Source organism: Rhodomicrobium lacus, assembly GCF_003992725.1.
In the GTDB taxonomy this organism is placed as follows: Bacteria; Pseudomonadota; Alphaproteobacteria; order Rhizobiales; family Rhodomicrobiaceae; genus Rhodomicrobium; species Rhodomicrobium lacus.
In genome coordinates this window covers 171,855-226,449 of sequence record NZ_RZNF01000002.1, presented here as the reverse complement: position 1 = coordinate 226,449, position 54,595 = coordinate 171,855, and the positions used below count along the sequence as shown (strand labels likewise).

The following is a 54,595-nucleotide window of genomic DNA, read 5'->3' as shown; positions in this document are numbered from 1 at the left end:
GGCACGCTGCCTTCGCTGGGGCTTCTAGTGGTCTTATTGATCCCGGCATTTGCTCGCGGGCGTGCTGCAGGATGCAAATGCCGGAATCGGACCGCTAGAATGCGGATTTGAACACGCCGCCATCCGCGCGCAGAGCCGTGCCATTGATCGCGCTCGAAAGCGGACTTGCGAGAAATACGACCGTCTGCGCGATTTCCATCGGATCTTCAAAGCGCTGCAAGAGAGACGTCGGCCGCGCGGTCTTGAAGAAATCGGCCTCGACGGCCTTCTCGTCCTTGCCTTCGGACTTCGCCAGATCCCTCACGAAGTCGATCACGCCTTCCGACGACGTCGGGCCGGGCAGCACCGCGTTCACCGTGACTTGCGTGCCTTTCGTCAGTTCCGCCAAACCGCGGGAGATCGCCAGCTGCGCGGTTTTCGTCGCGCCGTAATGGATCATCTCGACCGGAATATTGATCGCGGACTCGGACGAGATGAAGATGATCCGGCCCCAGTTCAGGAGCAGCATCGGCGGGAGGAACGCGCGGGAGAAGCGCACGCCGGACATGACGTTGACCTCGAAGAAGCGAAGCCACTCCGCGTCCGGAATGTCCTGAAACGGCTTCGGCTGAAAAATTCCGGCGTTGTTCACGAGGATTTGCACGTCTCCGATGGCCTTCACCTCTTCGACGATCCGGTCGACGTCCGCCTTGTTAGCGAGGTCGCCGTAAACCGCATGTGCGGTGGGCAAATCCTGCTTCGCCCGCTCCACTGTCTCGCGCGAGCGACCGTGGATGATGACGTGCGCGCCCTCCTGCAGGAGAAGCTCCGCGGTCGCCCTGCCGATGCCCTTGGTGGAGCCTGTCACAAACGCAAGCTTGCCTTCGAGATTGTAGTCCACGGAAGTCCTCCTAAATCCAGAGTGGCGAAGCGTTTCCCACATTCATATCGGCGCGCCCGGCCTCTTGATCCAGCCTCTGAAGGAGAACCCCCCTTATGTTTATCGCCATGAACAGGTTTCGCGTGAAGAGAGGAAGCGAGCAGGATTTCGAAGGGGTCTGGCTCAAGCGTGATGTCCATATCAACCGCGAGCCGGGCTTCGTCGCATTCCACCTGCTCAAGGGGCCGGAGGCGGATGACCACACACTTTATGTGTCGCACACCATCTGGGCGAGCAGGCAGGCTTTCGAGGACTGGACGCGCTCGGAAAGCTTCCGCGCGGCCCATCAGGGCGCCGGAGAGCGCAAAGTGTTCTATCTCGAAGGACCGCATTTCGAGGGCTTCGAGTCGATCCAGGAGGTGAAACCCGCCTGACGACAGGATTTCGGCCGAGGGATCGATATGCCGATCTCCCGGCCGTCGCGCGACTTAGTCGAATTCCGCGCGAACAGTTCCTCTCGGATCCGTGACCATCCCGAACCGCGCGCGGGAAGCGCCTAACCGCGCAGGACCGGCGAGTTTGAAATCGGCCTCGCTTTTGTGGCGCGTACGCTGCCGATTTCAAATTCATAAGCCGCTCCAGAACTTTGATGTCCGGAGCGCCTTATGGGCATTAAATGCGACTGAAGCCGCCCGACGAGCGCGGCGAGCGAGCCGCCGCAGTGAAACGCGTAACAGACAGAAAGCGCGCGGGGGCCTCTTCATGGGCCGCATTTGAAGCCCGGCGCTCCAAGAGACGCAGAACTCGCACACCGTGTTCCCGGACGCCGCGTAGCCGCTTTATTTCTTTGCGGCGGACTTCGCGGGCTTCGCCTCGGCGCCCGGCTTCGCCTCGGCCTTGGCGGCCTTCGGAGCTGCGGCGGGTTTCACGAGGCCTTCCAGCTTTCCGAAATGCTCGGCGAGCAGGTAATACACGGTGACGCGTTCTTTCGAGCGGTCGCCCTTCAACTTGTCGATCACCGTCTTGATTGCGGCGTCAAGCGCTTCGTCGCTCTCGGTCAGCGCGAGCTTCTTCTTGAGCCAGCTTTCGCGCACGCGCTTCAATTCTTCCGGATCGGTGCCCGCGACGAGAGATGAATCGCGGTTGCGCAGCGCGATGCCAAGATGGCGCACAATCCCCGCGACGGCGTCCTCATTCGGATTACTCACGTATTTTTTCACGTGGGCGAGATATTTTTCTGCGTCGGCCATGTTGCGAATCCTTTTTGGCTTTCACGACGTGCAGAAGATGGCCCGCGGTCTTGAGCGCTACAAGAGACTTCGCTGAATCGGATGCGGTTATTCAACCGCTTTGCAACCAAAAGCGGACAGGCAGGATTCGTTCCGTCTCCCGAATTGTTCAAATTCGGCCCATAAGCGCCGATGCGCCGACGCAAGAAGTGGAACGCTCATGGCGTGGGCGCGTTCACAGACTGAAGACGGGCACGGATTTGCCCGACAGTAGATCGCTCAACGCTCGAATTGATGATTGGAGCGGGAGCAAGTTGATCGAAATCGACAGGGACAATTCGAAAGGACATATATCATGGCCAAGGACAGCATTCACGAGATCAACTCCACCACAGACTATGCTGCCGACAAGAGCAAGAATGAAATCGACGATCTTCGGGCGCAGGTGAAGGAGCTTACTGAAAAATACGGCTCGTATGCTCAGGACAAGCTTAGCGACGTGAAGGAAACGGTGCAGCAGAACATCGGCGACGTCGAGAAGCAGATTCGCGACAAGCCGGTTCAGGCAACGCTCATCGCGGCAGGTGTCGGCTTCCTCGTCGGCGCGCTTCTCACGCGCTGAAGGAGTAACGCCCATGTTTGGAGCAGCTCTGAGGCTTATGGCCGTCGGCGAAGCAGGCCGGCGCTTGGGCGATTACGCGAAAATAATGGCCACGCGGTATCTCGTGCTTTCAGTGGCGGCGACGGCGTTTCTTGGAGCGATCGTCTTCGCGCTGTTGGCGGGCTTCTGGGAGTTAACCTCGCGCAACAACGATCCGGTGACCTCAGCCGCGATCATGGCTGGAGTCCTGACCGCAGCTGGATTGCTGATAGCATTCGTGGCTTATGGAACTACCAGGGACAAGACACCAAGCGTCAGTGAAGCGTTCGAACGTCCCGTTCAGGCTTTTCAGGCGCAGGTGCCGGCGACCGTCAACGATATCGGACGGCAGATAGAATACGCGGTGCGGACTTACGGGCCGGTCAAAGTCGCAACGGCGGCAGCGGCAGGCGGCCTCGTCGCCGGTTTGCTCGCCAGAAAGTTCCGTCAGATTTAAAGAACTGCCCGCCGCGTTGGCCTCGATGCGGCGGTTCCTTCTTCCCGAAAGGCAAAGCCCATGTGGCCCGATTGATCGCGAACCGCGAGGGAACTCGCGGTTTTCCTTTTGGGCGAGGCATTTCCACTGCCTTATTCGCCGATCGCGCCGCTTTCACGCAATGCCGAGATCGCATCTGCGTCGAGGCCGATGTCGAGAAGCGTCCGCTTCGTGTCTGCGCCGAGAAGCGGCGGCGCGCGGTTGTAGAAGACGGGCGTTTCCGAAAAATGCAGCGGATTGCCGACGAGGTTGACTGTCCCCGCCGGATGCTCCATGCGCACCGCCATGCGGCGATGTCGGATCTGCTCATGGCCGAAAACCTGCGCGACATCGTTGATCGGTCCGCACGGCACGCCCGCCGCCTCAAGCGCCGCAATCCAGTCCGCGCTGGCGCGTGCGGCAAGGATGGGCTTCAGGAGCGCGACAAGCTCTCCCCGGTTGCGCACGCGCGCGGAGTTGGTGGCGAATTTCGCATCGTTCGCCAGAGGCTCGCATCCCGCCGCCGCGCAAAAGCGCGCGAACTGGGCGTCATTGCCGACCGCGACGATCACATGGCCGTCCTGCGTCTCGAAGACCTGATACGGCACGATATTCGGATGCGCGTTGCCGAGCCGCTTCGGCACCACGCCACCGACGAGCCAATTCGTCGCCTGATTGGCAAGCACCGCCGCCTGCACGTCAAGAAGCGCGAGGTCGATATGTTGGCCCTCTCCGGTGCGGTCTCGATGCGCGAGCGCCGCGAGAATGCCCACGCTTGCATACATGCCGGTGAAGATATCGGCGAAGGCTACGCCGACCTTCATCGGTTCCCCGTCCGGCTCGCCGGTCAGGCTCATGAGCCCGCCCATGCCCTGGATCATGAAATCGTAACCCGCGCGGGACGCGTAGGGGCCTGTCTGGCCAAAGCCCGTGATCGAGCAATAGACGATGTCCGGTTTCACCCCGCGGATCGCCGCGTAATCGAGGCCGTATTTCGCGAGGCCGCCGACCTTGAAGTTTTCGAGAAACACGTCGCAGGTCGCTGCGAGGCGGCGAACGAGCGCGTTCCCTTCCGCCTTCGCGATGTCTATGGCAACGGACCGCTTTCCTCGATTGGCCGACAGGTAGTAGGCGCTTTCCGCCGTCTCCGCGCCGCTCCCGTCCTTCAGGAAGGGCGGCCCCCAGCGGCGCGTATCGTCGCCCTCGCCGGGCTTCTCGATCTTGAAAACGGTTGCGCCGAGATCGGCGAGAAGCTGGCTCGCCCACGGCCCCGCCAGCACGCGGCTCAGGTCGAGAACACGAACATGCGCGAGCGGCCCCGGCTTCGGCGGTGCTCCCGCTTCCTCGGCCGCGCTCACGCCGTCTTCGCCGCGTCCGCACGTTGCTTCATCGCGTCCGCACGTTGCTTCATCGCCGCGTCCGCTCATGCCGTAAACGCCTGAATGCCGGTCTGTGCGCGGCCGAGGATCAGGGCATGCACATCCTGCGTGCCCTCGTAGGTGTTGACCGTTTCGAGATTCGCCATGTGCCGCATCACGTGGAAGCTGTCCGCGATGCCGTTGCCGCCGTGCATGTCGCGCGCCGCCCGTGCGATGTCGAGCGCCTTGATGCAGTTGTTGCGCTTGATGAGCGAGATCGCCTCGGGCGCGGCGGTGCCGTCGTCGAGCATGCGGCCGACACGAAGCGCGGCTTGCGTGGCGAGCGCGATTTCCGTCTGCATGCCCGCCAATTTGAACTGGATGAGCTGGTTTGCGGCGAGCGGGCGGCCGAACTGTTTGCGGGCGAGCGTATAGTCGCGCGCGGCGTGCCAGCAGAACTCGGCCGCGCCCACGACGCCCCATGCGATGCCGTAGCGCGCCTTGTTGAGGCAGCCGAAAGGACCGCCAAGCCCCGCCGCGCCCGGCAGGAGATTTTCCTCCGGCACGAAAGCCTCGTCGAGCACGATTTCGCCTGTGATGGACGCGCGCAAGCTGAGCTTGCCCTCGATCTTCGGCGTGGAGAAGCCGTTGCCGCCGCGCTCCACGATGAAGCCCTTGATCTTGCCGTCATGCGCGTCGGACTTCGCCCAGACCACCGCGATATCCGCGATGGGACTGTTGGTGATCCACATCTTCTGGCCGGAAACGAGATAGCCGCCGTCGACCTTTACGGCGCGGGTGCGCATGCTGGCGGGGTCGGAGCCCGAGTCGGGTTCCGTGAGGCCGAAACAGCCGACGATTTCGCCCCGCGCGAGCCCGGGCAGCCAGCGCTTCTTCTGCGCGTCCGTGCCGTAGGCGTGGATCGGATGCATCACGAGCGAGGATTGCACGCTCATCGCCGAGCGATAGCCGGAATCGACGCGCTCCACCTCGCGCGCGATCAGGCCATAGGCGACATGGCCCACGCCCGCGCCCCCGAATTCCTCGGGGATTGTCGGCCCCAGAAAGCCGAGTTCGCCCATCTCCAGCAGAATGTCCCGGTCGAACCGTTCCTCGCGATAGGCCGAGAGCACGCGCGGCTGCAATCTCTCCTGGCAATAGGCCCTGGCGCTGTCGCGGATCAGACGCTCCTCCTCCGAGAGCTGATCCTCAAGCAGGAACGGGTCTTCCCAGCTGAATGATTGCATGGCGCGTCTCCTTGCCTGGTCTTGCGATGGATATTGGCAGTGGTCATCGCAACGAAACATGTATCGTGACGCCGCGCATCCGGGATCGCGCGGGCATCGGGGAAAGGCGCTGGTTCAGGGCGTGCGCGGCGTTACCCTTTTCTTGCCCAGCGCCTCGAATGCGAACCGCGCCGCCTCGATGACGGCGGCGCGATCCACGCCCGTCTCGAAACCGAGGCCGTCGAGCAGATAAACCACGTCCTCCGTCGCCACGTTCCCGGAGGCGCCCGGAGCGTAAGGGCAACCGCCGAGACCGCCCGCCGCGCTGTCCACCACGCGCACACCCTCTTCGAGACAGGCGCGGATGTTCGCGACGGCTCGCCCCTCGGTGTCGTGGAAATGGACGGCAAGGCTGTTCATCGGCACTCGCTCCGCCACCGCCCGCAGCATCGCGCACGCGGTGTCCGGCGTGCCGACGCCGATGGTGTCGCCGAGCGAAATCTCGTAGCAGCCGAGCGCCGCGAGCCGTCGAGCCACGTCCGCCGCGCGCGCAAGCGGCACCGCGCCCTCGTAGGGGCAGCCGAGGACGCAAGACACATAGCCCCGCACCGCCACGCCCTCCGCCCGGGCGCGCGCTACCACGGGGGCGAACCGCTCGAAGGATTCCTCAATCGAGCCGTTGATATTCTTCAGCGAGAAGGTTTCCGACGCCGCCGCGAAGACCGCGATCTCGCGCGCACCCGCCGCGAGCGCCGCCTCAAGCCCGGTCATGTTCGGCACGAGCACCGGCAGCGACACACCGCGCCTTCCCTCGAACGCCTTCAATATGGCCGCCGTTTCGGCCATCTGCGGAACCTTGCGCGGCGAGACGAAGCTTCCCGCCTCGATCGTCTTCAATCCAGCCGCGATCAGCTTTTCGATGAAGGCAACGCGTGTGGCAACGGGCAGCGTCACGGCCTCATTCTGGAGGCCATCGCGCGGCCCCACCTCGACGATGCGGATGCGCTCAGCCATTGCGCGGCTCCCCGGCCTCGAACTCCATCAGCGCCGCGCCCTCGGAGACGAAATCGCCGACGGCGACGCTGTAGCGAGCGACGCGCCCGCGCGACGGCGCCCGCACCGTGTGCTCCATCTTCATCGCTTCGAGGATGAGGATCGGATCGCCCGCTTCGAGGCTCGCTCCCGGCTCCGCGAGGAGCGACAACACCGTGCCCGGCATGGGCGCGAGCGTGCCCGTGGTGGGATGATGAGTGGCCGCTTCCGCCGCGAAAGGATCGACGAACGCAAGGCGGATCGGCTGCGGGCCGTCGAAAACCGTGACCGTGCCGTCGTGCAGGACAGCGCCGACGGTGTGCCGCGCGCCGCCGAGTGTGAGCGCGAAACGATGCGGATCGCGCTCTTCGCGCTCGAACGCGAAAAGTGCCCCATCGCCACCGAAGACGAGAACCATGCCCGTGCGCTCCTGTTCAAGGCGGACGGCGAAGGCTTCGCCATTCTTGCCGCGAAACTCAAGAACGCGGGTCCGTGAGCCGAACAGCATCCACGGCGCACCCGCAGACCATGGCGACCAAGGGTCCGCCGGATCGCGACGCGTCTCGTCCGCCTCATGCGCGAGGATAGCCGCCACCGCCGCCGCGAGATGCAGCGCGCGCGGTGCGGGGCTTGCTTCGAGGCCCGCGCGTTCGCGCTCGATATAGCCGGTGTCCAGGAGGTTCGCCGCCACCGCATCCTCGCCGAGAAGCCGCGCGAGAAAAGCCACGTTCGTGGCGACGCCCGCGACCTCGAAGCTCGACAGCGCGCCGCGCAGACGGGCGAGTGAGGCGGCGCGTGTCGGCGCGTGCGCGATCACCTTCGCGAGCAGCGGATCGTAGTGCGGCGTAACCTCGTCGCCCGCGCCGAAGCCGGTGTCGATGCGAATGCCGAAGCCCGCTTCCGGTGCGCGCCAATGCGTGATGGCGCCGGTGGACGGCAGAAAGCCCGCGTCGGCGTCTTCCGCGTAAATGCGCGCCTCCACCGCGTGCCCGGCGCGCTTGATCTCGTCCTGTCGCAGCGGCAGCGTCTCACCCATCGCGACACGAATTTGCCATTCCACGAGGTCGAGGCCGGTAATCGCCTCCGTGACCGCGTGCTCGACCTGAAGGCGCGTATTCATTTCGATGAACCAGGCGTTGGCAGCGTCGGCGACGAACTCCACCGTGCCCGCGCCGACATAGCCGATTGCCGCCGCAGCCTTTCGCGCCGCGTCGTACAGCGCTTCGCGGCGGGTCTCGTCGAGCGATGGCGACGGCGCTTCCTCGACGACCTTCTGGTGGCGGCGCTGGAGCGTGCATTCGCGCTCGAACAGCGACACGACATTGCCATGCGCGTCCGCAAAGATCTGCACCTCGATATGGCGCGGTCGCTCGACGAAGCGCTCCATCATCAGTGTCTCGTCGCCGAACGCCGCCGCCGCCTCTCGTCTGGCCGCCGGAAGCGCCGCTTCGAGTTCATCCGCCGCGCGAACGATGCGCATGCCCCTGCCGCCGCCGCCCGCGACCGCCTTCAGCAGCACGGGAAAGCCGAGCCGCTTCGCCTCGCGTGCGAAGGTCGCCGCATCTTGCTCCGCGCCGCCGTAGCCGGGCACGACCGGAACGCCCGCAGCCTCCATCAGCGCTTTCGCGGTGGCCTTCGATCCCATCGCCTGGATCGCGGCGGCGGGCGGACCGACGAAGACGAGCCCCGCGGCCGCGCAGGCTTCCGCGAAGGCAGCCCTCTCGGACAAGAAGCCGTAGCCCGGATGCACCGCCTCCGCGCCGCTGGCTCTGGCGGCATCGATGACGCGGGCAATGTCGAGATAGCTGTCGCGCGCGGGCGCGGGGCCGATAAGCCGCGCCTCGTCGGCGGTCGTCACATGGCGCGCGCGGGCGTCAGCCTCCGAATAGACGGCGATGGTGCGAAGCCCCATGCGGCGCGCCGTGCGCGCGATGCGGCAGGCGATTTCGCCGCGATTGGCAATGAGAAGCGACGTGAAAGGCCGGGCGCTCGACATGTTCGCCTCACATCCTGAAAACGCCGAAGCGGCCGCGCTCGGGCGGCGCGTTCAGCCCCGCCGAAAGCGCGAGCGCGAGCACCATGCGCGTGTCGGCGGGGTCGATGACGCCGTCATCCCACAGCCGCGCCGTCGCATAATACGGGTCCGCCTGCTCCTCGAACTGCGCGCGGATCGGCGCTTTCAGCGCCTCTTCCTCCGTGTCGGTAGGCGAAGCCCCCTTCGCTTCCAGCGACTGCCTGCGCACGATGGCGAGGACGGTCGCCGCCTGCTCGCCGCCCATGACCGATATCTTCGCGTTGGGCCACATCCACAGGAAGCGCGGACCGAAGGCGCGCCCGCACATGCCGTAATTGCCCGCGCCATAAGAGCCGCCGACGATGACGGTATATTTTGGCACGCTCGCCGTCGAAACAGCCGTGACGAGCTTGGCGCCATCCTTGGCTATGCCGCCGGCTTCGTATTTCCGGCCGACCATGAAGCCCGTGATGTTCTGGAGAAAGACGAGCGGAATGCCGCGCTGGTCCATCACTTCGATGAAATGCGCGCCTTTCAGCGCGCTCTCGGAAAAGAGGATGCCGTTGTTGGCGAGGATGCCCACGGGGTAGCCGTGGATGCGTGCGGTACCGCAGACGAGCGTCGGACCGTAGCGCGCCTTGAATTCGTCGAAGTCGGAGCCGTCGACGAGGCGGGCGACGATTTCGCGGACATCGTAGGGCTTTCGCGCGTCGGCTTCGACGATGCCGTATAGCTCGTCGGCGGGATAGGCCGGAGCGCGGGGCGCGGCGATGTCGAGGACCGCGGGCTTTGTGCGGTTGAGGCGCGCCACGATCGCGCGCGCGATGCCGATCGCATGCGCGTCGCTCTCCGCATAATGATCGACGACGCCGGACTGGCGGGCGTGCACATCCGCGCCGCCAAGTTCCTCCGCCGTGACGATTTCGCCCGTCGCTGCCCGCACGAGCGGCGGCCCGCCGAGAAAGATCGTTCCGTGGCCCTTCACGATGACGCTCTCGTCGCACATCGCCGGCACATAGGCCCCGCCCGCCGTGCACGGTCCCATGACGAGCGCGATCTGCGGAATGCCTTCAGCCGACATCCGCGCCTGATTGTAGAAGATGCGGCCGAAATGGCGCTCGTCGGGGAAGATCTCGTCCTGCATCGGCAGGAACGCACCACCCGAATCCACGAGATAGAGGCAGGGAAGTCGGTTCTGGCGGGCGATATCCTGTGCGCGAAGGTGCTTTTTCACCGTCATCGGGTAATAGGTGCCGCCTTTGACCGTCGCATCGTTGGCGACGATCATGCATTCGCGGCCCGAAATCCGCCCGATACCCGCAACGATCCCCGCCGCGTGTGCGTCGCCGCCATAAAGGCCGTGAGCCGCGAGCGCGCCGATTTCGAGGAAGGGCGAGGCGGGATCGAGGAGGAGCGCGATACGGTCCCGCGCGAGAAGCTTTCCGCGCGCTGCGTGCCGAGCACAAGCCTCGGCCCCGCCGCCCTTTTGGGCGGTCGCTGCCTTTTCACGAAGCCTCCCGACAAGGGCCGCCATCGCCACGGCATTCGCCTTGAAGGCTGCGGAGCCCCTGTCAATGGCGCTTTTCAGGACTGCCATGCCCGCTCCTCGTTTCTGCCGCGCAGGCGGAACCCCATGTCAAACCAGAACGAACGGATAAAGTGGTCGGGGCGACCCGAAAGGTCGCCCTAACGCAAGACATGCACCTCCACGGATAGCTCGATGTCGCGCCAGGTCCGGTCGGCGGTCAGCACCGGCACACGCAGTTTTTCGGCGAGCGCGAGGCAGGCGCGGTCGCCGAGCGAGAGGCCGAAGGGCTTCGTTGCGACGCGCAGCGCGCCCGCGCGAAAGGCCAGGTCTTCGTCGAACGGCATAATGTCGAGGCCATAGCGGGAAAGCGCCGCCCGCACGAGCGGCAGCGCGGCGCCGCGCTCCTGAAGTTTCGCCACCACCTCGGAGAGGTTGACCGTGGAGATCGCGGCGTTTCCGAAAAAAGTCTCCGCCCGTTCCGCCCCCGGTTCGCCGCCGAGATGGGCGAGGATGGCCGAAGCGTCGAGCACGATCGCGGCGCACATCAGCGGCGCCTCGCTGGAACGCCCGCAAATCTTCGAGAGGCCCCGCCCGTGGAAGATCGAAGCGGTTCCCTTTTTTCGCCCCGCGAAGCGGTCGCATCAGCCACGCGCTTCCGCCTCCGCCTCACGGCGCCGATCTTTTATGAGGTCGTCTGCAAGACCGCTTCCGAGCAGCCCCTTCATCATCGCCTGGGCCTGTCTCGCGCCGACGCGCGGGCTGAGCAGATGAAGTTCGCCATCCTCAAGCCAGGCGAGAAGCGCATCGCCCTCCTCCACCTGCATGGCCTCGCGAAGCGCCGCCGGGATCACCACGCGGCCGCCGGGGCCGAGCGTCAGACGCAGGCGGTTCGCGACGCCGAAGCCGGGTTTTTCAGCGGTGTCGACAACGAACGGAGCCTGCGGCGCTTCCTCGAAGCCCCTCCCGCGCAATGGCGCATCGTCCGGCCGTTCGTCCTTTTTTCTGCGCGCCATGTCCGTCCTCCATTTTGCCTCATCATACAATGATTTCGCAAAATGCCAATTCCTATTTATTGGCATATCATCAAATATGACACGAAATCATATTTTGCCAAATAGTTCGCGTCCGATAAGCATACGGCGGATTTCGCTCGTGCCCGCGCCGATTTCGTACAGTTTCGCATCGCGAAGGAGCCGCCCCGTCGCCGTGTCGTTCATGTAGCCGGTGCCGCCGAGGAGCTGGATGGCGTCCAGCGCCACGCGCGTCGCCGCCTCCGCCGCATAGAGAATCGCGCCTGCGGCGTCCTCGCGCGTCGTCTGGCCCCGGTCGCAGGCGCGAGCGACCGCATAGACGTAGGCGCGCGCGGAATTCAGAGCGACCGCCATGTCGGCGACCTTGCCCTGCACGAGCTGGAACGTGCCGATGGGCTTGCCGAACTGCTTTCGCTCGTGGATGTAGGGAAGCACGATGTCGAGCGCCGCCTGCATGATGCCGAGCGGCCCGGCGGCAAGCACCGCGCGTTCGTAGTCGAGGCCTGACATGAGGACGGCGACCCCGCGTCCTTCGCCGCCCATGACGTTCTCCCCCGGCACCTCGCAATCCTCGAACACGAGTTCGGCGGTATCCGACCCGCGCATGCCGAGCTTGTCGAGCTTGGGCGAGACCGAAAAACCCGCGATCCCCTTCTCGATCAGGAACGCGGTGATGCCGCGCGGCCCGGCGGCGGGGTCCGTCTTCGCGTAGACCACGAGCACGTCGGCGTGCGGGGCGTTGGTGATCCACATCTTCGCGCCGTTCAGCACGTAGCGGTCGCCGCGCTTGTCGGCACGCGTGCGCATCGACACGACATCCGAACCGGCTTCGGCTTCCGACATGGCGAGCGCGCCGACATGCTCGCCGGAGATCAGCTTCGGCAAATAGCGGCGTTTCTGCTCGTCCGTGCCGTTTCGTCGGATCTGGTTCACGCAGAGATTCGAATGCGCGCCATAAGACAGCCCGACGCTTGCGCTCGCGCGGCTCACCTCCTCGACGGCGATGCAATGATGCAGATAGCCGAGGCCCGCACCGCCCCATTCCTCTTCGACCGTGATGCCGTGCAAACCGAGCGCGCCCATGGGCTGCCAAAGGTCGCGCGGGAAGGCGTTCGAGCGGTCGATTTCAGCCGCGCGCGGCGCGATCCTGTCGTCGGCGAAGGCGCTCACGCTGTCGCGCAGCATGTCGGCTTCCTCGCCGAGCCCGAAGTCGAGACCGCGATAGGATGGCATTGAAGCGCTTCTCCCTCGTTATTTTTTTCTCATGAGGCGCTTGAGGCAAGGCTTGCTGTCAACATGGCGGAACGGCTATTCCGCCGCCTCGCGCCTGTGGCCGCCGGTTGCGAGCGCGGCCTCAAGCTCGGCATAGCGGGCTTGCGCTTTCGCCATGTTGGCTTCCTTCACATGGCCGAAGCCGCGAACGATGTCCGGCACGGCGGCATAGGCGGTGGCGAGTGCGAGATTGGCCTTGGTCAGCGTCGGCAGAAGACGCTCGATGCGCGCCTCGTAGTCGGCGAGAAGCGCGCGCTCTGCCTTTCGCTCGGAAGCTCGTGCAAACACGTCGAGCCATGTGCCGCGCAGGCGCTTTCCCTTCGCGAGAAGCCGCAGTACGGGCAGCATCCAGGGGCCGAAGGTCATCTTTTTGAGCTTCCCGGTGTCGGGATCGCGGCGTCCGAGGATCGGGGGCGCGAGATGAAACTTGAGCTTCACGTCGCCGTCGAACTCGGCCTTGATCTGCGCGGCGAACGCGCCATCGGTGTAAAGCCGCGCCACCTCATACTCGTCCTTGATGGCCATGAGCCGGAAGAGGTTCTGCGCGACCGCGCGGGTCAGCACCTCGCTTTGCGGCGCGACGGCAATTTCGCGCGCGCGGACCCGGTCGACGAAGGCGAGATAGCGCGCGGCGTATGCCACATCCTGATAGGCCGCCAGTTCGGTCGCGCGAAGTCCGACGATATCGTCGAGCGTCTGCGCGAGCTTCGGCGCGGGATCGAGCAGCGCAGCGACGCGTTCGGGCCAGAGAGCCGCCTCGCGCCCGATTGCGAAGGCGCGCTTGTTTGCGTCGACGCTCGCTCCGTTCAATTCGATGGCGCGCAGGATCGCGCCGCGTTCCAGCGGGACAAACCCGTTCTGCCAGGCGAAACCCGTCAGCACCATGTTGGCGAAGATCGCGTCGCCGACGAGCGCGACCGCAATGGCCTGCGCCGGGCATTCGTCGAGCGCGCGGGCGCGCTTTGCGAGCCTCGCGGTCATGGCCGGAGCATCGAAAGCGACGGCGTTGTCGCGGACGAATTCGGCCGTGGGCGTGACGCGCGGATCGGCGACGACGGCGGTGCGCGTCTCGCTCATCATCGGCAGGCTGTTCTTGCCATGGGCTACGACGATATCGGCCGCCAGCACGAGATCGGCCTGCCCCGCCCCGATGCGCGGGCTGAAAAGGTCCGTCTGCGGCTCGCCGATGCGCAAGTGGGAATAGACGCCGCCGCCCTTCTGCGCGAGGCCGATCTGGTCGACGATGCGCACCTGACGGCCGTGAAGATGAGCCGCCATGCCGAGGATCGCGGCAAGCGAGGTGATACCGAGCCCGCCGATACCCGTCATCAAGATGTTGTAGCCGTCTTCCGGGATCGCGGGCAGCGCGGGCTCAGGCATTTCGGGTGAAAGATGCTTCACCTGTCTTCGCCTGCGCGTGCCTCCGTAGACCGACACGAAACTCGGGCAAAAGCCGTCGACGCAGGTCGCGTCCTGATTGCAGGTTGATTGATTGATGCGTCGCTTCCGGCCGAACTCGGTCTCGACCGGCTCGACCGAAAGACAATTGGAGGCGCGGGAGCAATCGCCGCAACCCTCGCAGACGCCTGTATTGATAAAAAGCCGCCTATCCGATTGTTCCATAAGGCCGCGCTTGCGGCGGCGGCGCTTCTCGGTGGCGCAAACCTGATCGTAAATAAGAACGCTTACGCCCGGAACGGAACGAAGTTCGCGCTGCACAGCGTCGAGGCGGGAACGATGGTCGAAACTCGTGCCCGCCGGGATCGCGGGGTCTTTCGCGTGGCGGTCGGGATCGTCGCTCACGATGGCGATGCGGGACACCCCCTCCGCTCGCATCTGAGCCGCAATCCGAGGCACGGTCAGTTGACCGTCGACCGGCTGGCCGCCCGTCATGGCGACGGCATCATTGTACAGGATCTTGTAGGTGACGTTCGCGCGCGCCGCGATGGCCTGCCGGATCGCGAGACTGCCCGAATGGAAATAGGTGCCGTCGCCGAGATTGGCGAAGACGTGCGTCTCCTCCGTGAACGGCGCCTGCCCCACCCACAACACGCCCTCGCCCCCCATCTGGGTGAAAACGTCGGTGTTGCGGTTCATCATGGTCGCAAGATAGTGGCACCCGATACCCGCCGTGCCGCGGCTTCCGTCCGGCACCTTCGTCGAAGTCGAGTGCGGACAGCCCGAACAGAAATACGGAGTGCGCAAATGGATCGGTGCGGCGGCAGCCTGTTGCGCGGCCTCCGCGAGGCGCGCCTCGACGGCTTTCATGCGCGGCGTCTTCATCGCTTCCGGCAGAACGCGCAGGATCGCGCGCGTCACATGCGCGGTGTCGATATCGAGCACGTCGCTGACAAGCGGGCGGCCTTCGAGGTCGCGCTTGCCGACGATGCGCGGGCGGCGCCCGTCCGGCAGACCGTATAGCGCCGCGCGAAACTGGTGCTCGATCATGTCGCGGTGCTCTTCCACCACGAGCACGGTTTCGAGCCCGTTCGCGAAGGCGCGCGCGGCGTGCTCCTCCAGCGGCCAGACGAGGCCGATCTTGTAAACGCGAAAACCGAGCGCGGACGCCTCCCTATCGGTGAGACCGAGGTCGCGCAGCGCCTGCCGTACATGCAGATAAGCCTTGCCGGAAGCCGCGATACCGAAACGCGCGGCGGCGCCGTCGATGACGAGGCGGTCGAAACCGTTCTCGCGCGCGAACGCCATCGCGGCGGGAAGGCGGAAATGGCGATGGATTTCCTCCTGCTCGGGCGGCGTGCGACCGAGCCTTGCGTTGCGGCCGCCGATCGGCTCGGCGACGCCGTAGGGCGTGAACGAGCGATAGCGCAATGGATCGATACGCACGGTTGCGCTCGCGTCCATGGTGTCGGAAACGGCCTTCAGGCCGACCCACAGCCCGGCGAAGCGCGAAAGGTCGAAGCCCTTCAGGCCGAATTCGATGATCTCGGCGATGTCCGACGGGCCAAGAACGGGAATTTCGGCATCCGCGAAGGCGAAATCGCTCTGGTTCGGCAGCGTGGAGGATTTGCAGGAATGGTCGTCGCCCGCGATTGCCAGCACGCCGCCATTTTTCGCGGTCCCGAAAAAATTCGCGTGCTTTAAGGCATCGCCGGAGCGGTCCACGCCCGGCCCCTTGCCGTACCAGATGCCGAAAACGCCGTCATGGCGCGCGCCCGCAAACAGCGCCGCTTGCTGGCTGCCCCATACGGCGGTTGCAGCCAGTTCCTCATTCACGCCCGGCTGGAAGACGATCTGGCTTTCGGCGAGGCGCTTCTTTTCCTGCCACAGTTGCTTGTCGTAGGTGCCGAGAGGAGAACCGCGATATCCCGAGATGAAACCGGCGGTGTCGAGCCCCATGGCCGCATCGATCTGGCGGCGCAGAAGCGGAAGCCTGACAAGAGCCTGCACGCCCGTAAGAAAAACCTGGCCTTGATCGACGCGATACTTGTCATCGAGACTGATGGAGGGCGCAGACGCGAGCGTGTCCATTGGCTTCTCCCATGGTCGGATTATGAGTATCCCATGGGAAAACTGAAAAGACTTTGCAAAGTTCGGTGAGGCGCTGGAGGCGGCGAGTTAAGGCTTTCACAAGCCGCGATTGAGAGCATAATTTATGCGCAATCGCGCCAATATGCCGCAGAGGAGACGCATCGATGCCCGGTTCCACCCCTTATCCGCTCGATCCCGTCGACCGCACCATTCTCATGCTCCTGCAGGCCGACGCCTCACTTTCCACAGCAGAAATCGCCACGCGAGCTGGCGCGTCGCAATCGTCGGTGTGGCGGCGCATCGAGAAGCTGGAGGCGGCGGGCATCATCCAGCGGCGCGTCGCCATCCTCGACCGCAAGAAACTCGGCCTCAACATGATGGTGTTCGCGCATGTGAAGCTTCAGGCGCACGGCCAGCGGACACTGCCCGCCTTCGAGGACGCGATCCGCCGCTTCCCCGAGGTCGTCGAGTGCCACACGCTTCTCGGCGAAACGGATTATCTGCTGCGCGTCATCACGCGCGATACGGAATCCTACGAGACTTTCTTCCGCAAGCATCTGAGCCAGGTCGCGTCCGTGCAGTTCACAAACTCGTCCATGGCCATATCGGAAGTGAAAAGCACGACCGAACTGCCGCTGTCTCTGCTTTGGTGACAGCGGCGTTTTTCGTCCGGAGGCGCGCGCTTACGGGAAGAGCTTGAGGTCGAAGGTGTGCGCGGACTGGCGCGTGGCGTCCTTCGTCTTGTATTTCACGCGGAAGGTGAGCGGGCCGTCGAAAGGCTTCTCCACCTTGCCGACCGTGGCCACGACCACGCCGCCGTCCACCTTGTCCTTGCACTTACCGCCGGGCGGCAGGATCTTGTCCGGGCGAACCGAGAGCGTCAATTCGGGCGCGCCCTGAAGCACCTCGATCTCGGGCGTCGCCGTGAGCAGCGACTTGCAGTCCTTCACGCCGTACAGCGGCATGATGTCGGAAGTTTCGTTGCTCTTGAGCGCGAGCGTCTTTTCGGCGGCGGAAGCGGCCAACGGGCTCGCGGCGAGGAACGCCACCGCGGCGGCGGCGATGGAAATTCTGAGCATGGTATTCCCTCTATGCTGTGATGGAGCGAAACTTAAGGAACGGCCCCGCGCGGTTCAACGCGCTGCGGCTTTCCGGGCGCCTTAATTCTTGTTTAGTCAGGCGTGTCCGCATGGCGTCGAAAACATGCCAGAATTACGGCAACGGATAGGTAAAAGCCGAGCACACACGTCAGAGGCGATTGTGGATGTGTGTTGCGGCGCGGGCAGCCTGCCCCATGCCGACCACGATCTGATTGAGCCCCTCCGTCACGTCTCCCGCCGCGTAAAGCCCCGGTACGGTGGTTTCCGCATGCGCGGCAACCTTGAGCGCGCCCGCCTCATTGACCGCGGCGCCGAGCGCCTTCGCCAGGCCCGAGCGGTAATCGCAGCCGATGGCGGAATAAACGATGTCGAACCGATGAACCGCGCCATCATACCCGAGCGCCTCGATGCCGTCGCCGACGCGAACGAGCGTGCGGATCGGTATCGGCACGAAATCGACGTCGTGCTCGGCGAGCGTGCTTTGTTCGGCGCGTTCCGGCACCAGCGGCTCGTCGAGCGAAAGCAGAGTGACCTCCGCGCTCCAGGTGCTCGCGATGAACTTCGCTTCCCCGAGCCCGCAGGCTCCGCGCCCGATCACCCCCACCCGCTTGCCCTTCGCCTCATAGCCGTCGCAGATCGGGCAATAGCGCACGAGACCGGAGAGAACCGCCGCATCGGCGTCGGCAAGCCTCGGCGGAATGTCCACCACGCCGCTCGCCAGCAGCACGAATCGCGCGCGAAGCGTCTCCTCGCCATCCCGGTGGCGAAAGCCGACCGCGAAACCGTCGCCCTTCATGGCGAGCGTCGTCGCCTCGCCGGACAGGATGCGCGCGCCGTATGTCTCGGCATGGTCTCGCGCGCGGCGCAACATCTCCACGCCGCCGACGCCTTGCGCGAAAAACGGCACGTTGTGGCTTTCCGGGATGAGGGCTGCGCGCGGTTCGCCCTTGTCGATAACGACGAAACGCCGCTCGAAGCGTGCGAGATAGAGCGCCGCCGTCAGCCCCGCCGGGCCGCCGCCAATCACGATGCAATCGAGTTCGTCGGCATTCTCCATAAACGGAGAAGCGCCGAAGCCCGCGCGTGTTCCCGCCGTATGTCAGTCAAGCGTCTGCTGGAGCCGCCCCGCCAGATCCTGCACGAACTGCCACGCCACGCGGCCCGAGCGCGAGCCTCGCGTCATCGCCCATTCGAGCGCCTGCGCCTTCAGATCCTCCGGTGCGATGGTCAGGCCGTGATGCGCGACATAGCCCTCGACCATCGCGAGATAATCGGCCTGCGAGCAGTTGTGGAAGCCGAGCCAAAGGCCGAATCGATCCGAGAGCGAAACCTTCTCTTCCACGGCCTCGCCCTGATGAATCGCGGTCGAGCGCTCGTTCTCCACCATCTCGCGCGCCATCAGGTGGCGGCGGTTCGACGTGGCATAGAACAGCACGTTCTGCGGGCGCCCCTCGACGCCGCCTTCGAGCACCGCCTTGAGCGACTTGTAAGCCGTATCGTCCGCGTCGAAGGACAGGTCGTCGCAGAACACGATGAAGCGATGCGGGCTTTCGCGCATGTGCGACAGGCAGCGCGGAAGGCTCTCGATGTCCTCGCGGTGGATTTCGACAAGCTTCAGCGCCGACGCGCCGTTGGCGGCAAGCTTCGCGGCCACCTCAGCATGCACCGCTTTCACGAGCGAGCTTTTGCCCATGCCGCGCGCCCCCCAGAGCAGCGCGTTGTTGGCGGGAAGCCCGCGCGCGAAGTTTTCCGTATTGTCGAGCAGCTTGTCGCGCACGCGGTCGACGCCCTTGAGAAGCGCGATCGGCGTGCGGTTCACGCGGCGAACCGCGAGGAAGCGGCTCCCCTCGGCCTGCCACACGAAGGCATCCGCGGCAGCAAAGGTTTCCTTGCCGCCTTCCGGCGGTGCAAGGCGCTCCATCGCCTCCGCGATGCGGATGAGAAGCGGTTCCAGGGGGTGCGGTGTCTGGGGCATGGTGTGAGGTCGCGGTTGTGGATGAAAAAAGCGCAAGGTCCGCGCGCCGATGTGGAAGAACGTGAAACTATGCGCTATTTAGCCACGGACGCAACGGCGCAGAAGTTGCCATATCAGGGCAAGCCATTATAAGAAAGCCACGACCTTCCGCGCGAAAAGGCTCGCGCCCATTCTTTCCGCACATCACGGAGTCCTCTCGATGATCTCTCCCGCATACGCCCAAGCGCCTGGCGCCGGAGCCGGCGACATTTTCGGCATGCTGTTCCCGCTCATCCTCGTCTTCGTCATCTTCTATCTGCTGGTGTTCCGTCCGCAGCAGAAGCGGATGAAAGAGCATCAGGCGATGCTGGATGCGGTGAAGCGCGGCGATACGGTCGTGACGGCGGGCGGCATCATCGGCAAGGTCGTGCGGATCGGCACCGATGGCGAACTGAAGGTCGAAATCGCCGACGGCGTGCAGGTGCGGGTGCTGAAGGCGACGATCACCGACGTTCGCGGCAAGGGCGAGCCGGTGAAGGGCGACACGTCGAAGGACAAGGAAGACGCGCCAGCCGAATCCGGGGCGAACGGCGACAAGACAGCCGCCTAAGCAGCCGGCCGAACACGCAGCGCATCAAGGGGAACAGGGTCGATGAGCGCATTCACGTTGCATTTTTCGCGCTGGGGCGCGGTGGCGACGATTCTCATATCCGTCGCGTCGGTCATCTTCGCGCTGCCGAACGTGATTCCGATCTCGACCTATGAAAGCCTGCCCTCCTGGGCACAGCTTCCCCGCATGCCGCTCGGCCTCGACCTTCGCGGCGGCACGCATCTTCTCTACCAGATCGACACCACGCAGTTGAAGAAGGACTGGCTGCAGTCCATCCAGACGGAATCGCGACGCGCGCTCAGCGAAGCGCGCATCGCGCATTCGGGCGTCGTCATCGCGGGCAATCAGGTGCGTGTGAACCTGCGCGACCCGGCAAATACCGACGCCGCGCTGACGAAACTCAAGACGCTGGCGCAGCCGCTTTCCTCTTCGCTCCTGACGGGGTCGGGCGGCGATTCCGGCACGGACCTCTCGGTTCAGTCGACGCAGCCGGGCGTCATCACGCTTGAGCCGACGCAGGCGGGCGTGCAGCGCCGCATCGAAAACGCAATTTCCCGCTCCATCGAAGTCATCCGCCGCCGCGTCGACCCGCAAGGTACGACCGAAGCGACCATTCAGGCGCAGGGCGGCGCAAGCGGCAAGGACCGTATCCTCATCCAGGTGCCGGGCCTCGCACCCGACGAGGTGAAGACCCGCGTCGGCACCACGGCGAAACTCACCTTCCAGCTTGTCGACACGTCGATCTCGCCGGAAGAGGCCAAGGACCATGGCGTGCCGCCGGATTCCCAGCTTCTGCCGGATCAGGAACGGCCCGGCCAGTTCGTGCTCGTCCACAAGGAAGTGATCGTTTCGGGCGACGACCTCGTGAACGCCTATGCGGGCTACGACAACCGCGCGGGCGGCGTCGGCGAGCGCGCGGTCGATTTCGAGTTCAACAGCCGTGGCGCTTCGGCTTTCGCGCGGGTGACGCGCGACAATATCGGTCGTCCCTTCGCCATCATCCTCGACGGCAAGGTGATCTCGGCACCGGTCATCCGCTCCGAGATTCCGGGCGGACGCGGCCAGATTACGGGCAATTTCGGCGTCGAGGAAACGAACCGTCTCGCGCTGCTGCTGCGCTCGGGAGCGCTTCCGGCCGCGCTTTCCATCATCGAGGAACGCTCTGTGGGCCCGAGCCTCGGCGCGGATTCCATCGACGCGGGGTCCATCGCCGCCGCCGTCGGCTTCGCGGCTGTCTCGCTGTTCATGATCTCGGCCTACGGACTGTTCGGCCTGTTCTCCGTGATCGCGCTTGCGGTCAATATCGCCATCATCATGGCCTGCCTTTCGCTCTTCCATGCAACGCTGACCATGCCGGGCATCGCAGGCATCGTGCTCACAATGGGGGTCGCGGTGGACGCGAACGTGCTCATATACGAGCGCATACGCGAGGAACTGCGAACCGGGCGAGGGATGATTTCGGCCATCGAGGCAGGCTTCGACCGCGCCTACGCAACCATCATCGACTCGCATCTGACCGCCCTTCTCGCCGCGCTGATCCTCTACGCGTTCGGGTCGGGCACGGTGAAAGGCTTCGCGGTCACGCTGTCCTTCGGCATCGTGAGTTCGCTGTTCACCGCAATCACGCTGACGCGCCTGATGGTGTCGACATGGCTGCGCCAGACGCGGCCTACCGTCCTTCACATCTAGGGTGTCCCTCAGGATACCCTGGCTTCTTATTTGTCGAGCAACGCCGCGCCGAAAAGCGGCTCGCTCTAGCGCCGAACGAGCCAAGCCATGCTGCTGAAACCGCTGTTCCGCCTCCCCCAGAAGACGAATTTCCATTTCGTCAAATACTTCCGGCTTTGCTTCGCGCTGTCGATCATCGGCATCGTCGGCACGGTCGTGCTGCTGTTCACCCACGGACTGAACTTCGGCATCGACTTCAAGGGCGGCACGCTGATGCAAGTGCAGACGCCGACTGCCGCCGAGGCCGCCAAGCTGCGCACGACGCTGACGCATCTCGGCGTCGGCGAAATCCAGATCCAGAATTTCGGCAAGGCCGACGAGCTCCTGATCCGCTTCCCCGAGCAGGAAGGCGGCCCGGAGGCGCAAAAGGTCGCCGCCGACAAGGTGCTGGCCGCACTGCCCGAAGGCACGAAGGAACTGCGCCGCGAACAGGTTGGCAGCACCGTATCGCAGGAACTCATCAACTCCGCGATCTGGGCGCTGGTGCTCACCAATCTCGGCATCTTCGCCTATGTCTGGTTCCGGTTCGAATGGCAGTTCGCACTCGGCGCAGTCATAGCTCTGGTGCATGACGTCATGCTCACAATCGGGCTATGGTCGCTGTTCGAACTCGACTTCGACCTCACCATCGTGGCGGCGCTTCTCACCATCCTCGGCTATTCGATCAACGATACCGTCGTCATTTACGACCGTATCCGCGAGAACCTGCGCCGCTACAAGAAGATGCCGCTGCGGCAGTTGCTCGACCTGTCGGTGAACGAGACGATGTCGCGCACGATCATGACCGTGGCGACAGTGCTCATGGCGCTGATCCCGCTTTATATCTTTGGCGGCGAGGTTATCCGCGGCTTCACCTTCGCCATGATCTTCGGCACGCTGATCGGCACCTATTCATCCGTTTACATCGCAGCGCCGTTCCTCATCCTCATCGGCGTCAAGCGCGACTGGAGCGGCGTGGAGAAGGCATCTGCGAAGCCAGGCGCCCCCGCCGCGAAGCCGGCCAGGCCGGCAGCCGCTCCTGCCGAAGATCGGCCAGCCGTTGAGTCGAGCGACGCCGCCGCCTTCGAATCGACGGATGCGCCCGAAGTCGAAACGCCGGCTCCCGCGCGCGTCGCTTCAAAGCCATCCGGTTACCGTCCACCCGCCGGTCGCAAAGCCGGGCGCGGCAAGCGCCGCTGACGGGAGCGCGGCCAATGAGCGGTTCCCTGACACGCCTTGGCCCGCGCGCACCCGTCTCCTTGACGCCGGGTGGCGCGCTGCAATTCGCGGGTAAGATCCGCGATACGGCGTTCCTCATCTCGGCCGCCGAAGTCTTCGCGTGGGCCGCAGCGACCGAAGACACGCGGGAAACCGACATTCTCGGCTTTCTCGATACGCGCGAAACGCCCGGCGATTTCCTGCTCTACGGCACCGGCGCAAACTTGCGTTTTGTCTCGCCCGCCTTCGCGCGGCAGATCGAAAAACGCGGCCTCGGCCTCGAAACGATGGACACCGCCGCTGCCTGCCGCACCTACAACGTGCTCATCGCCGAGCGCCGCCGCTTTACCGCCGCGCTGCTTCCGGTCTCGCGAGGCTGACCGCATGTCGCCCGCCGCCGACACGCGCGACGACGGGCGAAGCGCGGCGGATCTCGTCCGCTCGCGCGACCGCGACCGCTATTGGGCCGCTATGTTCGCGCCCGAAGCCGCCCGCCCGGCTCTTTTCGCGCTCCATGCCTTCGACTCCGAACTGAATCACGTCCTTGCGGTCGCGCGCGAACCTCTGGCGGGACAGATCCGCCTTAAATGGTGGCACGATGCGATCGAAAGCGGCGAGGCGAACGAAAAGACCGGCAATCCTCTCGCCGACGCGCTGAACGCCGCGATCATGGCGCATGATCTCCCGCGCGAGCGCCTCCTTGCGATGGTGGACGAGCACGTGCCCGAGCTTTTTGGCGACAGCCCCGCCGACAATGCGGAATTTGCGGCGCTTATCGACGATTCGCAGGGCGCGCTGTTCGAACTCGCCTCCGCAGCGCTCGGCGACCGCAGCGAAGCCGCGAAAGGCGCTGCCCGCGAAGCCGGACTCGCGTTGGGCATCGTCGAAACGCTTCGCGGCCTCCCCGACTCCGTCGCGCGCGGACGCCTCCCTCTGCCGCTTGCGCTTCTCGAAGAGAAGGGCGTCGATTTCGAGGCCATGGGACGCGGCGAGGACAGCGGCGCGCTTCAGGCCGCGCTTGCAGAGTTGCGAGACGAGGCGGCAGCAGCGCTTCAGCGTTTCCGAGACATGCAGGCGAACATCGCGCCGGACGCTCGCGCGGCCTTTCTTCCCCTGACGCTTGTCGCCCCCTATCTTCAGGTGATGGCGGCGCCGGACTTTCAACCCTTGCGCGACAGGGTCGCGCTCAACCCGCTCGGCCGGCTCTGGCGCATCTGGCGCGCGGCGCGCCGCAACAAACTCTGACGGACGAACGATGACCGCATCTGACAAAAAGACCCTCAAACGCTTCTACAAGGCCGCCACCGTAGCCGAACAGGACAACGGCTCGTTCCAGATCCATCTCGACGGGCGCGCCGTAAAGACCCCGGCCGGTCGCCCGCTCGCTGTCCCCACGCGCGCGCTTGCCGAAGCCATCGCCGAAGAATGGAACGGGCAAGGCGAAACCATCGCGCCGCACAGGCTTTTCTACACGCGGCTTGCCAACAGCGCCGCTGATGCCGTCGCGCCGCGCGAAGGCGAGGTTGTCGGAGACATCGTGTCCTTCGCGGCAAGCGACCTTCTCTGCTATCGCGCGCCGTTTCCAGTCGAACTCGCCGCGCGGCAGGCGGAGACTTGGGACCCGGTGCTCGCCTTCATCCGCGACACCTACGACGCGACTTTCGAGGTGACCACGGGCGTCGGCCATATTGCGCAGCCGCCTGCCTCGATCGACGCTATTCGTAACGCCCTGACCGCCTTCGGGCCGTTCCGGCTCGCCGCGCTTCACATGATGACGACGCTGACCGGTTCCGCACTTCTGTCGCTCGCCCATGTGGACGGATTCCTCGATACGGGCGCAACCTGGGCTGCGGCGCATATCGACGACGCGTGGCAGGCCGCGCAATGGGGCGAGGATTACGAAGCCGCCGAGCGCCTCAAGCACCGTTTCGACGATTTCAGAAACGCGTCGCGTTTCTTCGCGCTCGCCTGAACACGGCCGGTCCGCGCCAGCTGAGCGTGCCGCCAGGATGGCACCAACTCGCTCGCAATGGTTTGTCCCAGTAGCCCCCGCCCGCACGGGCGGCGCCCTATCGCGACGCGATTCGGCGGAGACTGGACGAGGCATCAAACAGCGTGGCTACTGGAACAATGAGCGCGGCGGATAACGTGTCGGCCAGCCCGGCCGCCGATCTCGACACGACCGTGCCTGCGGGCGGGTTGTCGCCGGAGGGCCTCGAAGTTCTCCTGCGCGAAATCGGCGCGCGCCGTTATCACGATCTGCATCCGTTTCACAAACTGCTGCATGGCGGCAAGCTCTCAAGGCAGCAGGTGCGGGCGTGGGCGCTGAACCGCTATTATTATCAGGCCACGATCCCGCGCAAGGATGCGGCGCTGATGTCGAAGATGGTCGACCGCGCCATGCGCCTCGAATGGCGGCGGCGCTATTTCGATCATGACGGCATCGGCGACGACGAGGGCGGCATCGCGCGCTGGTTACGCCTGACCGACGCGCTCGGCCTTCCGCGCGATTATGTCGTCTCCGCGCGCGGAATACTTCCGGGCACGCGCTTCGCCTGCGACGCCTATCTCGATTTCGTGCGCCAAACAACGCTCCTCGAAGGCATTGCCTCCTCGCTGACCGAGCTTTTCGCGCCTGGCATCCATTCGGAACGCATCTCCGGCATGCTCGCGAATTACGATTTCATCGACGAGGCGATGATGGGCTATTTCACGCGCCGTCTCGATCAGGCCCCGCGCGACGTCGAGTTCGCGCTCAACTATGTGAAGGAACGCGCGCGCACGGCGGAGGCGCAGCAGGCGGTCGTGGATGCGCTTCTGTTCAAGACGCAAGTGCTTTGGGCGCAACTCGATGCGCTTCATCTCGCCTATGTCGAGCCGGGGCTCGTCGCGCCCGGAGCTTTCCAGCCATGACGCGCCCTACGAAGGAGCCGCGCCTATCATCGCGCACGCGCGCAGTCGCGACGGCGGACAGCGCACCCCGAATGCCGCGTCATGTGCGCTTGCAGTTCGATCCGGTGCGGGGCCGCTACGCCGTGCTCGCGCCGGAGCGGGTTTACTGGCCGGACGGCATCGCCGTCGAAACCCTGAAGCTCTGTGATGGCGAACGGACGATTGCCGCCATGTCGGCGACACTCGCCGCCGAATATGCCGCGCCGGTCGAAACCATCGAAACCGATGTGATGGAGTTCATACAGGAATGGATGGATTTACGCCTGTTGACGCTGTGACAGCCAACCAAGCCCCACGCGCGGAGCCGCCGCTCGGCCTTCTCGCGGAATTGACGCATCGCTGCCCTCTTCAATGCCCGTATTGCTCGAATCCGCTGAAGCTTCTGAAAGCGGCGGAAGAACTCGACACGGCCGAATGGCTTTCGGCGTTCGCGCAGGCGGCGGATCTCGGTGTGCTTCAGGTGCATCTTTCTGGTGGAGAGCCGATGCTACGGACGGATCTGGAAGATTTCGTGGCGGCGCTCAGCGCGCGCGGCATCTATACAAATCTCATCACTTCGGGCGTAATGCTGACGCGCGAACGCCTGGGGCGGCTCGCCGATTGCGGCCTCGATCATGTACAACTCAGTTTTCAGGCGCTCGACGCCGCAACCTCCGACCGCATCGGCAACTACAAAGGGAGCCTCGCGGAGAAGCTTGTGGCTGCGCGATGGGTGCGGGAAGCGGGCCTTCCGCTCACGCTCAACGCGCCGACGCACCGCCATAACATCGGGCAAGCCGCGCGCCTGATCGAGCTTGCGCTCGAACTGGACGCGGACCGCCTCGAAATCGCGCATGTGCAATATTACGGCTGGGCGGAGAAGAACCGCGCGGCTCTGATGCCCGACTACGACGCCGTTCTCGAAGAAGCCGCTATCGTCGGCAGCGCGCGCGAGCGCCTCAGGGGCGTCCTCAACATCGACTACGTTACGCCGGACACCTACGCGCAATTTCCGAAACCCTGCATGGGCGGCTGGGCACGTGACGTGATCACGATCACGCCGGGCGGAAAGGCTCTTCCATGCCACGCCGCCGAGAGCCTTCCCCTGCACTTCTACAACGTAAGGGAAAAGTCACTCGATGAAGTCTGGTATGACGGCGCGGCGTTCAACCGCTTTCGCGGCGACGAGTGGATGAAGGAACCCTGCCGCGCCTGCCCGCGCAGGGATGTCGATTTCGGGGGGTGCCGTTGTCAGGCTTTCGCGTTGACAGGCGATGTGGAGGCCACCGACCCGGCCTGCAGCCTCTCGCCTCATCACGGCCTGATGGCAGGACTTGCCGAGGCGAGCAACGCCGCGCCGCCACCGTTCCTGTATCGTCGGATCGGAAAAGGCCACGGCGCCGTGCGATGAACTGGACGAACGACTTCGCTTGCAACGAGCCCGTTTCAGGCGAACCGACCCAAGGGAGCCGCTACATTCTCAATTGTCCTCGAGAGCGAGGTGCCGCAGGCAGGTCTGGGCCAAACTATCCACCGCTCCATTCCAACCCGCATCCGTGTCCTCGCGAATGTCGACGCTCTTGCTTGCGAGAAGCTTGCCGGTTTCGACATCGCGAACGAAAATCGCCATGGCGCGCGTGACATCCTGTACTTTCTGCACCGATCCGGTGATGGAAATCGCGGCATCGACCTTTCGCGCGAGCGCGCCGTCGCATCCGTTGCAGGCGCTCAAATTGAAGGCACGCGCGGATGGCTCCACCGCGCTCAAATCGGCCATCTCGTACTTGCCGGTGCGGACGAGAGCGTCGCGAAAACGGGCTGCCGCTGCCTTGAGCCTCTCTACCTCTTCGGGACGGCTGCCAAGGCTCGCGGTATCGGAATTCGCATCGACCATTTCGAAATCGAAGACAGCAACGCGTTCCGCCGCCGAAACACCGCCGGCGGTGAGACAAAGGGACAAGGCAAGAGCCGAAGCGAACACACGCATAAGGAGAGTATGACCGCCCTGCTTGGGCTCGGCAACGGCGCACCGCATCGAGATCATCCTATAGTTAGCGGTTGAGACCGGTCCCGAATGGATCGTTGCAAAATCGCCACTGGAAGCACAGTGCCCCACCCCGTGACTCCGCCAGCCCTGCCATCCTCAGCATATCACGACCGAAGGAGCGCTCTCGCCCTTCATCGATGCGTCGTGGCGCGGCATGACGAAATTTGTTCGCCCGCGCCGACACGCGCCTCTTCAAGACCGGGGATGGGCGGAAGATGCCTTCGCTGTCGAAGCCGTCCAGAACGATTTCGGGCGCCGTCCCCGGCTCAAAGGCGACGGCGGCGCGCGCCTTCAGTCCCATCATGCCTTCGCTTTTGCGATTCCCGCGTGGTGAGGCACAGTTTACGTCGTCGCGCGCCCTTTCAACGGAGGCGCCCGCGCGATTCGGCAGCTCTCGCGACGGATTGACGTTCGCTTGCGCCGAGCCGGAAAGCCTTGACCGGAAATCTGCGATGCCTGCGGCTTGCGCGCGTCCCGATCACCCTTCGGCTTGCGGAATATCCGCCCTTGGCCGGCTCTCGACAAGCGGCTCGCCCGTAATGATATAGGCCGCGATTTCCGCGATGTTCGTGCAATGATCGCCGATCCTCTCGATGTTCTTCGCGCAGAACAGGAGGTGCGCGGAGAAAGTGATCGTGCGCGGGTCTTCCATCATGTAGGTGAGCAGTTCGCGGAAGAGCGCGTTATACTGGCGATCGATCTCTTCATCGCGGTTCCACACGAGAAGCGCCTGATCGAGATTGCGCTGCGAATAGGCGTCGAGCACCGTCTTGAGCTGCAGAAGAGCGAGATCGCCGATAGCGGTGAGGCTCCTCGTCATCGGCGAAAGCCACGCCTTTTCATCGAACTGCGCGAGGCGCTTCGCCGTGCTTTTCGAGAGATCGCCGATGCGTTCGAGATCGCTTGCAATGCGGAGCGCGCCGAGCACCACGCGAAGGTCCACCGCAACGGGCTGGCGTCTCGCGATGAGCTGGACCGTCATCTCCTCGACCTCGCGCTGCACCGCGTCGATCACCTGATCGCCCGCGATCACCTTGATCGCCTTCTCCGGGTCGGCTTCCGTGACGGCTGAAAGCACAAGCCGCAATTGCTGCTCCGCAAGGCCCCCCATTCGGGCGATGGCGTTTTCGAGAGCCTTGAGCTCCTGATCGTAAGCGGTGACGGTGTGGGCAGTCATTTCCCTATTCCTTCTTGAAGGGCGGCTCGGCTGCGAAAATGCATTGGATATTCGGACCAGGAACGGGAAGAGCGCCATGCGCCTGTACCCCCTTTTTGGATGAAGCCGAGTCCGCTTGTCACTATCGCCTTTCTTTAAGACAGAAACGTAACACCAATTTAACGCAACCGGTCAGCGCGTGCGACGGTTCAGCACTTCCATGAGTTCCGCAACCTTTCTGCGCTGTTCCTCGGCGTTACCGCTCTGGATGGCGTGCTCGACACAATGGCTCACATGGTTTTCAAGAATTTCGCTTTCGACCTTGCGAAGTGCTGCCTGTACCGCTGCGATCTGGGTAATGATGTCGATGCAATAGCGATCCTCGGCGACCATCCGCGCGATGCCGCGCACCTGCCCCTCGATCCGTGCCAGCCGTCCCAGCCTCTTGTCCTTGCCGTCCTGCATCGGGCATTCATACCACCATGGGGTATCGCTGACAACGAGCCCCCTCGGCGCTCCAGAAGCGCGCCACAGGCCGGTTTTCGATATGCGCGCACCCGCCAGACGCAAAAGCGTGACGCAAATCTTGTGCTCGCGCGCGAAAATTGCGACAACGCATCCAATCAGCGGACAAAATTCGAGACGAACACAAAGGCTACCCATGGCAGGGCATTCGCAATTCAAGAACATCATGTATCGCAAGGGCGCTCAGGACGCGAAGCGCTCGAAGATGTTTTCCAAGTTCGCGCGCGAAATCACAGCCGCCGCGAAGGTCGGCCTTCCCGACCCCGCCATGAACCCGCGCCTTCGCACCGCCATTCTCGCGGCCCGTGCGCAGAACATGCCGAAAGACAATATCGAACGCGCGATCAAGAAGAGCCAGGAAGCAGGCGGCGCGGACTATGTGGAGGTGCGCTATGAAGGCTTCGCGCCCGGCGGCGTCGGCATCATCGTGGAAGCGCTGACCGACAACCGCAACCGCACGGCGGGCGAGGTGCGCTCGCTGTTCACCAAGTACGGCGGAAACCTCGGCGAAACGGGCGCGGTGTCGTTCAGTTTCGACCGCGTCGGCGAGATCGAATATCCGATTTCCGCCGGCAGCGCCGAGGAGATGCTGGAAGCCGCCATCGAGGCGGGCGCGGACGATTGCGAGACCGACGCGGAAGCGCACTGGCTGACGACCTCCATCGACGCGTTCAGCGAAGTTCAGGCCGCGCTTGAAAAGAAGTTCGGTCCGGCAAAATCGGCATCCATCGGCTGGCGGCCGCAAAACACCGTCGAGGTGGACGAGGAAAAGGGCGAGAAGCTTCTGAAACTCATCGATTCGCTCGAAGACTCCGACGACGTGCAGAAGGTCTACGCGAACTTCGAGATGAGCGACAAGGTCATGGAAAAGCTCAGCGCTTGATTGCGGAGTGCATCCGCCGCGTTCCCGCGCAAAAGCCGGGAGCGCGCGCTCGCCTCTTCAAACAAGCCGCGAAACGCCCTGCACCGTTTCGCTTACGACCCCGCGAAGACGAACTCGTCCACCTTCTTGCAGTCCTCCGGCGTGAGCACCACCACGGCGGGAATTTCGATGCGCTTGAAAACGGCCTCGATCTTCGACGCGCCCCAGCCGTTGTTGTTCGTGGTCTTGTCGAAGATCGGCTTCACATCTTTCACGATGCAGGTTCCGCGCGTATAGCTCGCGGTAAGGCCCATCGCGCGTCTGGCGGAGCCGTGAAGCCCCGGAATCGTGCCTTCGAGCCAACCGGTCGTCGAAAGGGCGTAGGTCTTCGGATCGGTCTCGGTCGCGAAAAAGCTTTCGACCTCGAACTCGCAGGAGAAGGCGCGGCAGTATATGCCGGTCTTTATGTCCTCTATCTTTTCCTTGAATATTGTCTTGACGAAAGACCTGATTTCTCGCGGCTCACCGCCAAGCGCAGGAGCGGCTATGCCGAGCGTCATCGCAAGAGCAAGAGAGAACAAACGAAGCGCGGGCATCGGGAAAACCGGCTCAAGTTGCATAAAAAGCATTCCCCCCACCGTCTTCTGCTTCTAAAGAACTGCTCGCCTGGCGCAAGGGTTATCTGCGCCGTATCGCCGCAAAAAGATGGAAAATCGGCTCCGACTGCGCTACGACACGCTCAAATTATCACAAGGGCAAACGAATGCGCATCGACTCCATCCCGATCGGCAACAACCCGCCTTTCGACATCAACGTGCTCGTCGAGGTTCCCATCGGTGGCGAACCGATCAAGTACGAACTCGACAAGCCATCGGGAACGCTTTTCGTGGACCGGATGCTCTATACAGCGATGCATTATCCGGGCAATTACGGCTTTGTGCCGCATACGCTGTCCGAGGACGGCGATCCGCTGGACGTGCTCATCGCGAACAACCGTCCCATCGTGCCGGGTGCGATCTGCAACTGCCGCCCCATCGGCGTTCTCTACATGCGCGACGAAGCAGGCGGCGACGAAAAGATCATCGCCGTCCCCTCGGACAAGATTTCGCCGACCTATCGCGGCATCAGGGACTATACCGACCTGCCGGACATGCTTCGCAATCGCATCGCCCATTTCTACGAACACTACAAGGATCTCGAACTCGGCAAGTGGGTGAAGATCGACCGTTGGGGCGGCGAGGCGGAAGCGCGCGACCTTATTCTGAAGGCGATCGAGGACGGCCGGAAAAAGGTCTGATCCCCCGGACGCTGACGGCTGTATTCGGGGGGTGCTGGTACAATTGCCGCGCCCCCGTCAAAATTCCGACATCTGATCTTGTACGGATCGGTGTCGGGTTACACCTGATCTTCCATGGGGGCGGCCTTGCCGGCGTAAGGCGAGGCTTTCCGGTTCTGCCGGATTTTGCCTTCGCCTGTGCATCGAACCGCCAAGGGCGATGCGGACACGAAATTCCGGCGCCGCGGCGGCTGCGAAAGCGGAGCACGACGCGGTTAGCTTTCACGCAATAGTCTCAAGGAAGGGATAGCCATGTCATTCGAAGACGATCGGCGGCGTCGCGCAAGCACGAACCCCGAGGAATGGTTCAGCATTCTTCTCGCTCTGTTCGCCACGATAGGTGGCGCATTTTTCATCGGTTCCTATCCGGACTACACGCCGGGCGAGACCGGCGGCGTGGCCTGGGCCGTACCCGTCTGGATCGGGTTTTTCTACCTCATCATCCAGATGATGTTCCTGCTCTTCTCCGCGAGCCAGATCCGGGCGCTTGGCGTGCTCGATTCGGTGCTCGCCATCGCGCCCGTCGTAGCAGGCGTGGTGATCCTCGTGCAGACCATCATCAGCCCTACCTTCAAGGAGCAGATTTCAGCCTATCAGCTCAATTCGCTGGCCGTTCTGATCGTGGCGGGCGCTTCGGAATTCCTGCTGACGATCTGGATCCGGTTCGTGCTCAACCGCCGTACCGTGTCCTTCGGCGGCGGCGGCGACATGTAAGCGAAAGCTCTCTTTCCGATCTGGAGGGCGCGTGCCGCAGGGCCGCGCCCTTTTCTTTTTTGCCGGCGGGCGCTCGACTTTTTGCCGGTTTCCCGCGCCGACACGGTCCTCTTTCCGCAAAACTCCGCACAGCCGTCGGTCTTTTCTCGCCGATCAGGGCAGCTGGAACCGCGACCGATCTATGACTCGTAATCCCATCGGCCTTATGATATGCGCCGAAACAAAACAGGCGAGGTACAGGCCATGCGCTTGGCAATCATGGGCGCTGCCGGACGAATGGGGCGCGCGCTGATCCGCACCGTTCACGAAACACCGAATTGCGATGTGGCGGGCGCCGTCGAACGCGCGGGTTCGCCCTTCATCGGCAAGGACGCGGGCGAGGTCGCGGGCGTCGGCCCGCTCGGTATCGAGATCACGAGCGACGCGCTTGCGCTCTTCACCCATGTCGACGGCGTGCTCGACTTCACAGCGCCCGCCGCGAGCGTCGAAACCGCTGGTCTCGCTGCGCAGGCGCGCATCGTCCACGTCATCGGCACGACGGGCTTTTCTCCCGACGACGAGGCAAAGATCGAAGCCGCCGCGCGCCACGCCACGATCATCAAGTCCGGCAATATGAGCCTCGGCGTCAATCTGCTCGCCGCGCTGGTGGAGAAAGCCGCCGCGGCGCTCGACGAGCGGTTCGACATCGAAATCGTCGAGATGCACCACAAGCACAAGGTTGATGCGCCATCCGGCACGGCTCTGCTTCTTGGCGAAGCGGCCGCCGATGGCCGTCACATCCAGCTTGGCGATCACAAGATTACCGCGCGCGAAGGCCACACCGGCGAGCGCCCGCTCGGGGCGATCGGCTTCGCGGCGCTTCGCGGCGGCTCGGTCGTAGGCGACCACAGCGTGATTTTCGCGGGCACCGGCGAGCGCATCGAGCTGTCGCACCGCGCCGAGGACCGACAGATTTTCGCGCGGGGCGCGGTTGCCGCCGCGCTCTGGGGCCAGGGCAAGGGCCCCGGTCTTTTCTCGATGCGCAACGTGTTGGGGCTTTGACGCCACTTTTTTCGCGAAACTCGAAGGATACCGCAATGAACAACGTGCTCGTGCTCGTTCGCCACGGCGAGAGCGAATGGAACAAGCTCAACCTCTTTACCGGCTGGCGTGACCCCGACTTGACCGAAAAGGGCGTCGAAGAGGCGCGCAAGGCTGGCGAACTTCTGAAAAAGGACGGCTATACCTTTGACATCGCCTTCACGAGCGCACTCACGCGCGCGCAGCACACGCTGTCGCTCATCCTCGACGAACTCGGCCAGCGCAATCTTCCCATCGTCGAGAATCAGGCTCTGAACGAGCGCGACTATGGCGACCTCTCCGGCCTCAACAAGGACGACGCCCGCGCAAGATGGGGCGAAGAGCAGGTGCATATCTGGCGGCGTTCGTACGACGTGCCGCCTCCGGGAGGCGAAAGCCTGAAGGACACCGCCGCGCGCGTGCTCCCCTATTATGAGGCGGAAATCCTGCCGCAGGTGAAGGCGGGCAGGAACGTGATCGTTGCGGCGCACGGCAATTCGCTGCGCGCATTGATCATGAAACTGGACGGGCTTTCGACCGAAGAAATCCTGAAGCTCAACCTCGCCACCGGCGAGCCTTATGTTTATCGCCTGAACCCGGACGGCTCGGCCGCGTCGAAGATTACGCTCACCGTATAGTATTCCTTCTTCCGCAATCCGAATCGGGCTGCCCCTGATTCGGATTGCGGCTGCACCACGCCTCGAAGCCCCGGATAAGGCCCGGCGACAGGCGTTTTGCGGCCGGAACAAGGCGCGCGCGGGTGCGGCGTCGCTCAAGAATGCCTCACCTGCGCCTTGAGAACGACAAAGCTCTTGCGCCAACGCTCGCGATGAGGCAGCAAAGACACGGGCAGCGGAAAATTCCGGCTTTGCTTTCCGATCCATCAAGCCGCCGCCGGACTTTGACTGAAGCATCGAAACTCACCGGCCCGACATGGAAAAGCCCTGTGTTGCGGGAAGCCGAAAGGCTAAGGCCAGGCTGAAGCCCGCTACGAAAGAGAAACGGACGGGCGACACCTCCTCCCTTCTTTCGGCGGAGGAGATCGGTAAGCTTTTCTCCCGGTTCGCGGCCGCCATGCCGGCCCCGCGCACCGAACTCGACCACGTGAACCCGTTCACGCTCCTCGTCGCGGTGGTGCTTTCGGCGCAGGCCACCGACGCGGGTGTCAACAAGGCGACCGGGGCGCTGTTCCGACAAGCGGACACGCCCGAAAAGATGGTGGCGCTCGGGGAGGAGAAGGTCCGCGACGCCATCAGGACCATCGGGCTTTTCAACACGAAGGCCAAAAACGTCGTAGCGCTTTCAAAGGCGCTCGTCGAAAACCACGGCGGCGTCGTGCCGCAAGACCGCGACGCGCTGGAAAGCCTGCCGGGCGTCGGGCGCAAGTCGGCGAATGTCGTGCTGAACGTCGCCTTCGGCGAGCCGACCATCGCCGTCGACACACACATCTTCCGCGTCGCGAACCGCACCGGGCTCGCGCCGGGGAAAACGCCGCTCGCGGTGGAACTGGGCCTCGAACGCGTCGTTCCCGCCCGTTTCGCGCTGAACGCGCATCACTGGCTCATCTTGCATGGGCGCTACGTCTGCAAGGCGCGAAAGCCGGAATGCTGGCGATGTATCATCGTCGATTTGTGCCGGTTCGCACCGAAAACCTTGGTGGAGCCGATTTGACATTTGAGTCCCGGCTGCCGGAGTTCTCGATCGGGAATCAAATTGGAAGCTCCAAATCAGGAAGTTGGTAGTGGTCTTGTGATTGCGACATTTGCTCGCGAGGCTGCCGAATACGGATGCAAATGTCGGGAATTCGACCGCTTGTGCCCCGCGACATGCGGCGGCGCCAGTGTCAACTGAAACGGAATACGAAAAACCATGACGAAATCGCTTCACGTGCTCGGGATCGGCCATGCGCTGGTCGATATCATCGCTTCCTGCGAGGATAGCCTCCTCGAAGAGTTTTCGCTGGTGAAAGGCACGATGCGGCTCACTTCGCCGGAAGAGGCGACGGCGCTTTACAGCCGCATGGGACCGGCGGTCGAGGCGAGCGGCGGCTCGGCGGCGAATACCTGCGCGGGGATCGCGTCGCTCGGCGGCAAGGCGGGCTTTGCCGGCAAGGTCGGGCACGACCAGTTCGCCGACGCTTTCGCGCACGACATCAAGGCGACCGGCGTCAGTTTCTTCGGTGCGAAAGACGGCAGCGGCACGCCCACCGGGCGCTGCCTGATCCTCGTCACGCCCGATGGCGAGCGCACCATGAACACCAATCTCGGCGCGGCGGCGGAATATTCCGAGGCCAATCTCGACGCGGACGCCATCGCATCGGCGGGGATCGTCTATCTCGAAGGCTATCTGTTCGATCCGGTACCGGCGCGGCAGGCATTTTTCGCCGCGGGCGAGATCGCGCGAAAGGCCGGCACGAAACTCGCCTTCACGCTGTCCGATCCGTTCTGCGTGGACCGTCACCGCGAAGGCTTCCGCAAGTTCATCCGCGAAAGCGTGGATATCGTCTTCGCGAACGAGAAGGAGTTGCTGGCGCTTTATCCGGGCGCGTCGTTCGACGAGGCCTGCGCGGCGATCCGCTCGGAATGCGCGCTTGCCGCAATCACACGCAGCGAAAAGGGGTCGGTGATCCTTGAGGGCGAAACCACCGTCGCCGTGCCTGCGGTGAAGATCGAAAAGCTTGTGGATGCAACCGGCGCGGGCGACCTTTACGCGGCGGGCTTCCTGTTCGGTCTCTCGACCGGCCGCGACCTCGAAACCTGCGCGAAGATCGGCAGCCTGTGCGCCTCGGAGGTGATCACGCAGGTCGGGCCGCGTCCCCAGCGCCCGCTGGCGGGCCTTGCGCAATCGCACGGCCTCCTCTGATCCCCTCGGCGGCTATTTTTCAGGCGAAGCGATCCTTCGCCTGAAGACCCTCCAAAGTCTTGCGGCAAATCGGATACGGCACGACGCTGGAAGTCTGGTTGTCGATCCGCTTCCATGCATGCAATCCGGTTTGATGCTGGCCGATCAGGCGAAGAAGCTGGCGAGCCGCCGGACGAGACCCGGTTCCGAAGCCGCGTGCGCCGATGAAGCTATCGCGCCCTTCGAGCGGACGATCTCGTGGACGACGCGGAGTTTCTCGACGACGGCGGGCGAAATCACGAATGGATAAAGGTCGTCGATGCCCATGCTGCGGTTGATCGAGTTCACCGCGAAGGTCACGGGAAGCCACGCATCGATGATCGTCTCGAAATCCTTGCGCGTATATGGGTCGAAGCTGACGCTGGCCGCGAGATTGTCGTCCTGTCCGGCACGCGGGCGCACATGAAGGCCGAACGCGTAGGCCGTTTCCAGCGTGTCGACCATGTGGAGATAATGCGCGAAGGTCTCGGCCCAATCCTCGTGCGGGTGCGCGCTCGCATAGGCCGTGATGTGATTGTCGCGCCAGTTCTGGGGCGCGCCGTTCGCGTAGTGGTTCTTCAGCGCCTCGCCGTAATCCGCCGTCTCGTCGCCAAAGGTGGCTAGGAACAGCGCATAACCCGGCCGGCCCTTCACCAGCCGCTCGAAATAGTAATGCGCGATCTCGTGACGGAAATGACCGAGCAACGTGCGATAGGGCTCGTGCATGTTCTCGCGGATCTTTTCGCGGATCGCGTCTTCCGCTTCGATGACGTTCAGCGTGATTTCACCGTTGTCGTGGCCGGTGAGGATCTCGCCCTGCCCTTCCTCTCCCGGCGGAGGCGCGAGAAAATCGAAGGCGATGCCGGTTTCCGGCGCTTCGCTCTTGCTTTCAACGGGCAAGCCCAGCCTCAAGAGGCTGTAGACGAGACGATGCTTGGCCACCTCGATGCGCTGCCAGCGCCGCAGGTTCTCGGGCAGATCGGGAATGGTGCGATTCAGAAGGCAGGCGCGGCAAAGCTCGCCCGGCTGCTCGACGAGCCAATTGCAGGTGCCATGTTCGTAGTTGGCGCAATAGGACACGGTACGGGACTTGTCTGCAAGCGGCACGAAGCTGCCGTCTCCGGTTGGCTTCAGCGCCGTCATTTGCGCTACATCGGGAAGAAAGCCTAGAGCATAGCCGCACCGTTCGCACACCGTATTCTCGAAATAGATAAGTTGTCCGCAATGCTGGCATTCGAAAAGCTTCATCGTTTCTCTCCCGGGTGGGGAACGCCTCGGATGAACACGGAACCCGCGCTTTCGATCCCGCGTGGTTGTGGCGCCGCGCGACGTTTACTCTGATCAAAAGCCGATGGACGACTTTCGCGCAATTAAGGTAAGGTTCCAGCTCAATCGAAATCTACGGGTTTCAAAAGATGCGGGCTTCCTCTCCGGCGGAACCGACCACTGATCGCGACAAGTCGAACGCGGACACTCCCCTCAAGGGCGTGCGCGTTTTTTTCGTGGAAGACGAGGTGCTTGTGGCCATGCTCATGGAGGATTTCCTGGAGGAGCTGGGCTGTGTCGTCGCCGCTTCCGCGCACAGGGTCGGCGCCGCCCTGAAGAAAATCGATCAGGTCAGCTTCGATGTGGCGGTGCTCGACATCAATGTCGCGGGCGAAACGGTAACACCCGTCGCCGAAGAACTTGAGCGGCGGAATATTCCCTTCATCTTCGCGAGCGGCTACTGCGGGAACGCGCTCGACGACCGTTTCGACGGTCGCCCGCTTCTCATCAAGCCTTTCGGTCAGGCCGATCTCGCAAGCGCTCTGCTCAAGGCTCTTGCGAAGCACGCGGCATGAGAGAAGACGGCTTTCGCGCGCGCTTCGGTCAGGCCAGCGCCGCAGATGCGCCTTCTGCGCTTTCGATGCGTCGAGAAGGTGCCGAGCCCACCTTTTCCCGACGGTGGGCCAGAATGCATCCGCGCATCTCCGCCAGCACCTCGCTCGCCGGGATGATGTAATCGCCCTTCCCGCCGAAAGCCGCCGCGTAACGCGTGCGGATGCGGCTGTACGGCGCCGGCGACCTCACCTGCCCCATCTGCCCGGGAAAGAATTCCAGGAGGACATCGGCTGTGGGCAGAGGCTCGGTGCAAAGGTTCACTATCGGAACGCCAAGACCGAGCGCCCGCTCGATGTCGCGGCGGAGGCGGCGAACGGGGTACCATTGGTGAATGGCGACGCGGTTGAGCCCCGACGCGTCGCGACCGATGAGAGCGCCCGCCGTGCCGTGTGTGATTGACGGCCCGAAGACATCCGGCAGCCTCAGCACAACGCCGCGCGGAGCGCTTTCCGACACGGCGTGTTCCAGCCGACCGAGCCCCGTGCGGGCCGCGCGAGGATCGAGATAACCCTCATCCAGCGGAAGACCTCGCATCGAATAGACGTCGAACGATGACAGCAGAACGATCCGTTTCGCTGTTTCCGCCCCGGCCTTTACGAAAGGCAAAAGAACGTTCTGACACGTATGATCGTCCGCTCCCGCAGCGACAATAACCACTTCGTCGCAAGGAGGCAGAGCCCCTCCCCCGTGAGACGAGACGCGCCATGTGGAATATGATCCAGAGGAAGAGAGAACGTCTCCGATCGCTTTTCCGGGATCGACGACCAAACGTATCATTATTGCCGCGCAACCTTCATAATTACTCTAATCCAAGCCGATAACGGCGAATATTTTGTCGTAGCGCCCAATGGACGACTGCCAGATCGCCGAAGGATGTTAGAATATATATTCCATTACTGAGAGCAAGTAAATTTAAACGCGGCCACCGCAAATTCGTTTCGCCGAACCGGCACACAATTCGAGTGTTCAAGGATACAATGGCTGAAAACGGGGGGGAGCGGGAATGCGCGTGCATGCCGTGATAAACAGCCGGGCCGGGCAAGCGCTTGGAGTTTCAGGCGAAGATCTTGCCAGCAAGGCGAGAGCGGCTTTCGAGGCGGCTGGGCATACGATCACGTCGGACCTGGTAGAGCCCGCAATGCTGAGTGCGGCACTCGATCGCGCCGCAGCCGAAAAACCCGATGTGCTTCTGGCGGGGGGCGGCGACGGTACCGTCACCAGTGCGGCACGCCGCCTGCTCGGCAGCAAGACCGCCCTTGCCATCCTGCCGCTTGGGACCGTGAACCGCCTCGCGCGCGACCTCGGCATTCCGCTGGCCCCCGACGCCGCGCTTGGTGCGCTCGCGTCGGGCGAGTTCCGCAAGATCGACGTCGCCGAGGTGAACGGCGAAGCGTTCCTCTGCAATTCGCTTCTGGGATTGCCGCCGAAAATCAGCGCCGGGCGACAGGCCCTTCGCGGGCGCCCCCTTGGCGAGAGGATACGCGGCTATTTCGCGCTTTTGAAAACGGTGATTGCCTCGCGCGGCCATCTCGACATCGCCATCGATGGCGCGGAGACGGAGCGCAAGCGCGTGCGGGTGTTTTCGCTCGCGGTTTCAAACAATCTCTATGATGAAAAGCCGGGTCTCGTGTTTTCCCGCAAGGGCCTCTCGGACGGGAAGCTCGGCGTCTATATCGCAAAGCCGCATAGCGGGCTGGGCCTGATTTGGGTGCTGGCCCGCGCGTCGCTCGGGTTGTGGCGGGGCGACGACAGGCTGGAACGGCTCAGCGCCTCCGAGGTGACCATCATGACGCGGCGAAAAAAGACGCTGCGCCTGTCGAACGATGGGGAAGTCGTGAGGATGCGGACGCCGCTCAAATACCGTGTGCGCCCCGCGGCGCTCACCGTGCTGGTGCCGGTTTCGGAAGACGCGCGATGAAGATCGCCCTTTGCGCGGACCTTCATTTCGGCAGTGTGCCGATGGGCCTCGAAGAGGCCCTGCGCGACGCGATGCAGGCGGAGGGTCCCGACGTCATCGTGGTCGCGGGCGACCTGACGCTGCGCGCGCGGCGGCGCGAATTCGAGGCTGCGAAGAACTGGCTCGGTGCGCTTGGCACGCCCGCGCTCGTGCTTCCGGGCAACCACGACCTGCCCTATTTCAACCTGTTTCAGAGGTTCGCCGATCCCTTTCATCGCTTCCATCAGGCAACGGGCACACCGCATCTGATGCCGGTGTTCGAAGGCGGCGGCGGCGCGGTTCTGGGGTTCAACACGGCGCGGTCCTGGCAGCCGCATCTGCGCTGGCAGGAAGGCGTGGCGAGACGGCGCGATATCGACGCGGCGGAAGCGGAGTTCGCACGCATGTCCCCGGACATGTTCAAGGCCGTCGCCGCGCATCACCCGATGATGCGCGTGCCGGGCGAGCCACGTGCGCGGCCCGTCCGCCGCGCGGACGAAGCGCTGCGGGCATTTGCGCGATCCGGTGTCGAGCTTGTCATGTCGGGCCACACGCATCGGAGCTTCGCCATCGAGGTGCAGAGCGCCTGGGGCAAGCTGGTTGCGCTCGGCGCCCCGACCGCGCTTTCCGCGCGCTTGCGGGGCGAGGCGAACGGCTTCTGGATCGTCGAGGCGGATGCGGCGGCTATCGTCAGCACGCTCTGGCTGAGAGAGGGCACGGCAGCGCGGGCGGATCGCTTTTCGCCCTCGGCGGCGAAATCCTTTGCTCGCGGTTGATCTCCCGGAACGGGCAGCGTCCACTCGTGTTTGACCTGACGAGAAAGCATTTTCAGGGAGAAAACCATGCTAGGCTGGGCCTTGACCTTCCTTGTGATTGCGATTGTTGCCGGCATTTTCGGCTTTGGCGGTATCGCCGCCGCATCCGCCGGTATTGCGCAGATCATATTCTACGTCTTTCTCGTGCTTCTTGTCGTTTCTCTGATCGGCTATCTGCTGAAAGGGCGAGGCAACATATGACCGTTGCACGATGAAGAAAAAGGAGCCGCAAGAGGCTCCTTTTTTATTTCGCAAGCCCTGCTTCTTTATTTCGCGGGCTCCGCTTCGCTGCGTTGACCCACGCATGCGGCCCCGGCGAGGCGGCAATTCCAAAAAAGGAGGCACCGTTTTGCGCGGGGGAAGCGAAAAGCCGCCTATGGATTGTCTTCCGGGGTGCCGGTGCCGGCCGAGTCCTCCGCCATCTCCTCGTTATACTTCTCAAGATCGCGCCGGATCTTCTCCTCGTCGGGCTTTTCGCGGTCGCGCCTGTCCCACGCCTTCTGGCCCACCTTCGCGTCGGCGTCGTCGGGCGAAATCGCGTCGTCATCCTCCGGCGAATAGGAGCCGATACCTGTCTTCGTCTTGTTCATTGTCTTCCTTCCGACTGGGCGGCCCAGCGATGAACCTCGAAGTCTTGCTTGGACGCCTTGTTGGGATCGGCACGGACGCCCTGCGCGCCTCGGTTCCTGTTCTTCGGCATTCTGCGCTCCCAATGGGATTTAACGAAGCCCGGCTGACGGTGTTCCCGCCGCCTCGAAGCCCTGCGTTGCGCGGCGGGTGCGGCGGCGTTCAGCGCGTGCCTTCCTTGATGTCTTCGAGGATGCGGTCGCCGTCCGGCGCGACGTCGCTGTCCGGGCCTTCGGATGGCGGGCGCGGCTGGCCTTCCGGCTGCGGCTCGGGCCAAACGCCGCCCCTGCCCGGCTTGCCGAAGCCGCCGTCCGGCGGCGCGCCGGGGATAGCGTCCGGGCCCGGGCCGGTCGGGATGCCCGGCTGATGGTCTGGCGGGAGGCCGCCGGGGAGCCCCGCGCCTGCGGGTCCGCCCGGTGCTGTCGGGTCTGTCATGATTGCCACTCCTTTTACAGGGGAAGGAATGGCGACGCGGGGTGTTCCGCGCTTGTCTTCCGAGACAATGAAGCATTTGTCTGTTACTGCTTTTTATCAAGAATATTGATTAATCTAGGCTATGGTTGAAGTGATGCTCAACGCCGTAGAAAGCGAAATTTTGATCGCCGACTGGCAAGGCCCCTATAGTTGGCCCGGATTTGAGACCGATAACAACTTTCCGTCCCTGCCAAAAATATGCGGTGTTTATATTCAGGCATTTGAATATAATTTTGGCGGTTATATTATTTACTGCGCCGGTCACGCAACGAATATTAGAAATCGTTTTGCCCAACACGAAAGAAAGCGGCGGCTCGGCGATCAAATAGACATCTTTGACGTCGAGAAAATAAAGGCGGGCGTCCGCTACCTCGTCTGGAATGGATATTCAGACTGGTGGAAAACAAACGCCAAAGCAGCCGCACTGGCCGAACGTCAACGTGCAATTGGATATTCATTCGACTGGGGAAACGAAATCACCTGCTATCAAACAAAAAAAGCAGTCGCTTTTGCAGAGCGCTGCCGAATGGTTTCGATGGCGTCGATCGCTCAATGCCGTGAAATGCGTATTTTCATCGCCGAGTTTGGTCCCGGAGACCGCCTGCGCAAGCGGCTAGAGGCGGGAGTTATGGACGCGCTTTATGCGGCGCCTGCGCCGTTTTGCGATCTTCCAGACAAAGGTATGGCACTGTCGCGTATGGATACCAACGGCGGCGAAACGACCGTCGTCGTTGAGAACCGTTGCTCGGCGCTTCTTCATGCTCTGCCCATGCGCTTCGCCATCTGATTCCGGTTTGCTTCAATTCTGTGCGATCATCCTCCCGCATGATCCGATGGTGCGCTTCCCAACCCCGAGGCTGACAACCGCGCGCAACCACGCTACATAGGGGGAAGATTCCCCATTCATCGACGCACACAAGAAGAGAAGCCCATGGCCGCGCCGCAATACGTTTACGTGATGCAGAAGCTTTCCAAGACCTATCCCGGCGGAAAGCAGGTGCTGAACAACATCTCGCTGTCCTTCCTCCCCGATGCGAAGATCGGCGTGGTGGGCGTGAACGGCTCCGGTAAGTCGACGCTGCTCAAGATCATGGCGGGCGTCGAAAAGGAACATCAGGGCGAGGCGTGGGCGGCGGAAGGCGTGCGCGTCGGCTATCTGCCGCAGGAGCCGCAGCTCGACGCGTCGAAGGACGTGCTCGGCAACGCGATGGACGGCGTGGCCGACAAGAAGGCGATGCTCGACCGCTACAACGAGCTTGCGATGAACTATTCCGACGAGACAGCCGACGAGATGGCCAAGCTTCAGGACATCATCGACGGGCACAATCTCTGGGATCTCGACGCGCAGGTCGAACAGGCGCTCGCCGCGCTGAACTGCCCGCCGCCGCATGCGAGCGTGGAAAATCTGTCGGGCGGCGAAAAGCGCCGCGTCGCGCTGACGAAGCTTCTGCTGTCGAAGCCCGACATCCTGCTGCTCGACGAACCGACCAACCATCTCGACGCCGAGACGGTGGACTGGCTGCAGCACTTCCTCGAAGACTATCCGGGCTGCGTGATCCTCGTCACCCACGACCGCTACTTCCTCGACTCGATCACGACATGGACGCTCGAACTCGATCGCGGCCAGGGCGTGCCGTACAAGGGCAATTATTCGAGCTGGCTCGAACAGAAGGCCAAGCGCGCCGCGCAGGAAGCCCGCGAGGATGAAGCCAAGCAGCGCACCATGGCGCGCGAACTGGAGTGGATCAGGGCGAGCCCGAAGGCGCGCCAAGCCAAGAGCAAGGCACGTATCACCGCTTACGAGAAGCTGGCTGAGGAAGCCGGACGCGACAAGGTCGGCACGGCGCAGATCCAGATCCCGACCGGCCCGCGCCTCGGCGGCGTCGTGCTCGAAGCGGAGGGGCTGAAGAAGGGCTTCAACGGCCGCACGCTGATCGACGGCCTCGACTTCAAGCTGCCGCCCGGCGGCATCGTCGGCGTGATCGGCCCGAACGGCGCGGGCAAGACGACGCTGTTCAAGATGATCATCGGCAACGAGAAGCCGGACGCGGGCTCGTTCCGCGTCGGCGAGACGGTGAAGCTCGGCTATGTCGACCAGAGCCGCGACGCGCTCGACCCGAAGAAGAGCGTTTGGGAAGAAATTTCCGGCGGGCTCGACCAGATCAAGCTCGGCACGAAGGAAGTGAACTCACGCGCCTATTGCGGCTGGTTCAACTTCAAGGGGCCGGATCAGCAGAAGAAGGTGGGGCTGCTTTCGGGCGGTGAGCGCAACCGCGTACATCTGGCGAAGATGCTGAAAGAGGGCGGCAATCTCATCCTCCTCGACGAACCGACGAACGACCTCGACGTGGAAACCCTGTCGAGCCTCGAAGCCGCATTGGAAGATTTCCCCGGCTGCGCCGTGGTCATCAGCCATGATCGCTTCTTCCTCGACCGCCTTGCGACGCACATCCTCGCCTTTGAGGGCGATGGCCATGTCGAGTGGTTCGAGGGCAACTTCCAGGCTTATGAGGAAGACAAGCTGCGCCGCCTGGGTGCCGCGGCCGCCGACACGCCGAAGGCCAAATTCGCGCGCTTCGCCCGAGGGTAACGACAAACCTGTCTGCAATTTCGGGAGCCGCGGAAACGCGGCTCTTTTTTTGGTGAAGAGCGCTGGTAGCCGATTGCAGCGACGCTCGAATCTCCATAATAATTATCATTACGATTATATTTTTTTATTTCTCCATTTCCGTCGCGAAGCTGATGGCTCAAAATATTCCTTTTGATCTGGCACTTATGTTGGCGCCGGTGGCACGTGGGCTTTTCGTTACCCTGCCGCTCATCCTTCTTCGCCTGCGCTGCAATCGTCTTCTCGAAGAAGCTTATCGCTCTTATTCACTTCGAGAACCCCCGAAATCGCCGGAGTCTTATCTCGCCGAACTCGAGTCACTCGAAAACCGATACAACGAAAGAAACCGGAAAAGCACGTCTTTGGCGAAGTCGGCAATCTATATCCTGTACATGGGCGCAGCCGGAGCGATCGCTTCTGTCCTGAATGCGGACCATATGGGAGACCCGATTGCCTACGCCCGATCCCATCCGCAGTTTGTCGCGATCATTTTCGCGCTCGATGCTCTTTGCGGCTATTTTTTTCTATGGACGTTTGACGGCCTGAAAAGGGCACCCGACGTCCATTTTGCCGACAGCTTTCGAGCGTTCCTCGCCCAAAAAGAGCGGGAGCGCCGAGCGGCAGAGGAGCGCGCGCGGCGCGAGCGCGAGGAGGCGGAACGTGCTGCGCGAGAAAAGGCACGGGGCACTACCGGCCGCACGGATTCCTTCACGGATGCGCTTGGCGTTCTCGGTCTCGCCTACCCTTTTTCTCGTGAACAACTCGATGCTGCACGGCGCAAGCTGGCGCTGAAACTGCACCCGGACCTCGCCGTTTCGGTAACGCCTCGTACGCGTCGGAGCCGCGAGGAAAAGCTCAAAAGGGTCAATGCGGCTTACGATTTGCTGAAAACCGGCGCAAGCGCCTGAGCATTTTCTTCCGAACGCGAAGAAGACAGCACCGCGTGCGGGCGCACGCCGACGCGGCAGGACCGCATTGCCCATTTTTTGCGGGGAGTGCGGCGGCGGTTGGGTTGGGGAGTTTGGGAGAAACTGGAGCGGGCGAGGCGATTCGAACGCCCGACCCTAACCTTGGCAAGGTTATGCTCTACCCCTGAGCTACGCCCGCTCTGGCGATGCGGCGAGTCACCTCGCCGCCGGGTCCGTGACTTATACTCAAACCCGCGCGGAAAGCGAGCCAAAATTTGCATTGCGGCGCTGTTTTTCAGCCAAAGCGCCGAGCCTTGCGCCGCTGTTCAGCCGCGCCCCGTGAGCCAGCTCATGAAGCCCCGGCGCGGGGCGCGCCCCACCGGCAATCCCGCCTGTTTCCATGCCTCTATGCCGCCGTCGAGATTGTAGACGACCGCTTCGGGCGAAAGCTCGCCGGCCAGCTTCTCGCACGCTTTCCCGCCGCGCCCGCCGAGCTTGCACATGATGACGAGCTTCTTTCCCGTGTAATCGGGCAGCTTCGCGCAACAGACCGTCCCCAGCGGCACGAGCGTCGCGCCCGCGACATGTTCTGCCGCGTATTCCTGAGGTTCGCGCACGTCGACGAGGATGACATCGCCGCGTTCGAGCCAGGCTTTTACCGAAGCGGGGTCGACGAGTTGAATCGGCATCGAGGTTTTCCTTTAGTTCTCTCTAATGTTTTCAGGGGCGACAATAGATCAGATAAAGCGTCGAAAGCAGGGCGTGAACCTCCATGCTGCACAGCCGGTAATAAACCATCTGCCCCCGCTTCTCAGCCCCGACGATGCCGGACTCGCGCAGTTTCGCAAGGTGCTGAGAAACAGCGGACTGCGATAAATCGACTGTTTCACAGAGCTCTCCGACCGACTTTTCCCCGCCGATGAGCTGGCAGAGAATGAGGAGCCGATGCGAATTCGCGAGTTGCTTCAGCATCTCGGCCGCGGCTTCGGCATGGGCTTTCATTGCATCCGCCGCGCCCGCGACCGTGGCATTCTCTTGCTTCATCTTGACACCATATTAGCGATATCTAATATACGAGGAACGTTTCCGCACACAAGCCCCGAGGAGGCTCCATGGAAAAGAATTACGCCGACATCACGCGCACCATCTCTGCAAACCTGAAGGAACTGCGCAAGGGCATACCCGAAACGATGCAGGGCTTTGGTGCACTCGCCGCGGCCGCCACCAAGGACGGCGCGCTCGACAAGAAAACCAAGGAACTCATCGCTCTCTCGCTCGGCGTCGCCGCGCGTTGCGACGGCTGTATCGGCTTCCACTCCGAAGCGCTCGCCAAGCTCGACGCGACGCGCGAAGAGGTGCTGGAAGTGCTCGGCATGGCCGTCTACATGGGCGGCGGACCCTCGCTCATGTATGCCGCCGACGCCATCGCGGCTTTCGACCAGTTTTCCGGCAAGCGCGCCGCCTGAAGCGCAATCGCTTATAAATAGCACCTGTAATTGTGCACTCGCCCATCATCACAAGGCAGCTTGGCGGAAGCTGTCGGGCGAGTGCCATTTGCCCCCCTGCGCGAACGTCAGGCGGCGTTTACATCATCACTTAAGAGGCAAAGGGCGGATGGCTCCCGCAGCGCGGAGTTGCGGCGGCCGGTTCAGCTCTTTTGATAAGGCCGGGGCGCATCCCGATGGAGTGAAGCGGAACTTCGATCGCTTCCGCTCCGCCTGTGGCCTGCGCAGAGAAGCCGACCGAGAACCAAAGCTCACGCACCGCGCGACGCGATGACCCGGAGGCATTCGCAACCGGGTCGACAGCCACGCACGGCAACCTATCGGAGACCGTCGCGCACAAGCCCGGAGTTTTGGTCGAGCCGATACGGCGGGCATGATGCCCGCTTGTTTCCCCAACGATGCGCAAAAGTCGAACCTTCAAGATTGCAGGAAGTCGCTCACACGTAGAATTGAACGCGCGCGAGACGGACCAGGCTTCCTGAATTTCGCACGCAATAAACCGGCGTGTACTACTCGGCCGATTGGAGCTTATCGCTCCAAAGCCCCTTTGGTCCGACCAATCCCTTGATCTTCTACCATAGTCTCGTTTGACACATTCCGTCTTTCTCAAGAATAGGTAGCCAGCGTCTGCTCCGGTTGGTCAGACCAAATTTGAGGGGTATGGAATGGCAGTCTGGCAGCAGAACTACGATCCGCTCGGGAATATATGGCTTTCGAGCCTCGTCGCGGCGATCCCGATCATCTTCTTCTTCATCGCGCTCACCAAATTGCGTCTGAAAGGCTATCTCGCAGCAACCATTACCCTGCTGCTCGCCATCGGCATCGGCATCGGCTTTTATCGCATGCCCGTCGAAACCGCCGCGGCGGCTGGCGTCTACGGCTTCCTCTACGGCCTCTGGCCCATCGCCTGGATCATCATCGCCGCGGTTTTTCTCTACCGGGTTTCGGTCGAAACGGGTCAGTTCGACATCATCCGCCGCTCGATCCTGCACGTCACCGAAGACCAGCGGCTCCAGCTTCTGCTCGTCGGCTTTGCCTTCGGCGCGTTCCTGGAGGGCGCGGCAGGCTTCGGCGCACCCGTCGCCATCACGGCCGCGCTGCTCGTCGGTCTCGGCTTCCGGCCGCTCTATGCAGCGGGCCTCTGCCTCATCGCCAACACAGCGCCTGTCGCGTTCGGCGCGATGGGGATCCCGATCATCGTGGCGGGACAGGTTTCAAACATCGATCCGTTCCTGATCGGCCAGATGGCGGGTCGTCAGCTTCCGCTCCTGTCGATCATCATCCCCTTCTGGCTGATCCTCATCATGGACGGCGTCAAGGGCGTGCGTGAAACGTGGCCGGCGATCCTCGTGTGCGGCATCTCCTTCGCCGTCGTGCAGTTCTTCACCGCGAATTTCATCGGCCCGGAACTTCCCGACATCACGGCCGCGCTCGCGTCCCTCGTTTGCACATCGCTGTTTTTGAAGGTCTGGCAGCCGCGCAATATCTTCCGCTTCGACGCCAGGGAAGTCGCGGCCGATGGATCGACCGCCGTCCCGCTGAGCGTGGAGCCGGTCGCTCGCTACACGACAGGCCAGGTCGTCAAAGCCTGGGCACCCTTCCTGATCCTGACCGCGTTCGTCACGCTGTGGAGCATCCCTGCCTTCAAGGCGCTGTTCGCGGCGAACGGTCCGCTCGTGAATACGATCCTCTCCTTCCACGTGCCATTCCTCGACATGCTGGTGCAGAAGGTTCCGCCCGTTTCGGCGCAGCCGAAGCTTCTTGACGCGGTGTTCAAGTTCAACTGGCTGTCGGCGACCGGCACCGCCATCTTCCTTGCCGCCATCGCCTCGATCATCTTGCTCGGCATGCGCCCCGGCAAGGCCATCGCGACGTTCGGGGGCACGCTGAAAAGCCTCGCCATCCCGATCTATTCCATCGGCACGGTCCTCGCCTTCGCCTTCGTCGCCAACTTCTCGGGGCTGTCGTCGTCGCTGGCGCTCGCGCTCGCGCATACCGGCCCGGCCTTCACGTTCTTCTCGCCGTTCCTCGGATGGCTCGGTGTGTTCGTGACGGGCTCGGATACATCCTCGAACGCCCTGTTCGGCGCGCTTCAGGCAACGACCGCCCATCAGATCGGGGTGAGCGACGTGCTTCTCGTCGCGGTGAACACCACAGGCGGCGTGACGGGCAAGATGATCTCGCCGCAGTCCATCGCCATCGCCTGCGCGGCGGTTGGGCTCGTCGGCAAGGAATCGGACCTGTTCCGCTTCACGGTGAAGCATAGCCTTGCGCTCGCCGCGCTCATCGGTGTTATCACCACCGTTCAAGCTTACGTGACGCCCTGGATGATCCCTTGATCGCTCATACCAAAGCACATCAGGCCAAAACGTCTCCGGCACCGCGCGTGTCGGAGCGTGCGGAAGCCATGATCCAGACCTTCATCGAAGATCATGGCCTTCGCCCCGGCGACCGTCTGCCCTCGGAGCGCGCTCTTGCGGAAATGGCCCGGGTCTCCCGGGCCAGCCTGCGGGAAGCCGTCGGGCGCATGGCGGCGCGAGGATGCCTTACGGTTCGGAAAACCGGGATTCTGGTCGCCGAGCCGCACACCTCGATTGCACCACAAGCCCCCGTTGCTTCCTCGTGGGCGAAAGAAACGATCAGCGCGCCGCTTGCGCCTCTCGTCGCCTTCGATACGGGCTATAGCCACGACGTGCTTGAAATCCGTCAGGCGCTTGAGGGCGCTGCGGCCTATTATGCGGCGCTTCGCGCCGATGCCAACGACAAGACCCGGATTCGCGTCGCTTTCGACGCGATGGGGAAGAACCACGGCGCCGTGACCCCGATAGAAGAAGCGCGCAAGGACGCCGCTTTCCATCTCGCCATCGCCGAGGCTTCACACAATGCCGTTCTGAGACAGGTGATGTCGAGCATGTTCGGCCTTCTTCAGGACAGCATCTCGCAAAGTCTCGAAAAGCTCTACACCGTACCGCAGACGTTCGATGCCCTTTCGCAGCAGCATCGCGCGCTCATCGACGCGATCGAGGCGGGCGATGCCGAAGGCGCAAGGCAAGTCTCGGACCGCCACCTCCATTTCGTCGAAACGACGATCAAAAGCATCGATGACGATCTCGCCCGCAAAGCACGGCTTGCCGCCGCGCGTTCGGCAGCATTCCAGAATAAAGGCTGAGTCTCTTTCCATGATCATTTCCGCGACCACAGACTACCGGGAGGCGGCGCGCCGCAGGCTGCCGCCCTTCCTGTTTCATTACATCGACGGCGGCGCCTATGCGGAGCACACGCTGCGTCACAACGTGTCGGATCTGGCCGGCATCGCGCTGCGCCAGCGCGTTCTGAAGAACGTTGCGGATCTCAGTCTGGAAACCGAGATTTTCGGCCAGAAGCTCGCCATGCCGGTAACGCTCGCCCCCGTGGGTCTCACGGGCATGTACGCGCGGCGCGGCGAGGTGCAGGCGGCGCGCGCGGCTGCTTCACGCGGTGTGCCGTTCACGCTCTCGACCGTCTCCGTCTGTTCCATCGAGGAGGTGCAGAAAAAATCGCCCGCGCCGATCTGGTTCCAGCTTTACGTGCTGAAGGATCCCGGCTTCATGCGGAACGCGCTGGAGCGCGCGCAGGCCGCCGGCATAACGACGCTCGTGTTCACCGTGGACATGCCCGTCCCCGGCGCGCGCTACCGTGACGCGCATTCCGGCATGTCCGGCAAGAATGCCCATTTCCGGCGCATGCTTCAGACCGTCACGCATCCGGGCTGGTCATGGGATGTGGGCCTGCGCGGGCGCCCGCACGATCTCGGCAATATTTCCGCCTATCTCGGCAAACCGACGGGGCTCGGCGATTATATCGGCTGGCTCGGCGCGAATTTCGATCCATCGATCAGCTGGAAGGATCTGGAGTGGATCCGCGAATTCTGGAAAGGTCCGATGATCATCAAGGGCATCCTTGACGTGGAAGACGCGCGCGACGCGGTCCGCTTCGGTGCCGATGGCATCATCGTGTCCAATCACGGGGGCAGGCAACTCGACGGCGTGCTGTCGTCGGCGCGCGCGCTTCCGGCCATCGCCGACGCCGTGAAGAGCGATCTCACCATCCTCGCCGACTCCGGCATCCGCTCCGGCCTCGACGTTGTCCGCATGCTGGCGCTCGGGGCCGACGCGACAATGATCGGCCGCGCCTACACTTACGCGCTTGCGGCAGCGGGCGAGGCGGGCGTCGCCAACCTCCTCGACCTCTTCGCAAAGGAAATGCGCGTCGCCATGGCGCTGACCGGCGCACGGAGCATTGCGGAGATCACGCGCGACTCGCTCGTCCATTGAGGGCGAGGGCATTGCCCTCCCCTTCCTCTCCCCGGAAGTACGGCCGCAAAACCGCTGGTGCATCGAGAGCGCGACGCCTTATAAAGCGAACGCATGCGCCAGAGCACCACAGATTTCGACGTCATCATCATCGGCGCGGGCGCGGCGGGGCTGATGTGCGCTCTGACCGCCGGGCAGCGCGGCCGCAGGGTCTTGCTGCTCGAACGCACGGACAAGGCGGGCGCCAAGATCCTGATTTCCGGCGGTGGACGCTGCAACTTCACCAACCGCGGGATCGCGCCCGACCGCTTCGTTTCGGGCAATCCGCATTTCTGCGTCTCCGCGCTTCGCCGCTACACGCAACGGGATTTCCTCGCCCGCGTCGAGCGCCATCGCATTGCCTACCATGAGAAGACCCTGGGGCAGTTGTTCTGCGATGGCTCCGCGCGCGCCATAGTGGACATGCTGCTTGAGGAGTGCGAAGGCGGCCAGGTGACGCTGCGTTTCGGACAGGGCATCTCCAGCATCTCGAAACCGGACGGTTTCAGGGTGGAGACGAACTCAAGCGTCTTCACGGCGCCCGCGCTGGTGCTGGCAACGGGCGGACTTTCCATCCCGAAAATGGGGGCCACGGGCTTCAGCCATGATGTGGCGCGGCATTTCGGCCTGCGCGTTACCGAGACACGGCCTGGACTTGTGCCGTTCAGGGCAAAGGAGGAGGCTCCGGGTTTCGATGCGTCTCTCGCGGGCGTTTCCCTCGATGCGATCGTCTCTTTTGAGAACCGCTCGTTCCGCGAGAGCATTCTTTTTACCCATCGCGGTCTCTCCGGTCCGGCAATCCTGCAAATTTCGTCATACTGGCGACCGGGCGCTTCGATTGCCGTCGATCTTCTGCCGGGAATCGATGCCGCCGCGTTTCTGAAGGAGCGCAAACGCACGCGGCCAAGGGCTTCGGGGCGCGCCGTGCTTTCGGAGGTTCTGCCCGCGCGACTTGCGCACGTGCTGGCGGACATTCACCTTCCTCCCACAGAGATGGCCAACATCCCGGACCGGATTCTGTCGGCGCTCGCGGAGCATCTGAAAAGCTGGCATTTCGCGCCGCTGGAAACGGAGGGGTTCGCAAAGGCCGAGGTGACCGTGGGCGGCATCGATACGCGGGATCTGTCGTCGAAAACGATGGAAGCGCGCGAAGTGAAGGGGCTTTATGCGATCGGAGAAGCCGTCGACGTCACCGGATGGCTCGGCGGCTACAATTTCCAGTGGGCCTGGTCGAGCGGCTGGTGCGCGGGACAGGCGGTTTGACCCAGACGGATGATGCGGCAAAAAAAGGGCGCCTCCCCGGCACCCTTTTCGCAACGACCGGCCAGACCCTTCAGAGGCGCGAGGCCGTGCCGGATCTCCTCACGAGACCGATAAGAAAAAGCAGGATGACGGCACCGATCGTCGCGCTGACGATCTGCCCGAGCAAGTCGCTGCCAGTGAACAGCCCCAGCCGCGGCAATATTGCTCCTCCCAAGAATGCACCAAGAATTCCAACGACGATGTTGCCGATTATCCCGAAACCGTATCCGGTGACGATCAGGCCAGCCAGGAATCCTGCGACTGCGCCTATTATAAGCCATACTATCAGTGTCTCGACTGCCATGACTTTCCTCCACAATTATTGCCACCACGCAAATCCTCAGGCAGGGGAAAACTTGGCGGAAGCCTCCGTTCCGTGAAATATGTGATTATTTGTATAACGCGAAGTCTCAGCCTTGGGTTTACATCTGGCCGGGCGTGAGCGGTTGCATGCTCATCCGTTTCAGCGGCCCCGCCCGGCTTACCGATTTGGTCGGATCGGACCGGGCTCGCGAAGATCAACGCAGATTGCGCTTGCGATGCGGAATTTGCGCCTCGATACAAACGGCATGAAGTTCGATACGCCGCTTCCGATCGACGATGTCCTCGATGCCTTGAGAGGTGCGCTCGGCGCGCACGCCTCGGCGGTCCTTGTCGCACCGCCGGGAGCCGGGAAAACGACGCGCGTCCCGCTCACGCTGATGGGGGAAAGCTGGCTCGGCGGGCGCAAGATCCTCGTGCTGGAGCCGCGCCGCATCGCCGCCCGGGCTGCCGCCGAGCGCATGGCGCGCACGCTGTCGGAGAGCGTCGGCGAGCGCGTCGGGCTTCGCGCGCGCATGGTCTCGAAATCGGGGCCGAAGACGCGGATCGAGGTGGTGACAGAGGGCGTCTTCACGCGCATGATCCTCGACGATCCCGAGCTTTCCGGCGTAGGCGCGGTGCTGTTCGACGAGTTTCACGAGCGCTCGCTCGATGCCGATCTGGGGCTTGCGCTGGCGCTCGACTGTCAGCGGGGATTGCGCGACGATCTTCGCATCCTGCCGATGTCGGCGACGCTCGACGGCGCGCGCGTGGCGAAGCTTCTCGGCGACGTGCCCGTGATCGAGAGCGAAGGCCGCGCCTTCCCCGTCGAGACGCGTCATCTCGCCCGCGATCCGAACGCGCGCATCGAGGATCAGATGGCGGACGCGGTGCTGCGTGCGCTGCGCGCGGAAAGCGGCTCGATTCTCGCATTCCTGCCGGGACAGGGCGAAATCCGCCGCGTCGAGGAACGGCTGAAGGAGCGCGTCTGCGATCCGGCGGTGGTTTTGGCTCCGCTCTATGGCGCAATGGACGCGAAGGCGCAGGATCTTGCGCTCGAACCTTCGCGCGCGGGCCTGCGCAAGGTCGTGCTCGCCACCTCCATCGCCGAAACGTCGATCACCATCGAGGGCGTGCGGGTCGTCATCGACTGCGGCCTCGCGCGCGTACCGCGCTTCGAGCCCGATGTCGGCGTGACGCGGCTCGAAACCGTGCGGGTGTCACGGGCCGCAGCGGATCAGCGAAGGGGCCGCGCCGGCCGCACCGAGCCGGGGGTATGCTATCGCCTCTGGGACGAGCCGCAAACGCAAAGCTTGCCCGCCTTCGGGGAACCTGAAATCCGCTCCGCCGACCTTTCGGGCCTCCTCCTCGATTGCGCCGAATGGGGCGCGACCGATCCGCTTGCGCTGTCGTGGATCGATCCGCCGCCTCGTACCGCGATCGAGGCCGCGCGCGAGGAACTGACAGAGCTGGAAGCGCTCGACGCGAAGGGCCGCATCACGGCCATGGGAAAGCGGCTGCGCGCCCTGCCCTTGCCGCCCCGGCTCGCCCGCATGGTGATCGCCGCCGCCGGAAACGGCCAGGCGGACGAAGCCGCCGAAATCGCCGCGCTAATGGTGGAGCGCGGGCTTGGCGGCAACGATATCGATCTTGCGC

General features: G+C 63.5%; 59 protein-coding genes and 1 tRNA gene (2 of these 60 only partly in view). 34 read left to right on the top strand and 26 right to left on the bottom strand.

Translation table 11 applies throughout. From position 1 onward, the window contains the following. On the top strand, positions 1-28 hold the 3' end of the coding sequence (locus EK416_RS01760) for a hypothetical protein (protein WP_127075703.1). 239 nt of this gene lie to the left of the window's left edge; only the last 28 of its 267 coding nucleotides appear in the window; its start codon lies off the left edge, out of view; its stop codon occupies positions 26-28. A 66-nt stretch (positions 29-94) separates the two neighbouring features. On the opposite strand, the gene EK416_RS01755 is transcribed toward EK416_RS01760, so the two are convergent. Then, on the bottom strand, positions 95-880 hold the full coding sequence (locus tag EK416_RS01755; RefSeq protein ID WP_127075701.1) for an SDR family NAD(P)-dependent oxidoreductase: 786 nt from the start codon (positions 878-880) through the stop codon (positions 95-97). Between the two features lie 95 nt (positions 881-975). Here EK416_RS01755 and hmuQ point away from each other — a divergent pair, with 95 nt between their 5' ends. Beyond that, on the top strand, positions 976-1,293 hold the full coding sequence (gene hmuQ / locus EK416_RS01750; protein ID WP_127075699.1) for a heme-degrading protein HmuQ: 318 nt from the start codon (positions 976-978) through the stop codon (positions 1,291-1,293). 405 nt (positions 1,294-1,698) lie between these two features. Here the strand turns inward: hmuQ and EK416_RS01745 are convergent, their stop codons facing one another. Beyond that, a complete protein-coding gene (locus EK416_RS01745; protein ID WP_127075697.1) occupies positions 1,699-2,109 on the bottom strand; it encodes a DUF2853 family protein in 411 nt (136 codons plus the stop codon). Positions 2,110-2,443: 334 nt separating this feature from the next. On the opposite strand from EK416_RS01745, the gene EK416_RS01740 reads away from it, so the two are divergent. Next, positions 2,444-2,710 (top strand): ElaB/YgaM/YqjD family protein, encoded by a 267-nt coding sequence (locus EK416_RS01740; protein WP_127075695.1) that lies wholly within the window; start codon positions 2,444-2,446, stop codon positions 2,708-2,710. A gap of 13 nt (positions 2,711-2,723) precedes the next feature. Then, positions 2,724-3,185 (top strand): hypothetical protein, encoded by a 462-nt coding sequence (locus EK416_RS01735; RefSeq protein ID WP_127075693.1) that lies wholly within the window; start codon positions 2,724-2,726, stop codon positions 3,183-3,185. Between the two features lie 131 nt (positions 3,186-3,316). On the opposite strand, the gene EK416_RS01730 is transcribed toward EK416_RS01735, so the two are convergent. From EK416_RS01730 to EK416_RS01690, 9 genes are all read right to left on the bottom strand, one after another. Continuing rightward, positions 3,317-4,561, bottom strand: coding sequence for a CaiB/BaiF CoA transferase family protein (locus EK416_RS01730; RefSeq protein ID WP_245433906.1), 1,245 nt, complete (start codon positions 4,559-4,561; stop codon positions 3,317-3,319). A gap of 65 nt (positions 4,562-4,626) precedes the next feature. Continuing rightward, on the bottom strand, positions 4,627-5,808 hold the full coding sequence (locus EK416_RS01725; protein ID WP_127075689.1) for an acyl-CoA dehydrogenase: 1,182 nt from the start codon (positions 5,806-5,808) through the stop codon (positions 4,627-4,629). 114 nt (positions 5,809-5,922) lie between these two features. Next, positions 5,923-6,801, bottom strand: coding sequence for a hydroxymethylglutaryl-CoA lyase (locus EK416_RS01720; RefSeq protein ID WP_127075687.1), 879 nt, complete (start codon positions 6,799-6,801; stop codon positions 5,923-5,925). Beyond that, on the bottom strand, positions 6,794-8,815 hold the full coding sequence (locus EK416_RS01715; RefSeq protein WP_127075685.1) for an ATP-binding protein: 2,022 nt from the start codon (positions 8,813-8,815) through the stop codon (positions 6,794-6,796). Before EK416_RS01715 ends, EK416_RS01720 begins: the two co-directional genes overlap by 8 nt. Positions 8,816-8,822: 7 nt before the next feature. After that, on the bottom strand, positions 8,823-10,430 hold the full coding sequence (locus tag EK416_RS01710; protein ID WP_127075683.1) for a carboxyl transferase domain-containing protein: 1,608 nt from the start codon (positions 10,428-10,430) through the stop codon (positions 8,823-8,825). Between the two features lie 89 nt (positions 10,431-10,519). Then, the gene (locus tag EK416_RS01705; RefSeq protein ID WP_127075681.1) at positions 10,520-10,906 is read right to left on the bottom strand and encodes a type II toxin-antitoxin system VapC family toxin; all 387 of its coding nucleotides are present in this window, start codon (positions 10,904-10,906) and stop codon (positions 10,520-10,522) included. A 96-nt stretch (positions 10,907-11,002) separates the two neighbouring features. Then, positions 11,003-11,374 (bottom strand): AbrB/MazE/SpoVT family DNA-binding domain-containing protein, encoded by a 372-nt coding sequence (locus tag EK416_RS01700; protein ID WP_210210960.1) that lies wholly within the window; start codon positions 11,372-11,374, stop codon positions 11,003-11,005. 87 nt (positions 11,375-11,461) lie between these two features. Further along, complete coding sequence (locus tag EK416_RS01695) at positions 11,462-12,625, bottom strand: isovaleryl-CoA dehydrogenase (protein WP_127075679.1); 1,164 nt, start codon at positions 12,623-12,625, stop codon at positions 11,462-11,464. Between the two features lie 75 nt (positions 12,626-12,700). Then, positions 12,701-16,153, bottom strand: a complete 3,453-nt coding sequence (locus EK416_RS01690; RefSeq protein ID WP_127075677.1) for an indolepyruvate ferredoxin oxidoreductase family protein — start codon at positions 16,151-16,153, stop codon at positions 12,701-12,703. A gap of 164 nt (positions 16,154-16,317) precedes the next feature. Between EK416_RS01690 and EK416_RS01685 the strand changes: the two genes are divergently transcribed. Then, positions 16,318-16,806, top strand: coding sequence for an Lrp/AsnC family transcriptional regulator (locus EK416_RS01685; RefSeq protein ID WP_127075675.1), 489 nt, complete (start codon positions 16,318-16,320; stop codon positions 16,804-16,806). Positions 16,807-16,836: 30 nt separating this feature from the next. Here the strand turns inward: EK416_RS01685 and EK416_RS01680 are convergent, their stop codons facing one another. From EK416_RS01680 to EK416_RS01670, 3 genes are all read right to left on the bottom strand, one after another. Further along, complete coding sequence (locus EK416_RS01680) at positions 16,837-17,232, bottom strand: hypothetical protein (RefSeq protein ID WP_127075673.1); 396 nt, start codon at positions 17,230-17,232, stop codon at positions 16,837-16,839. A gap of 169 nt (positions 17,233-17,401) precedes the next feature. Beyond that, positions 17,402-18,310: an NAD(P)/FAD-dependent oxidoreductase gene (locus EK416_RS01675; protein ID WP_127075670.1), complete on the bottom strand. Its 909-nt coding sequence runs from the start codon at positions 18,308-18,310 to the stop codon at positions 17,402-17,404. Positions 18,311-18,352: 42 nt separating this feature from the next. Continuing rightward, on the bottom strand, positions 18,353-19,228 hold the full coding sequence (locus tag EK416_RS01670; RefSeq protein WP_127075668.1) for an ATP-binding protein: 876 nt from the start codon (positions 19,226-19,228) through the stop codon (positions 18,353-18,355). 199 nt (positions 19,229-19,427) lie between these two features. Between EK416_RS01670 and yajC the strand changes: the two genes are divergently transcribed. From yajC to pqqE, 9 genes are all read left to right on the top strand, one after another. Next, on the top strand, positions 19,428-19,817 hold the full coding sequence (yajC, locus tag EK416_RS01665; RefSeq protein WP_127075666.1) for a preprotein translocase subunit YajC: 390 nt from the start codon (positions 19,428-19,430) through the stop codon (positions 19,815-19,817). 42 nt (positions 19,818-19,859) lie between these two features. Further along, entirely contained in the window at positions 19,860-21,506 is a 1,647-nt protein-coding gene (gene secD / locus EK416_RS01660) for a protein translocase subunit SecD (RefSeq protein WP_127075664.1), read from the top strand. 87 nt (positions 21,507-21,593) lie between these two features. Then, the gene (secF, locus tag EK416_RS01655; protein ID WP_127075662.1) at positions 21,594-22,724 is read left to right on the top strand and encodes a protein translocase subunit SecF; all 1,131 of its coding nucleotides are present in this window, start codon (positions 21,594-21,596) and stop codon (positions 22,722-22,724) included. 14 nt (positions 22,725-22,738) lie between these two features. Continuing rightward, the gene (locus EK416_RS01650) at positions 22,739-23,122 is read left to right on the top strand and encodes an Mth938-like domain-containing protein (protein ID WP_127075660.1); all 384 of its coding nucleotides are present in this window, start codon (positions 22,739-22,741) and stop codon (positions 23,120-23,122) included. Between the two features lie 4 nt (positions 23,123-23,126). Continuing rightward, a complete protein-coding gene (locus tag EK416_RS01645; protein ID WP_127075658.1) occupies positions 23,127-23,987 on the top strand; it encodes a phytoene/squalene synthase family protein in 861 nt (286 codons plus the stop codon). A 10-nt stretch (positions 23,988-23,997) separates the two neighbouring features. Further along, positions 23,998-24,714 (top strand): ATP12 family chaperone protein, encoded by a 717-nt coding sequence (locus EK416_RS01640; RefSeq protein ID WP_127075656.1) that lies wholly within the window; start codon positions 23,998-24,000, stop codon positions 24,712-24,714. Between the two features lie 158 nt (positions 24,715-24,872). Continuing rightward, positions 24,873-25,655, top strand: a complete 783-nt coding sequence (pqqC, locus tag EK416_RS01635) for a pyrroloquinoline-quinone synthase PqqC (protein WP_127076327.1) — start codon at positions 24,873-24,875, stop codon at positions 25,653-25,655. Then, entirely contained in the window at positions 25,652-25,972 is a 321-nt protein-coding gene (gene pqqD / locus EK416_RS01630; RefSeq protein WP_127075654.1) for a pyrroloquinoline quinone biosynthesis peptide chaperone PqqD, read from the top strand. Before pqqC ends, pqqD begins: the two co-directional genes overlap by 4 nt. Next, a complete protein-coding gene (gene pqqE, locus EK416_RS01625; protein WP_127075652.1) occupies positions 25,942-27,084 on the top strand; it encodes a pyrroloquinoline quinone biosynthesis protein PqqE in 1,143 nt (380 codons plus the stop codon). The genes pqqD and pqqE overlap by 31 nt, the downstream gene beginning before the upstream one ends. Positions 27,085-27,153: 69 nt before the next feature. Here the strand turns inward: pqqE and EK416_RS01620 are convergent, their stop codons facing one another. The 3 genes from EK416_RS01620 to EK416_RS01610 form a co-directional block, all read right to left on the bottom strand. After that, positions 27,154-27,708 carry a DUF3280 domain-containing protein gene (locus tag EK416_RS01620; protein ID WP_164729809.1) on the bottom strand — a complete coding sequence of 185 codons (555 nt, stop codon included), beginning with the start codon at positions 27,706-27,708 and terminating at the stop codon, positions 27,154-27,156. Between the two features lie 490 nt (positions 27,709-28,198). After that, positions 28,199-28,897, bottom strand: a complete 699-nt coding sequence (gene phoU, locus EK416_RS01615; protein WP_127075648.1) for a phosphate signaling complex protein PhoU — start codon at positions 28,895-28,897, stop codon at positions 28,199-28,201. Positions 28,898-29,068: 171 nt separating this feature from the next. After that, positions 29,069-29,341: a metal-sensitive transcriptional regulator gene (locus EK416_RS01610; RefSeq protein ID WP_127076326.1), complete on the bottom strand. Its 273-nt coding sequence runs from the start codon at positions 29,339-29,341 to the stop codon at positions 29,069-29,071. Positions 29,342-29,537: 196 nt separating this feature from the next. Here EK416_RS01610 and EK416_RS01605 point away from each other — a divergent pair, with 196 nt between their 5' ends. After that, a complete protein-coding gene (locus EK416_RS01605) occupies positions 29,538-30,284 on the top strand; it encodes a YebC/PmpR family DNA-binding transcriptional regulator (protein WP_127075646.1) in 747 nt (248 codons plus the stop codon). A gap of 92 nt (positions 30,285-30,376) precedes the next feature. Here the strand turns inward: EK416_RS01605 and EK416_RS01600 are convergent, their stop codons facing one another. Further along, a complete protein-coding gene (locus tag EK416_RS01600; RefSeq protein ID WP_127075644.1) occupies positions 30,377-30,892 on the bottom strand; it encodes a hypothetical protein in 516 nt (171 codons plus the stop codon). 134 nt (positions 30,893-31,026) lie between these two features. Between EK416_RS01600 and ppa the strand changes: the two genes are divergently transcribed. The 6 genes from ppa (at position 31,027) to EK416_RS01570 (ending at position 36,234) form a co-directional block, all read left to right on the top strand. Beyond that, complete coding sequence (ppa, locus tag EK416_RS01595) at positions 31,027-31,560, top strand: inorganic diphosphatase (RefSeq protein ID WP_127075642.1); 534 nt, start codon at positions 31,027-31,029, stop codon at positions 31,558-31,560. 291 nt (positions 31,561-31,851) lie between these two features. Beyond that, a complete protein-coding gene (locus tag EK416_RS01590; RefSeq protein WP_127075640.1) occupies positions 31,852-32,313 on the top strand; it encodes a hypothetical protein in 462 nt (153 codons plus the stop codon). A gap of 243 nt (positions 32,314-32,556) precedes the next feature. Continuing rightward, the gene (gene dapB, locus EK416_RS01585) at positions 32,557-33,354 is read left to right on the top strand and encodes a 4-hydroxy-tetrahydrodipicolinate reductase (protein WP_127075638.1); all 798 of its coding nucleotides are present in this window, start codon (positions 32,557-32,559) and stop codon (positions 33,352-33,354) included. A 35-nt stretch (positions 33,355-33,389) separates the two neighbouring features. Then, positions 33,390-34,010, top strand: a complete 621-nt coding sequence (locus tag EK416_RS01580) for a 2,3-bisphosphoglycerate-dependent phosphoglycerate mutase (protein WP_127075636.1) — start codon at positions 33,390-33,392, stop codon at positions 34,008-34,010. Between the two features lie 295 nt (positions 34,011-34,305). After that, positions 34,306-35,043 (top strand): endonuclease III, encoded by a 738-nt coding sequence (gene nth / locus EK416_RS01575; RefSeq protein WP_127075634.1) that lies wholly within the window; start codon positions 34,306-34,308, stop codon positions 35,041-35,043. A 198-nt stretch (positions 35,044-35,241) separates the two neighbouring features. Continuing rightward, entirely contained in the window at positions 35,242-36,234 is a 993-nt protein-coding gene (locus EK416_RS01570) for an adenosine kinase (RefSeq protein ID WP_127075632.1), read from the top strand. Positions 36,235-36,378: 144 nt separating this feature from the next. On the opposite strand, the gene EK416_RS01565 is transcribed toward EK416_RS01570, so the two are convergent. Then, complete coding sequence (locus EK416_RS01565; protein WP_127075630.1) at positions 36,379-37,500, bottom strand: zinc-binding metallopeptidase family protein; 1,122 nt, start codon at positions 37,498-37,500, stop codon at positions 36,379-36,381. Positions 37,501-37,667: 167 nt separating this feature from the next. On the opposite strand from EK416_RS01565, the gene EK416_RS01560 reads away from it, so the two are divergent. After that, positions 37,668-38,093, top strand: coding sequence for a response regulator (locus EK416_RS01560; protein ID WP_127075628.1), 426 nt, complete (start codon positions 37,668-37,670; stop codon positions 38,091-38,093). Between the two features lie 28 nt (positions 38,094-38,121). Here EK416_RS01560 and EK416_RS01555 read toward each other — a convergent pair whose 3' ends face one another. Further along, positions 38,122-38,739, bottom strand: a complete 618-nt coding sequence (locus tag EK416_RS01555) for a hypothetical protein (RefSeq protein ID WP_127075626.1) — start codon at positions 38,737-38,739, stop codon at positions 38,122-38,124. A gap of 397 nt (positions 38,740-39,136) precedes the next feature. Between EK416_RS01555 and EK416_RS01550 the strand changes: the two genes are divergently transcribed. The 3 genes from EK416_RS01550 to EK416_RS01540 all read left to right on the top strand — a co-directional run bounded on the left by EK416_RS01550 (position 39,137) and on the right by EK416_RS01540 (position 41,085). Further along, positions 39,137-40,051 carry a diacylglycerol/lipid kinase family protein gene (locus EK416_RS01550; RefSeq protein WP_127075624.1) on the top strand — a complete coding sequence of 305 codons (915 nt, stop codon included), beginning with the start codon at positions 39,137-39,139 and terminating at the stop codon, positions 40,049-40,051. Further along, positions 40,048-40,845, top strand: coding sequence for a metallophosphoesterase family protein (locus EK416_RS01545; RefSeq protein WP_127075622.1), 798 nt, complete (start codon positions 40,048-40,050; stop codon positions 40,843-40,845). The genes EK416_RS01550 and EK416_RS01545 overlap by 4 nt, the downstream gene beginning before the upstream one ends. Positions 40,846-40,911: 66 nt before the next feature. Continuing rightward, complete coding sequence (locus EK416_RS01540; RefSeq protein WP_127075620.1) at positions 40,912-41,085, top strand: DUF1328 family protein; 174 nt, start codon at positions 40,912-40,914, stop codon at positions 41,083-41,085. Between the two features lie 173 nt (positions 41,086-41,258). Here the strand turns inward: EK416_RS01540 and EK416_RS01535 are convergent, their stop codons facing one another. Both EK416_RS01535 and EK416_RS01530 read right to left on the bottom strand, forming a co-directional pair. Then, entirely contained in the window at positions 41,259-41,474 is a 216-nt protein-coding gene (locus EK416_RS01535) for a hypothetical protein (RefSeq protein WP_127075618.1), read from the bottom strand. A 199-nt stretch (positions 41,475-41,673) separates the two neighbouring features. Continuing rightward, positions 41,674-41,946, bottom strand: coding sequence for a hypothetical protein (locus EK416_RS01530; protein ID WP_127075616.1), 273 nt, complete (start codon positions 41,944-41,946; stop codon positions 41,674-41,676). Between the two features lie 121 nt (positions 41,947-42,067). Here EK416_RS01530 and EK416_RS01525 point away from each other — a divergent pair, with 121 nt between their 5' ends. The 3 genes from EK416_RS01525 to EK416_RS01515 all read left to right on the top strand — a co-directional run bounded on the left by EK416_RS01525 (position 42,068) and on the right by EK416_RS01515 (position 45,501). Beyond that, on the top strand, positions 42,068-42,772 hold the full coding sequence (locus tag EK416_RS01525; RefSeq protein WP_127075614.1) for a GIY-YIG nuclease family protein: 705 nt from the start codon (positions 42,068-42,070) through the stop codon (positions 42,770-42,772). Between the two features lie 144 nt (positions 42,773-42,916). After that, entirely contained in the window at positions 42,917-44,575 is a 1,659-nt protein-coding gene (gene ettA, locus EK416_RS01520; RefSeq protein ID WP_127075612.1) for an energy-dependent translational throttle protein EttA, read from the top strand. Positions 44,576-44,955: 380 nt separating this feature from the next. Continuing rightward, complete coding sequence (locus tag EK416_RS01515; RefSeq protein ID WP_164729808.1) at positions 44,956-45,501, top strand: J domain-containing protein; 546 nt, start codon at positions 44,956-44,958, stop codon at positions 45,499-45,501. A gap of 124 nt (positions 45,502-45,625) precedes the next feature. Here EK416_RS01515 and EK416_RS01510 read toward each other — a convergent pair. The 3 genes from EK416_RS01510 to EK416_RS01500 all read right to left on the bottom strand — a co-directional run bounded on the left by EK416_RS01510 (position 45,626) and on the right by EK416_RS01500 (position 46,545). Continuing rightward, positions 45,626-45,700 (bottom strand) — tRNA-Gly (locus EK416_RS01510). Positions 45,701-45,827: 127 nt separating this feature from the next. Continuing rightward, a complete protein-coding gene (locus EK416_RS01505) occupies positions 45,828-46,190 on the bottom strand; it encodes a rhodanese-like domain-containing protein (protein ID WP_127075608.1) in 363 nt (120 codons plus the stop codon). Between the two features lie 31 nt (positions 46,191-46,221). Next, positions 46,222-46,545, bottom strand: a complete 324-nt coding sequence (locus EK416_RS01500; RefSeq protein WP_342634619.1) for an ArsR/SmtB family transcription factor — start codon at positions 46,543-46,545, stop codon at positions 46,222-46,224. A 68-nt stretch (positions 46,546-46,613) separates the two neighbouring features. Between EK416_RS01500 and EK416_RS01495 the strand changes: the two genes are divergently transcribed. From EK416_RS01495 to EK416_RS01475, 5 genes are all read left to right on the top strand, one after another. Beyond that, positions 46,614-46,967 (top strand): carboxymuconolactone decarboxylase family protein, encoded by a 354-nt coding sequence (locus tag EK416_RS01495; RefSeq protein ID WP_127075606.1) that lies wholly within the window; start codon positions 46,614-46,616, stop codon positions 46,965-46,967. Between the two features lie 704 nt (positions 46,968-47,671). Continuing rightward, positions 47,672-49,345, top strand: coding sequence for an L-lactate permease (gene lldP / locus EK416_RS01490; protein ID WP_127075604.1), 1,674 nt, complete (start codon positions 47,672-47,674; stop codon positions 49,343-49,345). Further along, a complete protein-coding gene (locus tag EK416_RS01485) occupies positions 49,342-50,175 on the top strand; it encodes an FCD domain-containing protein (protein WP_245433905.1) in 834 nt (277 codons plus the stop codon). The genes lldP and EK416_RS01485 overlap by 4 nt, the downstream gene beginning before the upstream one ends. Before the next feature lie 10 nt (positions 50,176-50,185). Then, complete coding sequence (gene lldD / locus EK416_RS01480; RefSeq protein ID WP_127075602.1) at positions 50,186-51,319, top strand: FMN-dependent L-lactate dehydrogenase LldD; 1,134 nt, start codon at positions 50,186-50,188, stop codon at positions 51,317-51,319. 93 nt (positions 51,320-51,412) lie between these two features. Then, on the top strand, positions 51,413-52,600 hold the full coding sequence (locus EK416_RS01475) for a BaiN/RdsA family NAD(P)/FAD-dependent oxidoreductase (RefSeq protein ID WP_127075600.1): 1,188 nt from the start codon (positions 51,413-51,415) through the stop codon (positions 52,598-52,600). A gap of 70 nt (positions 52,601-52,670) precedes the next feature. Here EK416_RS01475 and EK416_RS01470 read toward each other — a convergent pair whose 3' ends face one another. Next, positions 52,671-52,943 carry a GlsB/YeaQ/YmgE family stress response membrane protein gene (locus EK416_RS01470; RefSeq protein WP_127075598.1) on the bottom strand — a complete coding sequence of 91 codons (273 nt, stop codon included), beginning with the start codon at positions 52,941-52,943 and terminating at the stop codon, positions 52,671-52,673. Between the two features lie 235 nt (positions 52,944-53,178). Here EK416_RS01470 and hrpB point away from each other — a divergent pair, with 235 nt between their 5' ends. Further along, positions 53,179-54,595 carry the 5' portion of an ATP-dependent helicase HrpB gene (hrpB, locus tag EK416_RS01465; RefSeq protein WP_245433904.1) on the top strand. The gene runs 1,085 nt beyond the window's last position, so only the first 1,417 of its 2,502 coding nucleotides appear in the window; it begins with the start codon at positions 53,179-53,181; its stop codon lies off the right edge, out of view.

Excerpts from the sequence above, each read along its gene's own strand:
- hmuQ (WP_127075699.1), top strand. The coding sequence starts at position 976 with ATGTTTATCGCCATGAACAGGTTTCGCGTGAAGAGAGGAAGCGAGCAG.
- EK416_RS01745 (WP_127075697.1), bottom strand. The coding sequence starts at position 2,109 with ATGGCCGACGCAGAAAAATATCTCGCCCACGTGAAAAAATACGTGAGT.
- EK416_RS01740 (WP_127075695.1), top strand. The coding sequence starts at position 2,444 with ATGGCCAAGGACAGCATTCACGAGATCAACTCCACCACAGACTATGCT.
- EK416_RS01735 (WP_127075693.1), top strand. The coding sequence starts at position 2,724 with ATGTTTGGAGCAGCTCTGAGGCTTATGGCCGTCGGCGAAGCAGGCCGG.
- EK416_RS01725 (WP_127075689.1), bottom strand. The coding sequence starts at position 5,808 with ATGCAATCATTCAGCTGGGAAGACCCGTTCCTGCTTGAGGATCAGCTC.
- EK416_RS01720 (WP_127075687.1), bottom strand. The coding sequence starts at position 6,801 with ATGGCTGAGCGCATCCGCATCGTCGAGGTGGGGCCGCGCGATGGCCTC.
- EK416_RS01715 (WP_127075685.1), bottom strand. The coding sequence starts at position 8,815 with ATGTCGAGCGCCCGGCCTTTCACGTCGCTTCTCATTGCCAATCGCGGC.
- EK416_RS01710 (WP_127075683.1), bottom strand. The coding sequence starts at position 10,430 with ATGGCAGTCCTGAAAAGCGCCATTGACAGGGGCTCCGCAGCCTTCAAG.
- EK416_RS01705 (WP_127075681.1), bottom strand. The coding sequence starts at position 10,906 with ATGTGCGCCGCGATCGTGCTCGACGCTTCGGCCATCCTCGCCCATCTC.
- EK416_RS01700 (WP_210210960.1), bottom strand. The coding sequence starts at position 11,374 with ATGGCGCGCAGAAAAAAGGACGAACGGCCGGACGATGCGCCATTGCGC.
- EK416_RS01695 (WP_127075679.1), bottom strand. The coding sequence starts at position 12,625 with ATGCCATCCTATCGCGGTCTCGACTTCGGGCTCGGCGAGGAAGCCGAC.
- EK416_RS01690 (WP_127075677.1), bottom strand. The coding sequence starts at position 16,153 with ATGGACACGCTCGCGTCTGCGCCCTCCATCAGTCTCGATGACAAGTAT.
- EK416_RS01685 (WP_127075675.1), top strand. The coding sequence starts at position 16,318 with ATGCCCGGTTCCACCCCTTATCCGCTCGATCCCGTCGACCGCACCATT.
- EK416_RS01680 (WP_127075673.1), bottom strand. The coding sequence starts at position 17,232 with ATGCTCAGAATTTCCATCGCCGCCGCCGCGGTGGCGTTCCTCGCCGCG.
- EK416_RS01675 (WP_127075670.1), bottom strand. The coding sequence starts at position 18,310 with ATGGAGAATGCCGACGAACTCGATTGCATCGTGATTGGCGGCGGCCCG.
- EK416_RS01670 (WP_127075668.1), bottom strand. The coding sequence starts at position 19,228 with ATGCCCCAGACACCGCACCCCCTGGAACCGCTTCTCATCCGCATCGCG.
- yajC (WP_127075666.1), top strand. The coding sequence starts at position 19,428 with ATGATCTCTCCCGCATACGCCCAAGCGCCTGGCGCCGGAGCCGGCGAC.
- secD (WP_127075664.1), top strand. The coding sequence starts at position 19,860 with ATGAGCGCATTCACGTTGCATTTTTCGCGCTGGGGCGCGGTGGCGACG.
- secF (WP_127075662.1), top strand. The coding sequence starts at position 21,594 with ATGCTGCTGAAACCGCTGTTCCGCCTCCCCCAGAAGACGAATTTCCAT.
- EK416_RS01650 (WP_127075660.1), top strand. The coding sequence starts at position 22,739 with ATGAGCGGTTCCCTGACACGCCTTGGCCCGCGCGCACCCGTCTCCTTG.
- EK416_RS01645 (WP_127075658.1), top strand. The coding sequence starts at position 23,127 with ATGTCGCCCGCCGCCGACACGCGCGACGACGGGCGAAGCGCGGCGGAT.
- EK416_RS01640 (WP_127075656.1), top strand. The coding sequence starts at position 23,998 with ATGACCGCATCTGACAAAAAGACCCTCAAACGCTTCTACAAGGCCGCC.
- pqqC (WP_127076327.1), top strand. The coding sequence starts at position 24,873 with ATGAGCGCGGCGGATAACGTGTCGGCCAGCCCGGCCGCCGATCTCGAC.
- pqqD (WP_127075654.1), top strand. The coding sequence starts at position 25,652 with ATGACGCGCCCTACGAAGGAGCCGCGCCTATCATCGCGCACGCGCGCA.
- pqqE (WP_127075652.1), top strand. The coding sequence starts at position 25,942 with ATGGATGGATTTACGCCTGTTGACGCTGTGACAGCCAACCAAGCCCCA.
- EK416_RS01620 (WP_164729809.1), bottom strand. The coding sequence starts at position 27,708 with ATGCGGTGCGCCGTTGCCGAGCCCAAGCAGGGCGGTCATACTCTCCTT.
- phoU (WP_127075648.1), bottom strand. The coding sequence starts at position 28,897 with ATGACTGCCCACACCGTCACCGCTTACGATCAGGAGCTCAAGGCTCTC.
- EK416_RS01610 (WP_127076326.1), bottom strand. The coding sequence starts at position 29,341 with ATGCAGGACGGCAAGGACAAGAGGCTGGGACGGCTGGCACGGATCGAG.
- EK416_RS01605 (WP_127075646.1), top strand. The coding sequence starts at position 29,538 with ATGGCAGGGCATTCGCAATTCAAGAACATCATGTATCGCAAGGGCGCT.
- EK416_RS01600 (WP_127075644.1), bottom strand. The coding sequence starts at position 30,892 with ATGCTTTTTATGCAACTTGAGCCGGTTTTCCCGATGCCCGCGCTTCGT.
- ppa (WP_127075642.1), top strand. The coding sequence starts at position 31,027 with ATGCGCATCGACTCCATCCCGATCGGCAACAACCCGCCTTTCGACATC.
- EK416_RS01590 (WP_127075640.1), top strand. The coding sequence starts at position 31,852 with ATGTCATTCGAAGACGATCGGCGGCGTCGCGCAAGCACGAACCCCGAG.
- dapB (WP_127075638.1), top strand. The coding sequence starts at position 32,557 with ATGCGCTTGGCAATCATGGGCGCTGCCGGACGAATGGGGCGCGCGCTG.
- EK416_RS01580 (WP_127075636.1), top strand. The coding sequence starts at position 33,390 with ATGAACAACGTGCTCGTGCTCGTTCGCCACGGCGAGAGCGAATGGAAC.
- nth (WP_127075634.1), top strand. The coding sequence starts at position 34,306 with ATGGAAAAGCCCTGTGTTGCGGGAAGCCGAAAGGCTAAGGCCAGGCTG.
- EK416_RS01570 (WP_127075632.1), top strand. The coding sequence starts at position 35,242 with ATGACGAAATCGCTTCACGTGCTCGGGATCGGCCATGCGCTGGTCGAT.
- EK416_RS01565 (WP_127075630.1), bottom strand. The coding sequence starts at position 37,500 with ATGAAGCTTTTCGAATGCCAGCATTGCGGACAACTTATCTATTTCGAG.
- EK416_RS01560 (WP_127075628.1), top strand. The coding sequence starts at position 37,668 with ATGCGGGCTTCCTCTCCGGCGGAACCGACCACTGATCGCGACAAGTCG.
- EK416_RS01550 (WP_127075624.1), top strand. The coding sequence starts at position 39,137 with ATGCGCGTGCATGCCGTGATAAACAGCCGGGCCGGGCAAGCGCTTGGA.
- EK416_RS01545 (WP_127075622.1), top strand. The coding sequence starts at position 40,048 with ATGAAGATCGCCCTTTGCGCGGACCTTCATTTCGGCAGTGTGCCGATG.
- EK416_RS01540 (WP_127075620.1), top strand. The coding sequence starts at position 40,912 with ATGCTAGGCTGGGCCTTGACCTTCCTTGTGATTGCGATTGTTGCCGGC.
- EK416_RS01535 (WP_127075618.1), bottom strand. The coding sequence starts at position 41,474 with ATGAACAAGACGAAGACAGGTATCGGCTCCTATTCGCCGGAGGATGAC.
- EK416_RS01530 (WP_127075616.1), bottom strand. The coding sequence starts at position 41,946 with ATGACAGACCCGACAGCACCGGGCGGACCCGCAGGCGCGGGGCTCCCC.
- EK416_RS01525 (WP_127075614.1), top strand. The coding sequence starts at position 42,068 with ATGGTTGAAGTGATGCTCAACGCCGTAGAAAGCGAAATTTTGATCGCC.
- ettA (WP_127075612.1), top strand. The coding sequence starts at position 42,917 with ATGGCCGCGCCGCAATACGTTTACGTGATGCAGAAGCTTTCCAAGACC.
- EK416_RS01505 (WP_127075608.1), bottom strand. The coding sequence starts at position 46,190 with ATGCCGATTCAACTCGTCGACCCCGCTTCGGTAAAAGCCTGGCTCGAA.
- EK416_RS01500 (WP_342634619.1), bottom strand. The coding sequence starts at position 46,545 with ATGAAGCAAGAGAATGCCACGGTCGCGGGCGCGGCGGATGCAATGAAA.
- EK416_RS01495 (WP_127075606.1), top strand. The coding sequence starts at position 46,614 with ATGGAAAAGAATTACGCCGACATCACGCGCACCATCTCTGCAAACCTG.
- lldP (WP_127075604.1), top strand. The coding sequence starts at position 47,672 with ATGGCAGTCTGGCAGCAGAACTACGATCCGCTCGGGAATATATGGCTT.
- lldD (WP_127075602.1), top strand. The coding sequence starts at position 50,186 with ATGATCATTTCCGCGACCACAGACTACCGGGAGGCGGCGCGCCGCAGG.
- EK416_RS01475 (WP_127075600.1), top strand. The coding sequence starts at position 51,413 with ATGCGCCAGAGCACCACAGATTTCGACGTCATCATCATCGGCGCGGGC.
- EK416_RS01470 (WP_127075598.1), bottom strand. The coding sequence starts at position 52,943 with ATGGCAGTCGAGACACTGATAGTATGGCTTATAATAGGCGCAGTCGCA.